Below are 55,947 nucleotides of genomic sequence, written 5' to 3'. Positions count from 1 at the left end.
GAGAACCGGCGCGCCGAGGCGCGTGAGCTTGTCGAGATTCAGAAGGTCCGCGCCGATCAGCACGCCGAGGCTGCCGCCCGCATAAGCGAGGGGCGCCGCGTGGCGCCAGGAGACGAGCAGGGCGACGAGGGTCGCCGCCAGCGGCCCGACGAAGATCGGCAGAGCGATGCCGATCCCGCGCACCGGCTGCGCATAGGCGTAGCAAACGGCCGTGACGCAGGCGGCGGCGATCAGGCCGCGGCCCCAGAGGTGGTTTTTCGACAGCAGATAGATGGATAGAACCGTCGGTATGACCGCGCCGCCGACGTTGACGGCGAGGAGCACTTCCGGCGCGGGCGAGAAACTCGGCGCGACATAAGGAACGCCGAAATAATAGATGATCTGGTCATGCTCGACGAAGGTCTCGCTGCCGAGCACGGCGAGCGGAATGTTCACATAGCTGCCGAGAAGCGACGCCAGCAGCAGATAAACCGCCGCGCCGGGACTGACGCCGAGCTGCACATAGACATATTGCAGAATGCGCAACTGGATCAGAACCGCGAGAACGACGACGATGCCGACGAGCAGCATGAAGAAGGGAGGCGCGACGGGCAGATATTGGGTTTCCCCGAAATGCATTTCGCTGTTCCTCCGGCTTGGAGTGAACATGGGGCGGGGGCGCGGATCGTCCAGAATTGGGAACGGCATGGATCACGCGCCCCGCCGCGCGCCGATTTCAAAAAAATGTCATGCGGGCAGGAACGCCGGGCTTCCACGCAAGTTCTGTTTGTGCGGTCCGAGGAAAGCGTTCATTCGCGATCCGGCGACGACCGCAAACGGCCCGCTCCCTCCAAAAGAGGGGCGGGCCGTTAACATGTTTGCATTCGACTGTGCGCTTGGTTTCTCGACAGAAGCCACCCGGCTCCGGCGCCCTATATCAAGCGCGCAGCCAGGCCGGCTCGCCTCAATTTATGGATGAGTCCATGATCTCTTTGAAAACGGCCATTGCCGCGGGCGTCCTGTCGTTTCTCGCGATTTTTCCTTCAGGCGCCGCCGAAGAGGCGCCCCCGAACAAGAAAGGCGCCGAAGAGCAAGCCCATGCGCGCGCGCTTCCGGCGGAGACGACCACCAACCACGTCGTGATGATACAGGGCGAAAAGATCGCCTTCACCGCGCGGGCCGGCGCCGTGCGATTGCGCGACGCGCAAAGTGACGCGCCGCAGGCCGACATTGCTTATGTTTCCTATGAACGCTCGGGCTCCGATCCGCAGACGCGGCCCATCATGTTCGTCTTCAACGGCGGCCCCGGCGCAGCGTCGGCATGGCTCGCGCTCGGCGCCTTGTCGCCCTGGCGGCTGCGGTTCTCGCCCGACGCTGTGTCTCCCTCTGCGCCGCCGACGCTCCTGGATAATGCGGACAGCTGGATACCCTTCGCCGATCTCGTCTTCGTCGATCCGCCGGGCACGGGCTTCAGCAGGATACTTTCAGACAGCGAGGAGGTGAAGAAGCGCTTCTATTCGGCGCAGGGCGACGCCGACGCGCTCGCCGTCGTCGTCCGGAAGTGGCTCACCGCCCACGACCGCCTCGCCTCGCCGAAGTTCCTGGTCGGCGAAAGCTATGGCGGCTTTCGCTGCGTGAAACTCGCGGGCGCCTTGCGGGAGCACGAAAACATCGGCGTCGAGGGCCTCTTTCTCATTTCGCCGGCGCTCGATTTCAGCTGGCTGCTTTCGGGAGGCAATCCGCTGTTGCGGGCGGCGCTGCTGCCGTCTTTGGCGGCGGTCGCGCGCAATGCGAAAGGCCGCGCCGACGTCGCCGACGCCGAGGCCTATGCGGCCGGCGAATATGCGATCGATCTGCTGAAAGGCGCCAAGGACGCTCAGGCGCTCGCGCGCATGAGCGCCGCCGTGGCGCAGTTTACCGGTCTCGACCGGGCGCTTGTCTCGCGTCTTGGCGCCCGCATCGATGCGCGAACCTTCGCGCGCGAACGCGCACGCGACGCCGGGCGCGTGCTCAGCGTTTATGACGGGGAAATCTCAGGCTGGGACCCCGATCCCTTCTCGCCGGACGGCGATTGGGCCGATCCTTTACTGCAATCCTGGCGCGCGCCTCTCGGCGCGGCCATGACGCGTCTGATCATCGAAAAGCTCGGCTGGCCGATCGGCGAGGCGCGCTATTCCGTTCTGAGCGGCGAAATTTCCCATCAGTGGCGTTACGGAGAGGAGGGGCGCGCCAATGCAGAGGTCATGTCCGGCCTGCGCGAGGCGCTGGCCCTCGATCCCCGGCTGAAGACCTTTGTCGTGCACGGGCTTTACGATCTGACGACGCCTTACTTCGCCACCAAGCTCATGCTCGATCAGTTGCCGGATTACGGCGACGCCTCGCGCGTTCGGCTCCTCGTGCTGAGAGGCGGCCATATGCCTTATCTCTACGACGACTCGCGCAAGGCCCTGCGCGACGCGGCTAGAGGCTGGCTGGAGAGCCATTGAGGCGCAGCCGCGCGAAGTCCGTTGTTGCAGTGCATCGAGATCATTGGGTAAGTTCAGGGACGCCGCTCACGCGGTGGCCTCGGAACCGGAGCTGGAAGTATGGCTGGGAAGCAGAATTCTCTCTTGCAACACGCGAAAGTGCGCTTTGAAGACGCGCGGCGCCAGCTCGGATTTGCGGCCATGGATTTCAGCATTCCCGACGACCGCTTCCTCGAGATGCGGGCCGAGACGCGGCAGATGCAGGACGAAATCCGGAAGCTGGAGCGTAAATCGAAAAGCCTTTTCAGCCTGTTCGGTTTCTGATCCAGCCGGGCTTTTCGTCAGCGAGGCGAGCTTTATGTGGCGACTGATCGTGCGCGTCGCCCGTCTCGTCTCTTACGAAACTCTGGCGCTCAGTTAATTTTTCTTGCGCATGTCGCTCATGCGCCGACAACGAGAGGCCGGCATGCGGCCGGAAGGAACGTCGCGTTTCGTCGTTTTTCTGGCTGCGCTGTTGCTGGCGGCGCATCTGGCGCCGACCAGCGTCGGCGCTGTCACCGCCCATCAGGGCCTGATGGTCTTTACGCTCCGTTCAGGGATCGCCGACGGGCGCATGGTGTTTCTCGGCGTCGGCGGCGATATCGATGGCAAGGTCAACCCCGATCTCGTCTTGCGCGAAGGCGAGATGGCTCAGATCAATCTGATCAACGGGGAGGGCGCCGAGCACGACATCGTCATCGACTTCTATGGCGTGCGGTCCAACCGGGTGGTCGGAAAGGGCGCGAGCGCGACGGTTTCGTTCCTTGCCGACAAGACGGGGTCTTTCGCCTATTTTTGCGCAATTCCCGGACATCGCGAGTCGGGAATGCTCGGAAAGGTCAGGGTGGAGCCGGGCAAGAGGATCTCGCCGCCTCCAATCGGCGCCGACATAACCCGCGATCCTTCCGATGTGCCGCCGCCGGTCCATCGCGGGCCGAAGACCGTCCGTTTCGATCTCAAGACGATCGAACTGAAAGGACGCCTCGACGACAATACGAGCTATCAGTTCTGGACTTTCGGGGGGAAAATCCCCGGTCCTTTCCTGAGGGCGCGCCTTGGCGACATGGTGGAAGTCCACTTGCACAACGATCAGTCGAGCGTGCTGGCGCATTCCATCGACATGCACGGCGCCATTGGACCGGGCGGCGGCGCGCAATTCACGCAGACCAATCCCGGAGAGGAAACCGTCGTCAGCTTCAAGGCGACGACGCCGGGCCTCTTCGTCTATCATTGCGCGACGCCGAGCATAGCGAACCACATTGCAAATGGCATGTATGGCCTCTTGCTCGTCGAGCCGGAGGGAGGCCTCCCCGAGGTCGACCGCGAGTTCTACGTGATGCAGGGCGAGCTTTACACGACGAAACCATTCGGCGCGGCCGGCGAACAGGAAATGAGTTACGAGAAGCTCGTTTCCGAGCGGCCGGAATATTTCGTCTTCAACGGCGCTGTCGGCGCACTGGCGAAGGAATATGCGCTGCGCGCGCGGCTGGGAGAAACCGTCCGCATCTTTTTTGGCGTGGGCGGTCCGAATTTCCCGTCGTCCTTTCACATTGTCGGGGAAATCTTCGAGCGTGTGAGAACGTCATTTTCCGACCTGCCCCGAAAGGACGCGCAAACGGTTTCCGTGCCGCCGGGAGGCGCCGCCATATTGGAGTTCAAGGCGAGACACGGGGGGCGATACGCTCTCGTCGATCATGCGATGTCGCGCGCGGAGCGCGGTCTCGAAGGCGCCTTGATCGTGGAGGGGCCCGTCAACGACAGTCTCATGCATCAAGGTCCCGCGTCGCGTTCGAGCGCCAAACGGGAGGATGCGTCCCGCTAGGCGCTCGTTATTTCGCAGGCGCATTTCCCGCCGCGAGCGGGTCCATCGGCTCCGCAGGGGGCGGCTCGGCGTACAACTTCAATTTGCTGAACTGGCCCCCGCTCTGCAAGACGACTTCTTTCGGGTTGATCGAGGTCACGGTCCAGGAATCGACGAGGTCTCCGACCTGGCGCCAGGCGCCCGCGGGCGTATCCGTCGAGATCAGGAACGCCTGGGCGGTCGTCTTGTGCCGGATGATGGCGGTGACGCTCAGCCCGCTCGGCGCGTCGGAGACGGCCGTCATGTCTGTGGGGGCCGTGGCGCTCTTCGCCGTGGGTTTGCGGTTCTTGGAGAAGATCGGCCGCGACAGCGACTCCACATCCGCCGACGCGGGCTTGGGTGGGTCGAGTTCGACCGCGGCGAGCGTCGGCGGCATCCAGTCGGGCGCGCTCGCCTCGCTGTCGGAGCCCATGGGACCAAGCATCGCGTAAAGGGCGAAGAGCGCGGTGGCTGAGGTCATCGTTGCAAGCGCGGCGAGCACGATCCCGGAGAGCGGAGAAAGCTGCATGTGCTTGAGGCCCGAAAGCCGGGACCGCGCATTGTGCAGCAACTCCGAAACGCGGATTTTCGCCTCTTCCGTAATCATGGGCGGCCCTTTTTCGGGGCGCCGCCGAAGACGTCGAATTGCGCCTCGAGTTCGTCCGCCTGCTGTGGCGCGCCCCACAGCATCGCCTGGCCGCGCACAGACGCCGCTGTGATGATGAGGAGGGGCGGCTCACCTTCCAGGGCGCGCGCGAGCGCATGAATATTTTCGTATGATCCCTGAATATCGAGGCGCGCGCCGACGAGCGTCACGCCCTGAAAGGGTTTCGGAGGGAGCGTCTGAATTGATCGTACCGTGACCTGTGAGGCCTCGGCGAGCGTCTTCAGACGCGCCTGCAGATTGGCGTCGATGACGCCGTCGCTGTCGCCGTCGAACAGCTCGCCGCGCGCGTTGATGTCCGATATCTGCTGCGCGTAAGCGTTGATCTGCTGCTCATGCGCGACGACGGAGGCGTAGCGCGCGAGCGTCTGCCGCCGCTCCGCGATGGCCTCGGCGCCCGTCGCGACCATGCGCCGCGCGGGTTCGATGATTACGAGATAAAACAACAGCAGCGCCAGCAGATTGACGCCGGCGAAGGCGGCGCGGCGGCCGGCGGGCGAATGGCGGAACGATTTAAGGGCCGGCGGCCAGTTCTCGCGCCGGCTCATTTGCCGCCCTCCGGCTTCCTGTGTTCGAGTTTCGCTTGCAGCGAAAAGCCTTCGCGCTTTTCCTTCGGGTCAGGCGTGATGGGCGCGGTCAGCCCCGCGTCGCTGAAGAGCGGCGATTTGTTGAAGAGCGCGGGCAAGCCGACTGCCGAACTCGCAAAACCCGCGATATCGACCGCGTGTTCGTTGGGTTTGGGCTCGCTCAGCCGGAAATCGGTGACATAGGCGCTGTCCGGCAGGATACGGGCCGTCTCCTCCCACAGATCGGCGAATTGCGGCCCGTTGCGGCGGGCGATCCGCAGGACCGAGAGAAGGCGGCTCTCGGAGGAGGCGCGATCGACGACCTGGCGCACGCGCGCGGCGCGCGCCGACATTTCCTGTATCTTCCCGTCGAGCTCCTCGGCGAGCGCATTCTGACGCCAGAGCGTGGCGACGACGCCGATGATGAAGAAGCCCGCCGCCGCCGCACAGAGGCCGAGTGCGAGATTGCGGAAGAGATGCGACGTTTCGCTTTTGGCCGCGAGGGTGATGAGCGGCGTCTGCGCCCCGCCGCGCGGGTCGGCGGGGCGGACGAAGGCGATATCCGAGAAGGCGAGCCCGGCGCGCTCGACGGCGCTTTCGGCAATATTGCGCCGCAGGATCCACAAGGCGACGCGCAGCTTGTCGGGATTGCCGGGATGTTTCGCGGCCGTGTGGCCGTAAAGCACGTCGGCCAGCCGAAACGGCGTCTTGCGCTCGATGTCTGCGACGAGCAGCTTCGGCAGGCTGGCGGCGGCGGCGCTCGGGATGTCGAAGCGCCGTACGAAAAAGGCTTCCGGTTCTATCTCCAGACCGATCCGCACGGCGTTGCGCGCGAGGCCGCGGGTCCTCAGCGCCTCTTCGAGCGTCGAAGAAGCAAGCTCCTCTCCCGAAAGGCGCCAAAGCCGCCCGCCGCGCGCGTCGATACACCAGAGATCGGGATCCCCCGCTCTCAGAATCAGCTGCCGGTCGCCTCGGTCCGTAAGCCAGGCGGCCGTCTCGGGTGGAAACAGGCTGAAGAATTCGCGCCGGTACCAGGCGAGGAAACGAAGCGCCGATGTCCTGACCGAACCTTCGAGGATCTCTCTCGTCCAGAACTCGCTTGCCACCAGAAAGACCTCGGCGAAAAGACGCGGCGCCAAAAAGCGCCAAAGGCGACGCGAACTTAGCTTTCCCCGCGTGGCCCGGCAATCGCGCCGGCGCGCCTGGGCTAGCGGATGAAGGGCGCGCTTTTCAGCTGCAGTCGGCGCTGCTCGCGCGTTTCGGCGTCACTGGCGGTCGCGCCCTCGATCGCGCCGAGGGCCGCGGCTGCGAATGTCACTTCCCCCGTAAAGGGCTTGCGCTTGGAGAAGGGAACGAACCGGTCGGGCGCAAGAATGGCGGCGTGTTCCTGCGCAGCTTTGGCCTGGAGAGAGACGCCCTCTTTCTCCTCGTAGGATTGGGACACCGGATAATAAGGGAAGATGCGGCTCGCGGTCTCGACGGCGAGCGTCGGCGCCGCCTCGACCCCTTTCGTGGAGGCGATCATTTCGACGCCGAGGGCCATGGGCGCATAGGCCGTCGCCTCTGCGGGGGCGTAGGAGAGGACGTCCTCGACCGGCGCGTCGCCCTGAACCGGCTCGCAAAGATGGAAATGCAGCCGGCACTCCGTCGCGGCGGCAAAGCGCGGGGCCTTCTCGCGCATTTGCGCGCGCGCGTTCGCGAAGGCCGCCGCGCACTCGCGGGCGGCGAAGGCGCCCGAGGTGACGCAGGCGTCGCGCGTGGCGAAGAAATAGGTCTTGCCCGGCGTCGCCGCGAAGGCGGCGGGGGATAGGGCGAGCAGGAAGGCGCACAGGGAAAGGCCGCGCAGCGTCGTGGCGCGCGCGTCTCGAGTCGCTGCGGCGGATGCTTCTGTCCTCGACATCTTACTAAAGCTCGGCGGAAACTCGGCTGGTTGAGACTTGTGCCTTGCGAGTGCATTCTACTCTCAAATATGGCATTCCGTGGTCAAGCGCGGCCGACGGTCGAGCTTGTGTCTCTTTCACAAGAAAGGTTCCCGATGGAGGCGCGAAGCCAGATGGCGGGAGCGGAAGTGATGCTGGACGCCGACAGCCCGGTTTTCGCGGAGGCTTTCGGCGCCTTTCTGCTCGCCCAAAAGGCCATCGACGAATTGGCGCTGCAACGCTCGCGGCGCGCGGCGTCGCAGAGCGGAGAACGCTTCGATCACGTGCTGACGAAGCTCGGCCTCGTCTCCGAGGCGGACCTTTGCGTCCACCTCGGCAGATTCCTCGAAATTCCGCAGCTGGAGGCGCGCGATCTGCCGCTAGAGCCGCCGCTGCGCGATGAAATCCCTGAGAAATTCATTCACGCCAACAGGCTCCTGCCGCTCTCGGTCGATGACGGACGCCTCTTGCTCGCCGTGGTCGATCCGCTGGATCCCGAGCCCGTCCGGGCGCTCGCCTATTCGACCGGCCGTCAAATCGAACTGCGCCTCGCGTCGCCGGCGCAGTTCGAAAAGGCGTGGTCATCGCTCTATGGCGCGCGTCAGGACGGCGTGTCCTTCGTCGATAACGACCTGCGCGCCAATGACGCGAGCGAATTCGACCTTCAGCGTCTGCGCGACATCGCGAATGAGGCGCCCGTCGTACGTCGCGTCAATCAGATCATCGCCGACGCCATCGAGGCGCGGGCTTCAGACATTCACATCGAGCCTTCGCTCGACGCCGTGCAGGTCAGATACAGGATCGATGGCGCATTGCGCTCGGCCGAGATTTTGCCGCCGGGCCTCAAGGCGGCAATTGCCTCGCGCATCAAGATCATGGCGAGGCTCGACATCGCCGAGCGCCGCCTGCCGCAGGACGGGCGCATCAAGCTCGCGATCCGCGGCGTGGACATTGATTTCCGCGTTTCGACGCTGCCGACAGCCCATGGCGAGAGCATCGTGCTGCGCATTCTCGACCGCAGCCAGATCGCGCTCGATTTCGACAGGCTCGGATTCGAGCCCGAGACGACGGCGCAACTGCGCAAGGTGATGCGCAATCCGAATGGAATCGTGCTTGTCACGGGTCCGACCGGCTCCGGCAAGACGACGACGCTCTATACGGCGCTCAAGGAGCTGACCAAGCCCGACGTGAAGGTCTTCACCGTGGAGGACCCGATCGAATATCAGCTTGCGGGCGTCAATCAGGTTCAGGTGCAGCCATCGATCGGCCTCGACTTTCCCAGCACCTTGCGCGCGATCCTGCGTCAGGATCCCGATGTCGTCATGATCGGCGAAATCCGCGACGCAGAGACGGCGCGCATCGCCATTCAGGCCTCGCTCACGGGCCATCTCGTCTTTTCGACGCTTCACACGAACAGCGCCGCCGCGTCGATCACCCGCCTCATCGACATGGGCGTCGAGAATTATCTGATCGCCTCGACGGTGAAGGGAATTCTGGCGCAGCGTCTGGTGCGGCGGTTGTGTCAGTCCTGCGCGACGCCGCTCGAGACGCGCATGCAGATTCGCGCGCAATTCGCTGGAGAATCCTTCGCAGCCGCGCGAGATCGCCTCTCGTCCCCAAAAGGCTGTCCGCAATGCCGCAACCTCGGTTATTCCGGGCGCTCGACGATCGCGGAGCTTCTTGTCATGAACGAGCGGATGCAGCGCCTCGTCTGTGAAGGCGCGCCCGACGCCGAGCTCGAGGCCGCGGCGCGCGCGAGCGGCATGGTCACCATGTATCAGTGCGGCATGGGCAAGGCGTGGCGCGGCGAGACGACCATCGAGGAAGTCGCGCGCGTCACGCGGATGGACTGACGCTCATGCCGATGTTCAGATATCGCGCCTATAGCGGCTCCGGCGATCTCGTCGAGGGCGAAATCGAGGCGAAGAGCGGAGACGAGGCCGAGGATGCGCTGTTTCGGCGCGGGCTCACGCCCTTCGAGACGCGGGAGGCGAAGCCGGCGTCGTCCATCGTCAGGCTTTCCTTTGGCAAGAGCGCGCCCAATGCCGCGCAGATCGCCTCCTTTACCCGTGAATTCGCCACGCTCGAACAGGCTGACGTGCCGCTCGATCAAAGCCTGCGGATCCTCGCCGCGCAGAGCCCGACCGAGGCGCTGCGAAAGCTCGCGCAGGAGATCTTGACGCATATCGTCGACGGCGCCTCGCTCTCAGACGCGATGTCCCGCCGCCCGGACGTCTTCTCGCCCGAATACATCAATGTGGTGCGCGAGGGCGAGGCGGTCGGCAGGGTCGGTCCCGCGCTGCTCGACCTTGCCGAAATGCTCGAGCGGCGCCTGGAGCTCAAGGCGCGCATACAGAGCGCGCTCATCTATCCCGCGCTGCTCATCACTCTCGCCATCATCTCGACCGGCGTGGTGCTCGGGACGCTCGTGCCGAGCATCGCGCCCATCTTCGCCGACAATGGCAAGGACATGCCGTCGGGTCTCCAGTTCATCCTCGATATCGAGGCCAACTCTGGCGGCATTGCCCTCGCGCTCGGCGCCATCGCCGCGGCGATCGCGTTCTTCTACAAGATGGCGCAGACGCGCCCCCATTTGCAGATCGCCATCGCTCGATTCTACCTCCGAATTCCGGTCATCGGCGGCCTGCTGTCGCAATTCGCGGCAGCGCGCTTCGCCCGCACGCTCGGCTCCATGCTGAAGGCGGGCGTGCCGCTTCTGCAAGGTTTGGAGAGTGCGCGCGTGGCTGTCTCCAACAAATTCTTCAACAATGAACTCGCCGACGTCATCGAGGCGGTGCGCGGGGGCTCCAGCCTCAGCGGCGCGCTCGCGGGCGTGCCGCATTTGCCGCCGGTCGCGGTCCAGATGATCACGATCGGCGAGGAGACGGCGCAATTAGGGGACATGCTCCTGCGCGTCGCCGCCATGTTCGAGCGACAGACGCAACGCTCGATCGAACGGGCGATGGGCCTGCTTACGCCCATCCTGACGATTACCATTGCGGCCGTCGTGGGCGGGCTGATCATGACGGTGATGGACGCCGTGCTCAGCATCAACGATCTTGCGGCGAAATGATGCGGCGCGGCGGCAAAGGGCAGGGGCGGCGGGCGGGTTTCACCTTGCTCGAGTCGCTCGTGGTCATGGCGGTGATCGCGCTCGTCGCGGGAATGGCGTCGCAGTTGCTGCGCCCGCCTTCCGGACGCCTGCGGCTCGAGACCGCGGCGCGGAAATTCTGCTCGACGCTGCGCGCGGCCCGCGCGCGCGCCATCGCCCTCAACAGCGAAGCCTCCGTCTTCGTGGATCTCTCCAGTAAAACCTACACGTCGCCCGTCGGCGCGCCCGGCAACTTTCCCGCCGACGCTCTGATTACGCTCGAAGTCGCAAACACACAGCAGGCGTCGCCGCGAAGCGGCATGATCGCCTTCTTTCCCGACGGCGGTTCGACAGGCGCCGTAATGACCCTGCAAACGTCGGACGCGCGCGCGCGCATCGCCGTGAACTGGCTGACGGGCGACGCCAAATGCGCCATCCTCTGAGATCGAGGCGGGGCTTCTCGCTGATCGAGGCGCTCGCCGCTTTCGCGATACTGGCGATGGCGCTCGGCCAATTGCTCAACGGCGTGAGCGGCGGCGTGCGCAACGAGGCGCGCGCGGATTTCCTCCTGCGTGCGGCGCGCCAGGGCGCTTCGCAGCTCGACGCGCTCGGCGTCGGCGCGCCGGTCCCATTCGGCGAGTCGAGCGGCCGCTATCCAGATGGGCTTTACTGGTCCCTCTCCGTCAGGCCGGGGACGAGCGCCGCCGATCCCTCCGGGCAGGCGATCGCGACGAGCTTCCATGCGCGCCTCGTGATCCGAAAGCCTTCGGGCTATGGTGAGACCCTGACCCTGTCGTCCCTCAAGATCAGACCCGTCGAGCAGCGGCAGCCGCGATGACGCGACGACGCGACGGTTTCACGCTTCTCGAGCTGCTGCTGGCGATCAGCATTCTCTCACTGATCACGGCCTCGATCATGGGCGGCCTTCACCTCGGCCGCCGGAGCTGGGAGACGACCCGCTCAAGCGAGGCGCTGGACGAGATCGAGGCCGCGACGCGGGCCGTGTCCGCGCTCGTCGGGAAGAGCTTTGTCTTTCTCCCCGATCAGACCGGGTCCATGCAGCCGGAGCCGCCGCCGATCTTCCGCGGCGCCGCCAATGGCTGCCGCTTCGTGATGCTCAGCGAGGGCGGCGCGCAATGGGGTGGCCTGATCCTGACCGAAATCGGCGTCGACCGCGGGCCGGCCGGCGATGAGCTCGCCGTCTGGACGAAGGTCTATCGGCCACGAGAGGGGCTGGCAGCGAAGCGCGAGACGATGCGCAAGACAATCGTTCTCGAGGGGCTCGCCGGATTGCAGATTTCCTATTTCGGCGCGCAGCGGCAGGATCAGGCGCCAGCCTGGAGCGCCGCATGGAACAGCCCCTATGCGCTCCCGGCCCTGATTTCCATCAAGATCGGCGCACGCCGGTTTGGTCGAGTCATCGAGGCGGCTTCCACGGTGGCGATCCGCCAGCAATAGCGAGAGCGCAACGCTCAGCCGAATTCGAGAGGGCCGAAGACCCAGGCGAGCCACAGGCCGAGCGCCAGATGCGGACCGAAGGGCAACGGCGCGCGCGCATTTTCGAGCGTTCCCTCGCGCAGGGCGATGGCGGCGGCGAGAAGCGCGGAGAGCGTCGCGTAGATCAGGCAGCCCGGCAGACCCTCGAAGCCGAGCCAAAGCCCCGCGACGGCGAAGAGGCTCGCGTCGCCTTCGCCGACGCCCGGCGCGCCGCGGAGCGCCTCATAGGCAAGGGCGACACCCCGAATGGCGACGTAGCCCGCGGCGGCGGCGGCCAACCGCGCGGCGGTCTCCTGTGGCGACAGGAGGAGCGATGTCGCGAGTCCGCAAAGCCCGAGGCAAAGGAGCGGTCCGTCCGGAATGACGAAGTAACGAGCGTCGAACAGCGCGACCGCGCAAAGTGCGACGAACAGGCACAGGCTTGGCAGTATGAGCCAGCCCAGGGCGGCGCTCTGGGCGAACAAGGCGCCGAGCGCCACGAGCGAGAGCCATGCGGCGGCTGTCAGCGCCCGCCCGCCCGCCTGCCCGAGCAGGATGCCGCGCGCCAGGGGCGCGAGTGCGCGGCGGCGGCGGCGGCAAACGGGCGCCCCCCGCCAGCGGCCCGCCTCGCCTGCGAGATTTCGGAGCAAGAACCTCTCCTCCCATCGCTCTGTTGATCGTCCGTGCGGGTTTGTGCGAGTTTATGTCTCGGCGTCAACGGCAGGAGCCCTGTTGAACGCCGTCACCATCTTGCTGAATTTCAACTGAATCGTTGCAATTGTAAGACCAGGATGTTACGAAATCGGGTCGATCGTCTCGTTTTTAGAAGCTTGGCAGCTGATGTCGCGTCATTCCCAAAAGCGGGTGCAGGCCTTCGATCAATCAATGGGTTCTTGTCTTGCGTTTGATCCCTCAAACAACTGCGCTCGTTTTGGTGATCGCCGCTCTCGCCGCCTGCAACTCCTCGACCGTATCCGGCGGGCCGCCCGTGGCGGAATGGAACGTTGCGCCAATCTCGCGTGAGCCGGTCGGGGGGGCGGGGGCGTCGGCCGTGCCGCTCTCCTCGAGAAATCAGGCGAGGGCGATCGTTGCGACCGGCACGGGCCGGCTGATCGGCGCGGGGAAGACCCGCCAGCCGGCGCAAGAGCCGGTCGGCGAGGACGGGGTGACCCTCAACCTTGTCGATCTGCCGATCTCCCAGGCCGCGAAAATCGTCATCGGCGACATCGTCGGCGCCGACTTCGTCGTTGATCCCAAGCTCGACGGCAAGGTGACGGTCCATACGGCCAACCCGGTGCGCAAGAGCACGGCGCTCGACCTTTTCCAGTCCGCGCTGCGCGTGTCGGGGGCCGCCGTCGTGAAGGCCGGCGACATCTACAAGATCGTCCCCAGCGACCAGGCGGCCGTTTCGGGCGAGGTGATCTCCGGCGACGCCCTGCCGCCCGAGGCTACGCCGCTCGGCCAGACCGCGCGCGTCGTGCAACTGCGCTATGTCTCGGCCTCCGAGATGAAGCGCGTGCTCGAACCGATCGCCGAGCGCGGGTCGATCGTGCGGGCGGACGACGCGCGCAACACGCTGACGATCAACGGGTCGGCGCAGGACATCGCCACGCTGCTCGACGCCGTCAGCATGTTCGACATCGACACGATGAAGGGCATGTCCTTCGCGCTCGTGCCCGTGCGCAGCGGCGACGCCGATCTTCTGGCGGACGACCTCAAGAACGTCTTCGGTTCGGAGAAGGAAGGGCCGATGGGCGGCATGATCCGCTTCATCGGCAACAAGCGTCTGTCGTCGATTTTGGTCATCTCGTCGCAGCCGCAATATATCGCCCGCGCCCGCGCCTGGATCGATAAGCTCGACGCGCGCGCCGAGCACAGTGAAAAACAGTTCTTCACCTTTCGGGTTCAGAACCGACCCGCCAAGGAACTGATGGCGGTTCTCACCTCCGTCTTCGGCTCAAAGGGGCAGGGGGCCGATCCGAACGTTTCCCCGCGCTTCGGCCAGTCGTCCTTGTCATCTGGCGGCATGAACGGCGGCGGCATGATGGGGGGCGGAAGCGGCGGGGGAGCGTCGTCGAGCCCGCTCGGAGCATTGTCCGCATCGGGGCCGACAGGCGGCGGCTCGATGGCGTCTGGCGGCGGCGCGCCCACCGGCGGCGGGCCGTCTGGCGGCGGCGGGTTCGGCGCGGGTTTTGGCGGCGCAGGCGGTTCGCCGAGCAGCATCAGCGGCCTGAGCGTGCCCGGCGACTCGTCGGGAGGCGGTCAGGCCGGACCGACGCCGGCGGTCAGCCTGGACAATGATCGTTACAAGATCGGCGTCGACGACGCCAAGAATGCGCTCATCGTCATGGCGACGCCCGAGGATTATCGCCGCGTTCGGGCCGTCATCGAGACGCTCGACGTGCTGCCGAACCAGATTTTTCTCGAGGCGACGATCGCGGAGGTCCGGCTGAACGACACGATCCGTTTCGGCGTGCGCTGGTTCATGCAGACTCATCCCAATATTTTCGGATTCAGCGGCCTGCGCGGCGGCAATCCGGCAGCCAACGACGCGCTCGGCAACAACCTCCTCGGCACGAATGTCGGCGCGGTCTTCCCCGGTTTCGCCTATGCGTTCCGGACAACGAGCCAGCAGCTCACCATCGACGCTTTGAACGCCATCACGGACACCAACATCATCTCGACGCCGTCGCTCATGGTGCTCGACAACCGCGAAGCCATTCTACAGGTCGGCGACCAGATTCCGGTGCAAACGCTCACCAGCGTTTCTGCGATCGGCAACACCTTCAATTCGGTGAATTACACCAATACGGGCGTCATTCTCAAAATCACGCCGCACATCAGCGAAAGCGGTCGCGTGATGCTCGAGATCGAGCAGGAGGTCTCCAACGTCGATCCCCTGTCGGACCCCACCAGCACGACGCCGCGCATTCAGCAGCGCAGGGTCAGAACCCAGGTCGTCGTCAATGACAATGAATCGCTGATGCTCGGCGGCCTCGTGAAGGCCGAGACGGGGAAGAATTCATCCCAGATTCCAGTCGCGGGCGACGTGCCCATTGTCGGCAATCTCTTCAAAAACCATGGCGATTCGATCGACAAGCAGGAGCTGATCATCATGCTCACGCCGCATGTCGTGCGTTCGCTGAGCGAAGGCCGCGAGATCACCGAGGAATACAAGCGCAAGCTGCTCGACATCTCGTCCCGCGCCGTCGGGCGGCCTCACGACATCGAACAATCCTTGCGGCGCACCGTGCTCGACCCCTGGTCAAAGAGCCCCTGGCGCGTCGACAAGGAGACGCGGTGATCAGCTCTCAGCAGTCTGGAACGCCCGCGCCATTGGTGGCGATGATGGCGCGCAGCCGTTCGGCGTATCGGGACGGGCCGCGTCTGATTTCCCTTATGGCGAACTGCTTCCCGCTCTGCGGACGCAGATCGAGGATTGCGTCTCTTGCGATCGTCTGCCCGCTCGCCAGTCTCGCCTCGGCGTGGATCAGAAAGGAGCTCTGGTCGCCGGGCTGATTGAAATTCGCGGGGAAACGCGGATCGGTCCGTTTCAGATTGTTCGGGTAGGGCGCTGCGATGAGGGCGCGCGCCTCCTCGGCTGGCAGGCCAGCCAGGGCGGCGAAGAGCGCGGGCGGGCTCGAGCGCGCATCTACGCCTGCGCTTCTCGAATGGACGGTCGCAAGGGGCGCGAGCGTGCGAAACAGCGCGGAATCGACGCCGCTCACCTGATCAAGCTCCATCACGGTCTCAAACAGCCCCTGCTTCGGCCCGACGGGCTTGTCGCCGGTCGGAGTCGGGCTGTTCTGGCTCAGGCCGTCGACGGACGCCGTCCGAAAAGCGACGATCGCGGCCGCGATCTCCCGCGCTTTCGAGTCGTCGAGGCCGAGGCCGACGAGGGCGGCCTGCAGGAGTTCGGGCTGCGACGCATTGAGGTCGATCTTGCCGGCTTCGTCTTCGATGGCCAGGGCCACGGCCGCGCGGTCGAGAACGCAGAATTTTGGCGCGCCGTCGTAAACCGCTTCGCCGGGGATGAGAGCGTCCTTCCGCGAGAGAAGCGCGAGAGTGGCAAGGTTGATCGCGCTTTCGGCGACATAGCTTGCCTCAGTCGCGCTGGCGATGTTGAACGCGGTTTGCAGGCGCAGCCGGCCCGAAGTCATGAAGGCCACGACGAGCATCGAGATCAGCCCCGTGCCCCAGATGACCGCCAGCAAAGCGAACCCCGCGCGCCTGGTTTTGGCGCGGGGCGCTTTGACCCTTGACCTCACGCCGCGATCTCGCTCTTGAGACTTACTTGGCTGTCGCGCTGCGCGAGATTGCGCCCGCGGAGCCCTCGCGTCCCTCGGGGCCCATGGACCCGACGTCATAGGGGCCGTTCTGGCCGGGCGCGCGATAGAGATAGGGGTGACCCCACGGATCCTTGGGAACGCCAGCCGATTTGAGATAGGGGCCGCTCCAGGAGGAGATGCCCGCAGGGCGCTGCACGAGCGCGCCGAGCCCTTCCTCGGTCGTGGGATAACGTCCGGCGTCCAGATAGAAGAGGTCCAGAGCGCTCGACAGGTTTTCCATCTGGATTTGGGCGGTCTTCACTTTCGATTCCGAAAGGTAGTTCAGCACGCGCGGGCCGACGAGACCGACGATCGACCCGATGATCGCCAGCACGACCAGCATTTCGACCAGCGTGAAACCGGCGCGCCGCCTCTGCGCGCGCGCCCGGCGGGCGCGGCTCTTCATGAATTTCACGGATTGATCCAAACCCTTCTGCATGTTTCTGTTCCCGTCTTGATCTACGAGGGATTTACCCGGAGACCGGCGCCGCCCGCAACAAACGCCGACCACCCGCCCGGGTGCGGATCAAAGTTCCACGTAAACGTCGCAGCCATAGATCGAGACCGGATTGCCCTCCGCGTCCTCTATCTTGTTCCAGCATTTGCCGACGCCCGATATCATTCGGTAGATGAAGACGCCTTCGGCTTCGACGACGCGCTTTTCAGGGACCCGCTGCCGGCCCAGATAGTTGTAATAAGACACGGCGATCTCGTCGCCGCAGCGGTAGAGGGTGCCGCGGTCGAGGAGAAAGACGGTGGCGCGGTCCTTCGCATGGCTGATGCAGTAGGAATAATGTTTGAGCGCATCGGGCCTGACATTGATGTCGGCGAGGGCGGATGATCCTGAGCAGGGCAGTGCCCCGGCAAAAAGTAACAAAAATAGTGATCGCCAGGCGTTCTTCAGTCTGTTGGGCTGAAAGCTCCCGTCCATTTCACCTCCGGCGACGCGGCGCGCATGTCACAAGCATGTGTATGGCTGTTTTTCGCGCGGCGCAATGCGGGGCTATGAGGATGCGTCCGACCTAAAGATCGTGACAATTGGCTCCCGGGCTCCCGCCAAAAAAAGAGGCCCCGAACCGCGAGGCGCTCCTTCTCGAAGGTGTCTGTACTGCGACTTATATTGAAAGACGTTCAAAAAACTGTGGCATAAATAGCACTGAAATCTGGCTTTTTGTCCAGATGGCTTGACCGGGCGACACGCCCATGGTCCATATCCATGCCCGTTACGAAGCGCGAATGATTTGGAGGCTACATTCAAAGGTTGAGAGTTTCCTTATTATTTGCGCCTCTATCGTCGTTCTGACGACGTCGCTATATCCGCGCACCTAAGCCAATCCTTACGACGGCAGATTCTTGAAGTCTGCTTCACGCACCGTGGTTTGTGGCGCGTGTTGGCGAATACGGGCGCTTGTTTACTTAGCGGGTATTTTATTAATGCCTGCCTAATTGGGAGGGGAGCATGAAAAAACTTGGATTTATTGCATTCGCAACGCTGGTTGGCGCTCTGATTTCGGCGACGCCGGGCTCGGCGCAGAGCGTGGCTTTCCGCGGGACCGGCGGTAACGCTGGCGGGGGTAATTCAGGCGAAGGCGCGTGCCCCGTAACGTATCAGCAGCTAAAATCGGCCATGGGCGTTGTCGTTCCCGGCGGACTTGGGAACCCCATGTGGGGCGTCGTGGTGAATCGTAACGGCACCGTCTGCGCAGTCGCCTACTCCGGGGCGACGATCACGTCCCAGTGGCTGCTGAGCCGTCAGATCGCCGCAGCCAAGGCCTTCACGACCAACGGTCTGAGCCTGAAAAACCATCCGATCCCGACGATCGCTCTTGATCCGCTTGTCCAGCCCGGCGCCGGCCTTTTCAACGTGGCCTTCGGCAACATCCAGGATGCCGCGGCTGCGTACAAGGGTCCCTTCAGCTCGTGGGGCACGCAGAATGACCCGATGGTTGGAAACCGCATCGGCGGCACGATCACCTTCGGTGGCGGCGTTCCGCTCGTGGCGGCGACGGGCGCCGAGCCGGTTGGCGGTCTGGGCGTCTCCGGCGACACGGCTTGCCGGGATGACAGGTTTTCTCGGGCTGTCCGCGGAAAACTGGGCTTGGACAAGGTTTCCGATGGAACGCCTTGCGTCGACCCCGCGAATTGACGGCGTGGACTTAGTGTAATTTTCGAAGCGCCCGCCATATTCTGGCGGGCGCTTTTTTTTCCCGGATCGGCTCGGTCAAACTCGGAAATGATGCGCCGTGAGCGGCTTTGTTCACCGGGCTTTTGATGGTTGAAGACCCGCGCGACGAGTGAAAGCGCCGTCGCGCCAATCGTCAAAATGTGCCTTTAAGGTAAGGCGAATGGACGTCCGCCGGTTCGATGAACATCCATGATTTCGCATCGACTAGGGATTGGTCGGGACGAGCGCAAACTCAATGAGTTTTCTGGGTGGCCGCACGCAATTGGCTGACAGGAGGGTTGCGCACGGCGCCGGATAGGCGTCCGGCGCATAGGCGTCGACGCCCCAATAGGAGACCGTCATTTTAGCATTGGCGTCCCAGGCGATGGAGACGTAGTTGAAACTCGTGCCGTGTAGGAAGTCCACTCCCTGCGGGGCCCTCGCTGCGTTGGGGTCCCCCTCCCGGTAGAGGACCGACAAGCCCGGATAACCCATAAGGCCGATGGGCGGCGCGCCATTCTTGGTAATTTCCTTGTCATAGGCATTGAGGATTTTCCGCGAGGCGTCGATCCCAAAGCCGTTATAATTGGGATCCATAGCGTTCTGATAAGGACCGACGGCGCCTGCGGGACCGGCAAGAATCTGAATCGTGTAGGGAACCTCGACCCAGGGATTTCCCGCTTTGGCTCCAGCCGGCTGATAGGTGAGCTTCGTCGCGCGAGACAGATGATCGTCCGTCGTCAGGAAAACGACATTCTTGACGCCGTTGTCCGCGATGAACTTCATTATGTCGTTTCTTTCATAATTGTAGCCGCCCACCCAGCTCTTGTTGTCCAGCGCCTTGGTGGAAAAATCGACCCATATGTCGATGGGCGTGGAAAGTGCGACGATTTTCCATTTGACCCCCGCGTCCCGGGCGTCGAGGAGCTGCTGCTTGAACCATGCCAGCTGCGTCTTTCCCAGCATCGTCCGCCTGGGATCGTTTGCGACGATCGGGCTTACGTTGACCATTCGCGCGTCGCGATATGATCTGTCGTCGAGCTGGATATATCGGATATTGGCGCCCCACGGACGCGCGAAGTAGTTTTGGACCGTGCCGTTCGTTCGTGGATCGTCCGGCGCCTGGATAGTCGGCGTCGCGCCCAGTAAATTTACCGGAGTCAGGGCGCCCGGTAGTCCGTTCAAGTTTATCGACGTGGCCTGAGTATTGTAAAAGGCCTTGATCATCGCCTGGAAGGAGTTGCTCCTGTTGACGAAGCTCGCCCCGGCATTGGCGCCGGCGTCTTTCAGGCATCGGATCCATCTCGTCTTGGGCGCCGGCGGCGGAACGAGGGGCAGCGGCGACTCCATGGCGAAGCATTGGGAATCCGGCGGAGGCTGGTAGGCCGGATCGGTTTCGCCGTCGAGGTAGTTTTCCTTGATGGAATATTTCGACGCGCCGCCGGAGATCATGGCGTTATAAAGCTCGTGGTTGTCGAGCAGCGTATAGACGCCCTGCGAGGCGAGCATGTTTTTTACGCCTTGCTGCAGGGCCGGCAAGACGGAAAGCTGTCCGGTGGCGCTGTTTACGCCCGTGGCTTCTTCGAGATATTTTCTGTAAAACCTGTTCAGATCGGGTTTTGTCAGGGCAGGACTGAGAGGCGTCAGTTCGTTTCCGGCTTTTTCTTCCGGCGATCCCTTGGCCCCTGGCAGGGCCTCCGAGCCTTTGGCGTTGGTCTCGTAGATGATGTCGCCGAGGTTGACGAACTGGCGCAGGCCGATGGACCCGCCCTGAGCGCCAAAATTATTCAGCAGGGCGTAAGGGCGGTATTTTGCATCATAGTCGCCTGAGAAACCGATTGCGAAAGGCGCTGCTGTGGTCCTGTCGGGATTGGTCGTGAACTTCCCCGTCTGGCTCCGGTAGATGACGCCATTGCGCGTGACGCTGAAACGATAATAATAACGCGTGTTCGCTGCGAGTTTGCCGACGAGGAATTTGGCCGAATTGCCGTTGTTGGGGTCGGTGCTGGCGCTCGACGTGAAAATGATCCTGAAAAACGCGGGGTCCGTAGCAACTTCGGCCTTCAGCAATTCAGCCGGGGCGGAGGTCTGAATCGTGCCGTCGGCATATCCGATCTGCGTCCAGATGATCGAAGCGGTATCGGTGACGTCGCCCGCGGATACTGCGACAAAGGCCGGACGCAAGGGCTGCGCGCGGGCTTCGAGGCCGCCTATTCCAAGAGAGAGAGAGATCATCGAAAGATGGAACGCGGACCTGAAATTCATACCTGGTATCCTCTCTATATGTGAACAGGGGCAATAGTTCGGGCGGGTGACGATCCGTTAGAATTGCGAAAAAGTGTTTCATATTCAAGAGTTAACATTACAGTAAGTTACAAAATGGAGGTATGTTTCAAATTTGCAACACCCGATCCAAGCGAGGGGGGGCCTTCTCGCGAGCGCGATGTGGCGCCGCGGATGGGCGCGGAGAAACGGCAAATCAGAGAAATCGGTGCGATTTGGTCTGGGGGCTGCGCGGGGGCGGCGATTTCGGCGTCGATTTCCGGAGCAGGGATCCCGGCGTCCGTGCGCAGCGCCATTGCGGCGCCGATAATGATCTCGCACGGAGCATTCCGGCCGGCCTCGCGACCTGATACGGCCTGCCCGTCGCGCTGTTTGTGAGCAGGGCGAGTTTACATCGCGCGCAAAACGCGTCTAGCTGGCGCCTCCGGAGGTTGTCATGTCCCTACGTCCCTTGCGCGCCGCTTGCCTTCTCATGCTTGTGGCCGTGCTGCTATCCCCGGAGTCGTCGGCGGCGCGGGGCCGGCGCTGGTGGTCGGCCCCTGCGGCCCAGCGCCTCGGGCCATGGGTCGAGGAGGGGTGGCGCCGCGAGGACTGGTCTCGCGCGCCCGCGATACGCGACTGGGGTTTTTCCGCCCCCTGGAGCTACGATCCGGAAACTGGGTATCCCTCCAGCACGGCTGAATATCCGTGGGGCTATACGACTCCCTTCGTCCGCGTCGGGCGCAAATGCATTGCAAACCAAATCAATTATAGCCCCGGCGGCGACTGGGTGCGTTACCAGAGGGTCCAGCCATCCTATTATTGCCGTTGATCCGCCTCGGACCTCGCCGTTCTTTCTGGCGCGAGGTGTAACAAAAGGTAATGTTTGGCCATTGGCCTGCTCTTCGCTGTGTCTTATAGGTTCCGGGCTCCTGTCCGGCGCTTCGAGGCGAAGAAAATGAAGATTATGCAGGCATATAAAAAATTGGGGGGTTTCCCGCTCGTCCTCTGTTCCTTGGCCTTGTTGGCCGGCGCCGCGAATGGCGCGCAACTATCCGACGTATTGCTCGGGGAATTGGCGCGGCTCAGGAGTACGGCGGGCCAGCCTTATGTCATCTGTAAAAACCAGACCTATGCGCTCTGCGCGACCGCGACCTCTTTCGTCTATCAGGAAGTCGCTTACGCGAAATGCCAGGTCAAGCGGGGCGACAGCATCAGCGCGCCGCCCCTGTATTATCCGCCGGGTACGAAGGTTCAGAAAAACATCTGCGATTATAACGCAGAAGGGGCCGGCAACGGTTACATGGTGAGCACCTACAGCCTGCCGTCATCGATTCTGAAGGATAATCCGGCGGCCAATCAGGCGCTTTATACATGCCCCGGCGGCTCCACGGCTGGCTACGCTCAATGCGATGGTGGGACATGCTTCACGAGCACCATTGGGAAGAGTTTTCCGGGAGTGGGGCAGCTCAAGAACGACGAGATCATGTGCTCCTGCCCCATCACGCAGGCGTCAGCTTCCAGCGCTCCCTTCGGTTTTCAGTTCGTGGGGCCTTATCCCTGCCAGCAGGAGGCTTTCAAGTTCTGCTCGCAAAACGTGCAGAATGGCAGCATCATCCCGGTTGGCGCGCCCCCCGGCGCGGGGCGCTATCTGACCATCCAGCTGACAGGCAAGAACGCCACGCTGAACGAATGTTTCATGAACTAAGACAGACGGGCAGGAAAATCCGGGCGCCACACCGACTGGCGCCCGGAAGCAGCGGACGCATTTGATCAGGCGTTGTTGCGCGCCTCGCGCAAGCGGGACCTCCGCACGCGGTTCTCACAACAAGTCTCTGGATTGGTCTGGCGCTCCCTAGGGGACTCGAACCCCTGTTTTCGCCGTGAGAGGGTCATGTCAGCGTCCATTACCGTTCATGCGCGTGTAATTTAACATGTTGATATAATAACGTATAGCTGGAAGCGGTTCCGGTGCCGCCCGTCCTTGTATTGGGCTATATAGGTGCGCATATTACACAAAATTACACACAAAGGGGTCCTGCTACAGTGGCGAAGAAGACCAAAGCCGTGCGCCTCGATAGCAAAAGTGAGCGCGCCAAGCTCGCGCCGCGCGGTGTGCCCTATTACGCCTCGATAGGGCGCGATCTGCACCTTGGCTACCGAAAGGGCAGCAAAGTCGGGGTTTGGGTTGCCCGGCGTCGCGTGGCGGGAAAGTATATGGGCGAGACCCTCGCCGACGCCGACGACATTCACCCCGCCAACGGGAAAACAATTCTAAGCTGGGCAGAGGCGCAAGATGCCGCCCGGCGCTGGGCGAGCGGCGGCGACGCCGCTGCTGCGGTTGAACCGGGCGCGCCGCTATCCATGGCGCAGGCGCTTGAGGATTACCTGAAGTTCCTCGAAGCCCACCGCAAAAGCGCCGCTACCGCCCGCAATCGCGTAAAAAACGACATTGGTCCGGCGCTCGGTCATCGCCGGGTAGATAGCTTGACCACAAGAGAGTTGCGAGATTGGCTCGCGGCGCTCGCCGCCCGTCCCCGCCTGACGAGGGGCAAGAAAGGCCGGCCCGCCCGCGCCTTGGCGCATCCCGAAACCGAGGAGGAAATACGAAGGCGACGGTCCACCGCGAACCGAACACTTACGATTCTGAAAGCGGCGCTCAACTATGCATTTACCGAAGGGCGTGTCACCAACGACACGGCGTGGCGCGCAGTAAAGCCGTTCCGCGAGGCCGACACTGCCAAAGTCCATTACCTCACGCCCGATGAAGCGGCGCGCCTTGTAGCCGCTTGCGACCCGGGATTCGCTGACCTTGTTCAAGGCGCTCTTTTAACCGGCCTTCGATACGGCGAATTGATTAGGTTGCGTTGCGGGGATTTCACCGCCGCTGCTAACAAGCTGACGGTTGGGAAGACTAAGTCGGGAAAGCCGCGCCACGTCGCGCTGACCGAAGAGGGCAGGGGGCTCTTCAGGCGGCTCACGGAAGGGCGACAGCCGAATGATATTGTTTTCCTGCGTCCGGATGGCGCGCCTTGGGGCGCTTCACATCAAGCCCGTCCCCTTGCCCGTGCCTGTGAACGCGCGAAAATCGATCCTCCCGCGACCTTTCACATTTTGAGGCACAGTTATGCTTCGGCATTGGCGCAGAAGGGCGCACCATTGGATGTTATCGCCGCTCAATTGGGTCACGCGGACGCGCGTATGACAACAAAGCATTATGCGCATTTAAGCGACGATTACATCGCCGAGACAGTCCGCAACAAGCTTCCGGAATTCGGGTTTGGCCGAGAAGAGTAAGTTGGGCAGCGTCATGACTAAGCGCCGAACGCAGAAGATCGAGTCGCAGATCGAATATGATCCAAATGAATTTATGTCGGATGAGGAAGCCTTGGAGGACGAGGTAAATCTTCTTTTCCACCTCGATGACGATATGAATCGCTTTTATAATTACAAAGCATGGCTAAAAGTATGCATCGAAGTTGATCAGACCCGTGATTTCGCGCCATTGCTCGATCTGATGCAATCAGAGCCGCTCCCGAAAGAAATGCGGCCCTTCATCCGTGATCTTTTCGAACGCCATGGATTGATCAAGGGCGTTCGTAAGGATATGCGACGCACCCCACTCTATAGAATGACCCGCTCGGAACGCGAGTTAATCTTTGCCTGCCAGGAAGTGGAGGAAAGGGTCAAAGGCTATGGAATGAGCGTCGCAGACGCTATTCAGCAAGTTGCCGAGAATGAAGAAATGGATGCAAATACTATAGAGAACGCTTACACAGGTAGGCATAATCCCATGCGGAAATTGAGACAGCGCCTCAAAAAGCGCCATCTGCGTTCCTGACCCGATAGCCCTCAACGCCAAGGTTTACACTAAGAGGCCGCCGCTCTGGCGGCCTTTCCGTTTTGGAGCGCAGACAAATCCTAAGACTTTCATCCTATTTGTCTCCGCCCCGATTTTACGATGATCGGGGCTTTAGACAGGCGCTCGGCGCGTGTGTAATTAGGGAGTCCTCTCGCATCCAAAGAGGACGAAATGGAACACCGCCTAGACGCCTACACCTTCGTGGAATTCTGTCACGCGCACAGGATTTCACGCTCCACCCTTTACAATTTGTTCGGTCAGGGTCTCGGACCTCGCGTCATGCATGTCCGTGGCCGCCGTCTCATCAGCAATGAAGCCGCTGCCGAATGGCGCAGCGCTATGGAACGGCGCAATGCCGAAACCGAAGCCGAACAAGCAATCAAATCGCGCTCTGAGACAAAGGACGTGGGGGAGGCAAGACAATGACCTCCTTAACTCATCCAGCAGCCGATACCTCATCCGCCATCAGCAATATGACGCTCCGCGAAACGTGGGCCGAGAGGATCACCGCCGCTTGGCAGAAGTCAGTCGCTTCGATCCTCGAAACGGGCCACAACCTCATCCAAGCAAAACAGGAATTGGAGCACGGTGAATGGCTCAAAATGATCAAGGATGAGCTTCCGTTTGGGGAAGATACGGCAGAGCGACTGATGAAAGTGGCACGCAACCCCGTGCTTTCAAATTCCGATCATGGTCGGAATCTACCCGCTTCATACCAGACCCTCTACGAACTGGCCAAACTGCCAGACGACCTTCTGGAAAAGAAAATCGAGAGCGGAGAAATTACACCGCGCACAGAGCGAAAGGATGTAGTGAGCATGCGTGGCGAAGCCCCAAAGGCATCCGCCTCAGGACGCTCGGGGGTCGTCAAACATCCGGAACTCGAGACTCAGCTTGCCGCAGACACGAAGGTTGCACTTGAGGAAGCCACCGACTGGATCAAAACCAAGGCGGAGGGTGATGACATGCCTGTCGAGACGATCATTTCATGGTTCGAACAATTCGAATCGGAGCAGCTTATCGCAATGCTGCGCAAGGGCTCTGCCGATGAAGCTGTCAAACGGCCTATCATTGGTGTGTTGCGCCATTACAAAACTGAGTATGGCGCTACCAAAGTGGATGCAGCATGGGCAAAAATTGTTCGAAAAGACGCAGCCTTGGGGGGATCATCCGTGAAGCGGAAGCCTTCCACCAAAACGCCTACCGCCAAGAAGCCCACCACCAAGAAATCTACAACCAAGAAGTCCACCACAACCACTGAGAAAGTAGCAGAGGACACCGAGATACAGGACCCAGCCGAGACTGCGTCTCCCACCAACTCCTGAGAGAACCATTCAACCATGTGGCGAGCGCCTTGGAGAAAATAGCGGTCGCAATGAAGAATACCCTTCGCCCGGCGCTCGCAGAACCGGGACTTCTAGAAAGAAGCGGGCCGACATACCGATTGCCCAAGCCAATATCGCCCCAAGGGCGATGGCGTCGCGAAACTCTCAAATCTGACAAGCGCCTGAAAACGGCGCGGAGGTTTCGCGTCATGACGGAACATATCATTGAAAAAGACCCGGCTCGCGGGCAAGGCGAGACCGGGCCGCATAGCAATCCCAACGCCACAGAGAATAGCAGCACGGGCATAAATGGCAAGCCGCACCCGTTCGCGAAGTCTGTGCCAGTCTCGATTGAAATGGTCCGCTTCGTCAAGGAAGGCGGCCCCCTCACGAAAAAGATATCACTCGACGCTGACGGAGAACTCGTAAGTGATGGAAGTCAGTGTCGTATGTGCGAAGGCGTTCAAGAGCGCCTGCCGCTGAAAGATTGGCGAGAATTCGCTGAAATTCTCGATAAGACCCCTCGTGATACAGCATATGGCGTCGGCAGGTTGAAGGAGCAATTCGGCGACAGCGTTGTGGTCGAAGTGATTGGCAAAGTCACCACAGGCGCAGCGCGCAGCAAAGAATCGATTTCCTATCGCGAAGGCGAGCCAGCCTTTGCGTTGTTGGATCATGACACAAAGGAAATGCCCGACGCGGTAAGAGAGAGGCTCGACGCGCTTGGCGGCTTGCATGGGGCGCTCGATCATATCTGCCCCGAACTGCGCCAAGCCGGATACATCTGCCGCAAATCGACTAGCAGCGGCGTCTACATCAAAAAGACCGACGAAAAGCCCGGCAAGAAATTCCAGAAAGATGGCGAGCACATCTATCTGCTTGTCCGCGACGGTTCCGACACCAAGAGGTTGCTCGATACGCTTCATACTCGCGCATGGGCGAACGGTTTGGGCTGGCATATGCTCAGCAAGAACGGCTCATATCTGTCTCGATCCATTGTTGATCGAAGCGTGAGCGACGCTTCACGCTTGGTCTTCGAGGCCCCGCCGGATTTGGACCACCCTTCACTGACGCAGGATCGGCCAGAACCGCAAATCCATGATGGCCTCCCGTTCGACAGTCGGAAATATTGTCTCGATCTGACTGCGGCCGAGAGCAAGGCGTGCGCTGACGCGATAGCCGCTTCAAAAGCGCGTCTCAAGCCGGAAGCCGATAAGCGCCGGAAGAAATTCGAAGAACAAAGAGTCGCCGAGGCGCTTGATCGCGGCGTCGATCCCGAAACGGCGAAGCGGATGGCGCAGCAATGGACAAAAGGCGTGCTGCTGCCCGACGCCGTGCTCGATTTCCGCCGCCATAAGCTCGGCTTCGTCACCGTGGCCGACATTCTCGCCTGCCCTGAAAACTACCTCGAAAAATACATTCCCGATCCGCTCGACGGAGACGACCTGCATTATTCAAGCGCCGCCAAGGTCAGACAACGAGAGGACGGAAGCGTATATGTCGTGTCTTTCGCACATGGACTCGTCACCGAGTATAACTTTCGCAGCGACGACTGTCTCGACGATCCGGCGATTCGCGCTCGGATCAATGAACTACATCGTCAGACCGAAAGCCTCGATACGCTAAGCGCCGACTTCGCGGAGATAAAGGACGAAGCGATCAAGCTGTTCGCGAATTCGTCAGACAACTACCGGGGCGATCCGAAGGAACGGCGATATTTCTATACGCAGTGGAAAATGGACGCCAAGACGCTCATCAAGCGCCTACGCCAAGAAGACGATACCCGGCGGCGCGAGCAAGAGGCGGGACGCGGCGGCAATCCCGACGATCAAAAGGTCGCCGAAATCAACAAGGACCACTTCATCGCCTACGAGGGAAGCAGGATATTCGTCTTCCATGAGAAGTATGACAACGTGCTCGAACGGCGATTCTATGACCGGATTAGACCGAAGGATTTCGAGATAGCGCACGAAAACCATCGCGTCCCGGTCGTCACCGCCAACGGCATCCACGACATGGGCTTCGGCCAGTATTGGCTGCGCCATCCCGAGCGGCGTCAATATCTCGGCGGCGTCGTGTTCGATCCGGCCAACCGGCATCGGCCTGATCAATTCAACTTGTGGAGCGGCTTCCGCGTTGAAGCGAAGAGGGGATCGTGGAAGAAGTTCAGGAAGCATCTCTACAAGGTTGTCTGCCGCCGCGATAAGCGTCTGTTCAAATATCTGATCCGCTGGCTCGCCAACGCCGTGCAGCATCCTGAGAAGCAGGGCGAAGTCGTAATCGTCATGCGCGGCGGCAAGGGCGTCGGCAAGGGCTTCCTCGGTCGCGTCATGGTTAGCCTATTCGGTCTCCATGGAATGCACATCAGCAACGCCGAGCATCTTGTTGGAAAATTCAATCAGCATCTGCAAGGATGCTGCCTGCTTTTTGCCGACGAGGCTTTCTATGCAGGAGATAAGAAACATATCGGTATCCTCAACAGGATTATCACCGAACATTCACTTTCGATCGAGGGAAAGGGCAAGGATATTGTCGAAAGCAAAAACTACATACACATGATCATGGCGTCGAATGACGACTGGGTTATTCCAGCGTCGCGTGACGAGCGACGTTATTGCGTGTTCGACGTGAGCGACGAGCACAAGCAGGACACGGTTTACTTCGGTGCGGTCCAGAAGGAACTCGACAACGGCGGCTATGAGGCCATGCTGTACGATTTACAGCAAGTGGATCTCAAAAACTTCAGCGTTCGTGATTACCCAGAAACAGAAGCTCTCCAAGATCAGAAGCTACGATCGCTAAAGCCGGAGGAAAGATGGCTGCATCGCATCTTGTCGCAGGGATATATTCGCAGGTCTGACTCTGGATTGAACAGTATGGAAACGTGGCACGAGGCCGTGACGACCGACTTTCTATACGAGAGCTATGAGAAGTTCGCCAAGGAGAACGGCGCGCGCGGCTGGTTGAATCCAGTCCACTTCGGCCGATTCATGCACGACATGGGATTTATGACGAAGACGCAATCGCGAGAAGCGTTCCATGGCGAGGCCGGACGCGGGTTGGACGTTCGCGTCCGATACAATGACGACCGCAAGCCTGCCTATCGGTTAGGAACGCTGGCGCAGGCGCGGGAGGCGTTCGCCAAGGCGACAGGTCTGGCGCTAACTTGGCCAGAGGACGAAGAGTTGGACGGCGTGGACGAAGAGCCTTCGATGTGAAGGTTTCGTTGCTCATAATTCGACTCCTGACGTGGCTTGGGCGGTTTCTGTGGTGTGCAAGAGTAATACCCTTGCGGAACAAGGGTCACTTGGCGCTACTATTGTCGGCTAAGTGACGGTAATCATTCTGGTTAACGCCTATCGCAAGAGTAACGGGGGTAAAATCGAGAAAATTCTTTAAGGGCGCGAAAAGACATCTATGCCCCTGAAACGCGTTCTTTGGCTTTCGACCTTTGATTCCCTCGCGGCCTTATACACGCAAGATTATTAGTCTTGTTACCCTTGTTACCCTTGTTTCCCGAGCATTCTCTAGGCGAAAATCGGCAAGGGTAACTTTTAACTACTCTTGCTACCCTTGTCGCATCATTCGCGTGGGACCGGCACCAATTGCGCCGATGTGTGCACTGTAACCGAACCTTAAGCAGACCGATGTCCGAAGTGCTTGGCAAATCGATACTTTACCTCGGATCACATTGGCAGGGACGCCCCACCCGACCCATTTTGAATTAAGGCGCAATTTCACACTGGATTCAGTAAAATCCAGAAAGGCACGTTGCGATGGGCGGCTATGGAAGCGGGCGATGGGGAGGACGGCCCATAGTAGAGCGTAGCCTCACGCTCAATCTTTCGCGCCTCTTTAAGTCAGGGTGGCTTAAGGCTCGCGCGTGCACCATGGGCACGTTGAGATGGTCAGCCGCTTGGATTGATGACGAGGTAGTCTCCGTGGATTTCGAAAGCTGCTTGGGCGAGGAAGCGGGGTATATGAATCTTCGCTGGGCATCCACGGATCGGCGGACCAATGAGAAGCGCGAATGCGAAAACCACATCACGCTGACGACCAGGCCGCAGCCCTTCGGCGGCCGACGATGGTGGTTCATCTGCCCTCGCACCGGGCGGCTCGCTTCTCGGCTGCATTTGCCGGATGGAGCCTATAACTTCGCTTGTCGCGTAGCGTACCAGTTGGGCTACCAATCGGAGCGCCGAACGCCCCGCGATCGTGCTTTATCCCGCGCCTTCTCACTACGCCAAAGGCTCGACAATAATGGTTTGATAGGCAGCTATATTGCCAAGCCAAAAGGCATGCATTGGCGCACTTTCGAACGCCTCGTTGCGAGAATTCACGAAGCGGAGGGCATTGTCCAAGGGCACGCCGCGCGTTCTCTGGCCCGCTTTTGACCCAAAGCGGCCATCGTCTGTAAGGCTACGGCCTCGGCTGAATGGCGCTCGACTTTCGTGCCTATCTTTTTGCACGTGGCAATCCTTTGAAAATGCGAGGGCGCGCGGCTTTCGCGAAAGCCTTGAGATTCGCAATAAAGACGCGAAATTGGTGTGCCGCTTTATAAATCCGCCCGCGCCCGAACACGCCAACGCCGCCCCGCGCATTATTGGGCAGCCTGCTGCTGCTCCCATTTTTGATTTTGTCCGCCCAGGCAATCCCAGAGCTGCACTTTCGTTCCGTTCTCCCCGATGGTTCCCAAATCGCCGTCAAGACACCTATTGCTTTGCACGTTGTGGAGGGCTGGTGAAATGGGTGCACCGTTGGATTGAAACTTCCATTTTTGATTTTGTCCGCCCAGGCAATCCCAAAGCTGCACTACTGTCCTGTTCTCCCCAATAGTGTTCAGGTCGGCATCAAGGCATCTATGGCTCTGAGCATTTACGATTGTCCCATCGGAATTTACCTGCCATTGTTGGTTTTGTCCGCCCAAGCAATCCCAAAGCTGCACTACTGTTCCGTTCTCTCCAATAGTGCCCAAGTCGGCGTCGAGGCAGCGTTTTCCTTGAAGAATTTTGATATAGAAATTGGAATCGGTCCATTGTTGGTTAGGTCCGTAAAAGTTTTCCCAGAGCTGAATTTTCGTTCCGTTACTCGCGATAGTGCCCAGATCAGCGTCGAGGACATTCGAGGTGAAGCCTTGCTCGTTCTGGAGGCCCGCTGGAGGGAAGCCCTCGCCTCGCTGAGATATGGTGAAAGTCCAATTCTGATTTTTTCCGCCCCAGCAATCCCATAGCTGTATAATCGTTCCGTTCTGACCAATTGTGTTCAGATCTGCGTCAAGGCATCGATTGCTCTGAGCGTTGACAATGGTCCCGTTCCGATTGGTGAGCCATTTTTGATTTTGTCCGCCCAAGCACTCCCAAAGCTGCACTTTTGTTCCGTTCCCACCAATAGTGCCGAGATCAGCGTCGAGGCAGCGATTGGCAGCAGCGGTTGAGCGGATCTCCCTCGGTGTTGGCGGGGGATATTTGCAGCACAGGACCTTAGTTCCGCTCCACCAACAAGGACTTTCCCCGGGAGGATGGGCCGATCGCCCTGATTCCTCCTCGCCAGAATTACACTCGCCGTCACACATAGGCCCGGTGCCTCGCCAGACGCAGTAGGAAGGCGAATTCGCCTCAACCGGGGTGATTGGTTGCATTGCAAGGACAAACATCATCCCGGCGAAAGGACGTCGCAATGGGTTTTCCAGCCACTGGTGTAACATCATCTCTCGAATATGAGAAAGCGATCCCTTGGCCAGCGTGGTTGGGCCCATTGTTCGCATCCTTCGAGTTGAAAAGTGTTACTGAAAGGAATCGGTTTCCCTCCCAGCCTCTGGGAGGACTGGCATACACAGGGGTGAACGCTGAGCGAGACACCGCGTTCCATTGCGGACGGGGGTTAAACGTGTGCTTGACCATGGCACCGCCAACACCTGCCGGAGTCTCATCCAGAGATTTTGCCGACAAAACCGGCATTTTCCAGGGAATCTGCATGCCCCGACCGTAGGCGCTATGATCACGCCGAGGCTTATGGAACAAGCGAGGCAGCCAATTTGTTCGTATTCGTTGGGACTTCTGACAACCCAGAGCGGGGGCGTTGGCTTCGGGTAGGCGGCTGTCATGCAAAGTGCGTTGCTTGAAGGCTCACTCACCCATGCGATTGTTGAAACTATCGCTGAACCACTATTGGTCCTCGATGGTGGACTCCGAGTTGTCGGAGCGAATGCTGCGTTCTACCGTCATTTCAACGTAGAGCCTGCCGAAACTCTCGATCATACGGTCTTCTCGCTTGGCAATGGACAGTGGAATATTGCTTCGCTACGACGCCTGTTAGAGGACGTTTTGAGCGATAACAATAAGATTTGCCAGTTCCGGGTGGAACACGTATTTGGCAAGCGGGTCATGCTACTCAATGCGAACCGAATGCGCCCCGAGGCGGAGGAGAACACGATCCTCCTCGCTTTCAACGATATCACTGAGAGCGAGCGTCTACGCTTTGAGCTGGAAGGCCAGAGAGACTTCGCCAATAAGCTTATCGACAGTATTTGAGAAGCTATCTTGGTTTTGGGTTGGGACTTGCGTGTCCATTATGCGAATCAAAGTTTTTACGATCAGTTCGCTGTTACTCCCAAGGAAACCGAGGGCGTCTTTGTCTGGGAGCTGGGGAATGGTCAATGGAGCATCCCTGAACTCCGTAGGCTCTTAGAGCAGATCCTGCCCCAAAAAAACTCTTTCGATGACTACGAAATTGAACATAGTTTGAATTGGCCGCCGATCTATGTTGCTTAATGCTCGCCGACTAGATCATATGAATCTCATTCTCCTTGCCATTCGCGATGTTACCGAGCAGCGTCAACAAGAGTTCCGTCAGATAGCCTTGATGGGGGAGCTACAACATCGAGTGAAGAACATCCTTGGTAAAGTGCGTTCGATGGCGAGGCAGACGCGAAAGCGCCACCCTAGTGTGGATGAGTTCTTTGAGGCGTTTGATGCTCGACTCGAGGCTCTCGCGAGAGCTCAAGACTTGTTGCTGAGTGCGCCGTCCGGTGACGTCGAGCTTCGCGATATTGTGGTCGGAGAGCTGGAAGCGGGCGGCGCGGAGCTAGGAGTAAGCTTCACGGTGCACGGGCCCGAGGTCCATCTTTCCTCCCGCGAGGCGCAGACGATGGGTATGACCATTCATGAATTGACAACGAATGCCGCCAAATACGGCGCTCTCAAAGTCGAAAAGGGAATGATCGAAATCAGTTGGAGCGTGGATCGAAAGGAAAGCAAGCGCCTGAGATTCGGTTGGCGGGAACGTGGTGTAAATATTGAAAACCTCGCTCCTGCCAGAGGTTTTGGAACGGAGGTCATCGAGAGGAGCTTGGCTTACATGCTGGGCGGGACTGCGCGGCTTACGTTTGCGCCGGACGGTCTAGATTATCAACTTGAGTTTCCCTTACCTCTCGCAAACACGGGGAAGCACGATGGGTCAGCTACTTAGAGGCCACCGCGTATTGGTCGTCGAGGACAACTTTGTCATGGCGCTCGATCTCAGCCAGATGGTTGAGGAGCTCGGCGGGGCGGTAGTGGGCCCGGCTGGGCGTCTCGATGAAGGCACGGCTCTCGCACAATCTAACAAGCTTAACGCTGCAATTCTGGACGTAAATCTGGACGGTGCGAACACGTTCATTTTGGCTGATGGGTTATTGGCGGGCGATGTCCCCGTGATTTTTGCGACCGGATATGATATGAAGACGCTACCTGATCGCTTTACGGAAACTCCGAAGCTTTCGAAGCCGTTTAGCATTCGTTCCGTCGAAAAAGCCATTCGCGAAGCCTTTTCGGGCCGTTTGTAACCCCAGTTCGTAACTCGAAGAAAGGCAAGCGTGATTTCGACTAAGGACAATGCGTGGGCGTGGCGGTTTTGAAGAGAATGGTCTGCCTCCGTCTTGCGCGCCACGCAATCGTTCCGCCCATCGCGGCGCAAGTCTTAGGCCTGTGCTGGACGTTTTGCAGCCGCAGGGATAAGCGCCTATCTGTTGAATCCGGCACGATGCGGGATCATTTAAAAACATCCGTCAGCAAAAAAGACTTGGGGCCCCAACCCCTCCTGATCGAATGGCTCAGCCCCGATTTTGAACAATGTCTTTTGCCCCATGGCGTGCGAAGCGCGACCCCTGTGAGTCAGCTTGGTTTTGTTTTGCGACTCTCCTATGAGAAAGTCGCGCGAGAGGCGCTGCCTCGCAATTTCGCTCTTGTCTTGCTGCGGCTGGCGCTCGCAGAACTGATTAAAGACACGTCTTGTGACAAAGATGTTTTCAGAATCCGGATTGTGTGAAGTTGGTAACAGAGCGTTTCTTTATGCGCGGCCGGACCGAGAATACACTCGCCGGGCCGCTATATCGCTATATTGGTGTAGGCAGCATGAGCCTTATGCCATTTCTACCGTGATTGGTTCGCTTGGCTTCCCGCAATTTCCTCTGGCGGCTGCCAAACTGTGTTCGCGTTCACTCGCGCGCTTGCGTTACTGCTGTTCCGCGCGTTTGAATTGGCCCGGCTATCGGCGACGGCCTTCTCAGCAATTTGCCACTCTTCGTCGCTCCAACTCTCAGACTCTGTTTGCGCCGATTTCAAACCCTTCGAAGGCACCACCGCCTTGATGCCGCTCGTTATCTTTTCGCCCAGTGACTCTTCCGACCCTCGCGCTGATCCATACGCGTTCTGCGGAATCTGTTTTAGCTGCGCCAAGAAATTCTCATTCGAGAGCGTCGCCTCAATTGGCGCTTGTTGCGCAATTGCAAAGCCCTCTTCGGGGAGGCTTGCCACACGACGAGAAGTTGCTGTGTTTGCTGTGTAGCCTAAGACCGCCAGAGCCGCCAGTATCGCGGAAACGCTCACGATATGCCGGTTAATTTGCGCCGATAGCTTCATCATAGCTCGCTCCTTGAGAGGGTAGGTTACGAGAGGGCTTTAAGGCCCCAACCGTGATACGCCCTAACGTGTATGAACTTACGTTGTTTCCGACGTTGCCAGTGACCATGTTAGGATGCGGCTTTCGCTCGTTTCTTTTGCTCAACGCGCGCGGAACTTATTCGTGGCGCGAAGGGTTCGCTGCCTTCCGACTTCGCCCTTTTGTTAATGTGACTCGCCCTCGCGGAGGTTGTTAAAAAACACGCCAAATGACAAAGGCGATTCGTAGAACGGATGTTTGATAGCGTCGCAGCCTTTAGGCTCGGTGTCTTGATCAGCGTGAAGAAATCGAGTATGCGTGTCCCTGTTCCGTTATGCGTCGGGCGCTCGTGCTTCTCACAGGCACGCAGTCAAAAATTGAAAAGCCCCGCTGGATCACTCTCCAAATAACTTGTGTTGAAAGGGACCATGACGACAATCGCTTCCGAAGACGCGGCCCTCATTGAACGTGAAATTGGCAACGAGCTTAAATCTTACTACGGAAAAGTTGTGCGTGAGCCGTTGCCCGATCGAATTCAAGTGCTGCTAAAAGAATTGGCGGCGAGAGAAGGGCGTCGCGGCGTAGATGATCGAGATGGGTCTTCGGCGGTTCGCACAGGCTGAACCAACCGAAATAGACGGCCCGCCCGGAGGCGGCCTACAGGCGAGCGGTCGCTTTGCCCCTAAAAATTCTCTCTTAAAAACACAACCACGGTAGCCCGCGCCTGCCACAGCACAATGCGTATTTTTCACCATTGCGTGAGCGTTATTGACCGTTAGGCTCAGCCTCTTCTGCACAAGCAGACGAGTCGAACTGGCGGCGCGAACCTTTGGCTACGGGCTGCCAGTTCGATGAGCGCCGACTCGGCGGATGGAGTGAAAAACTGAGCGTGGGCCAGCGCCGCATTTGGTGCAACTCCAAGCGGTTCACGAGTGGTGCTGACACTGGCAGATGAATATGCCCGACGTTGCAGGGATCATCCGACGCTCAATTCCTTACCAAAGCGTTAACTGCGGCAACATGGACGGCGGGGACGTAGAGCGACAGAAGCGGAGCTACCCTCTTCGATCAAGTGTTTTCGCGGTGCGACGCTCTCGCATGCCTTTCTTGTAACGAAACACTGCGGCCGATTTTTTCTCGGCCGCAGCATCGTCGTCGTTAGGCGCTGTTGCTACGCTCTATTCAACTATCCCCCTTGCACGGCCACCGGGAACCTTGCAGGAACAACCGGTCCCAAGCCATCCGGGCTCGTTAAGCAAGCAAGTCTTCTCGGAGGTCGCACAATAATAGCCCTCGCTCGCGACTGGCGCGGAATAGCTTGCGCCTGAATAGCCGTAGGTCCCGGAGCCATAATTGCCGCACGCCGATGGATAGGCGGAGCCATAATAGCCGTAGCTATATGGGTAGCTTGCCGCCGCGCCGAGAGCCACGCCGCCGTAGCCCCAGCGACCATAGCCCCATCCTCTACGCATACCGGCATAGCCCCAACGGCCATAGCCCCATGTCGGACGCCACCCAGCATGACGGTAACCCCAGCCGGAGCCCCAGTGGCGGTGCCCCCACCCGCCGCCATAGCGGCCCCATGCGGAAGCAGGAGTCGCAATTGACAGCGTGGCGATTGTCATCGTGGTGGCGAGCGCCGCAGTAATTATCTTGCGTGAGTTCGTCATCGGCGGAACTCCCTCGGCCCGGTTTAGGCCCTTGTTGGACAAAGCCCCAACGCCGCCCCTGCAACGTATCGCTCCGGCGAGGGCCGCCTGGCGTTGAATGCCGGTTCCTGGATAGCTGTCTGACGATGGCGCGGTGATCGTGTCCATTTCAAATACAAGCGGACACTATCAGCGATGTCGACAGACCATCATGACGAGGATTCCGTATCACCAGAGCGCCGCCGCCGCCGATCTTGGACCCTGGAGGAGAAGCGCGGCATTGTCGGCGAATGCCTCGAGGGCGGCGCCTCGATCGCCGAGGTCGCGCGACGCCACGACCTCAACGCCAACCAGCTCTTCTCTTGGCGTCGGCAGTTTGGCGTTGAGGCGGCGGCGCCGAAGGAGCTCGCGCCGATCCTGCCCGTAACAATCTCGCGGGATGCGACGGCGGACTATTCCGATCGAGGGTCGAACGGCCAGATGGAGATTGTTCTCGCCGGGGGCGATCGGATCCTCGTGTGGGCGGACGTGGAGCCGGCGGCGCTGTCACGGGTGCTGGAGGCATTGTCGCGGCGATGATTCCGGTTCCGAGCGGCGTGAGGGTCTGGATTGCGACCGGCCATACCGACATGCGCCGCGGCATGCAGGGGCTGGCGCTGCAGGTGCAGGAGCAATTGAAGCGCGACCCGCACGCGGGCGATCTCTACATCTTCCGTGGCCGCCGTGGCGATCTCGCCAAAATTCTCTGGCATGACGGCGTCGGTCTGTCGCTTTACGCCAAGCGTCTGGATCGCGGGAAGTTCATCTGGCCGTCGGCGACGGCAGGGGCGGTTTCGATCTCGGCGGGGCAGATGGCCTATATGCTGGAAGGGATCGATTGGAGAAACCCGCAACTGACCTGGCGGCCGGAACGCGCCGGATAGAGCGCTCCCGACCGAGTAAAAAAAGCGTGGTCGCGTGCATTTTAGGGCGCTTCAAATCACGCGATTTATGATTCACTCCCTCTCATGGATGCCGCTGACGCCGAGCTTGCCCGCGAGAACGCCGCCCTGAAAGCGGCGCTGGCCGTCGCTCAGACAAAGGCCCTGGAAGTTGCGGCGGAATTGGCGGTCGCCCGCGCGAAAGCGTCGGAAGACATGGCGCTGATCGCGCAACAGAAGCTTAGGATCGCGAAACTGGAGCGCCAGATCTTCGGGCAGCGGTCTGAGCGGTCCGTGAGATTGATCGATCAACTGGCGCTCACCTTCGAGGAGTTGGAAGCTGCGGCGACGGAAGACGAGCTTGCGGCCGAAAAGGCTGTCGTCAGGACGACTGTCGCAGGATTTACGCGCAAGCGTCCGGAGCGCACTACATTCCCCGACCACCTTCCTCGCGAGCGCGTCGTGATTGAGGCGCCGACGGCATGCGAATGCTGCGGGAGCGCGCGTCTGCGCAAGCTCGGCGAGGATGTGACGCGCACATTGGAAACGACGCCCCGTCAGTGGAAGGTGATCGAGACGGTGCGGGAGAAGTTCACCTGCCGGGATTGCGAGAAGATCAGTCAGGCGCCGGCCCCATTCCACGTGATTGCGCGAGGATGGGCGGGGGCGAGCCTGCTGGCGATGATCGTGTTCGAGAAGTTTGGCCAACACCAGCCTTTGAACCGCCAGGCCGAGCGCTATGCCCTGGAAGGCGTGCCGATCGCGCTGTCGACGATGGCCGACGCGGTGGGCTCGGTCTGCACGGCCCTCGATCCTCTGCTCCGCCGTGTGGAAGCTCATGTCATGGCGGCCGAACGCCTGCATGGCGACGACACGACCGTGCCGGTTTTGGCCAAAGGCAAGACTGATACCGGGCGGTGCTGGATTTATGCTCGAGACGACAAACCGTTCGGCGGCGCCGGGCCGCCGGCGGCGATGTTCTACTATTCGCGCGATCGCCGGGGCGAACATCCACAGGCGCATCTGGCGGGATATTCCGGCATCCTGCAAGCCGACGCCTATGACGGCTACAACAGGCTCTATCTGGCGGATCGCAAGCCGGGTCCGGTCAAGGAGGCGGCGTGCTGGGTTCACGCACGGCGCCCGTTCTTCGCCATGGCGGATCTGGATGAGAACGCGCGCCGCAAAGCGGCGGGTAAAAAGGAAATCCCTTTGTCGCCGATCGCGATCGAGGTGGTGCGCCGCATCGACGTCCTTTTCGAGATCGAGCGGTCCATTAACGGTAAGAGCGCCGAAGAACGCCTGGCGGTTCGCCACACGCTGAGCCGACCGCTGGTCGATGATCTGCAGGACTATTTGCGCACGCAGGCAGCGAGGCTCTCGCGCGGGCATGATCTGGTCAAGGCGATCAATTACATGCTCAAACGTTGGGCGGCGTTCACGCTGTTCCTTGAAGATGGACGCGTGTGCATGTCCAACAATGCCGCGGAACGAGGGCTAAGGGGCATCGCGCTCGGAAGAAAATCATGGCTGTTCTGCGGGTCGGACCGCGGAGGGCAGCGGGCCGCGGCCATGTATAGTCTCGTTGTCACCGCACGGATGAATGGCGTCGATCCGCAGGCTTGGCTCGCCGACGTCCTCTCGCGCATCGCCCTCCATCCCGCACACCGCCTCGATGAACTGCTGCCCTGGAATTGGGTGGCAAAAGGTCCGGCAGCCTTCGCTCGTGTCGCCTGATAATGCACGTCAACAAGGTCTCTCACATCACGACGATCAGCCAGGTCGCCAAAGAACTTGGTGAGAACGAGGATTGGCTGTTCGACGTCGCTGCCGAGATGGAGCCCGAAGATGGTCTCATATGGGTCCACGGGATCACGTACGACGGCGTGATGGCGTTCACCGACTTCGGAATCGATAACCTGATCGAGCTGATCAAAATGTATAAGGCCGATCCGACACTCCTCAAGCGTTAAAACGCCCCGACGCCGACACCTGCGGCCTATGCCGGATGGCTACCCTGCAACGCGAGCCCCGCTTGGCTTGTTCCAGCCCATCGAGGGCGCGCAAGCAGGCAGCCGCCTGCCCTCGATGGGCGTCTTTGGCTTTCTGGCAATAGCTTACATGGTGGAAACTTTTATAGTGGCGGAGCCACTGTTGAACGGCAAACCGCGCCCCTTCCTCAACGTTACGTCGTGGGTAAGCAAGCGCCAGATCGTGGCCGCTAGGGACGCGCCAACGCCGGGGCGCGTTGGGCTTTGGATAGGTGGCGGGGCGACCGCATCCCGCGCCGCTGAGCCCCCCAGACCATCGCCCCGGCGACATCATACCTCTTGAGGAGACAGGCGCATGGGAACGTTGTTCTGGGGCTGTGGGGGCGATCACGTGGCACGGGGGGGGTGGTTGGACGGGGTGGGCACCCGCAAGGTTTTCCCTTCTTTTTGTGGGGAATGTTCGAAGCGAGGCACGCTATTCTAAAACTTCAGTCATAGCCTGTTTGATCTATCCCACCGCACAGCAGACACGTGACGCACCGACAGTGCCGGAGCGTCCGCCTCAAAGCTTCTTTACTCTCCGCTCTCTAACTATTGGCCCATATGAACTGAAGCGTTGTGAAAACTTTCGAACCGACAACGTGTAAAGCCATAACTCCACCTGCGAGATACAATAAGCCGGTCATTAGTCTAGCAAACCAGTTTGTCCAAGACAGCGGCAAATATTCCAGTGGAGATTTTTCAAGTTCTTGGTGCCAGTGCTCAAGGCTGAATTGCTTAACCCTCTTCGGACAGAAAATTGCATAATCAATGAGGCTAAAAATAACGCGATAACCGAGATAAAGGCCTCAGCGGACATTGGTGGAACTTCGACTGGGCTGTCTTTATACCGGCATTCGCCGGATTGGCCGATGTTTCGAGGTAAGACCTGTGTATTGATGATGAAGGGCCACCCAGCAAAGGACTGGCCAATTCCGACCGGCGCATCTGCGCGGCTGAGAGGGCCGCGCAGGTCTCGTCACAAACTAATCGTTTCGAATCGTGCTTCAACAATCAGCGCCCGAATACGACGTTTTTGATAGTTACGCTGGCACCGCGTTGAGGACAATCGCCGACATTATTATCGTTGCGAACAAACGTGGTGGCGAGCCACGTGCCATCCCGCCTCTGCCAAGAACGGATCGTATGGAAGTCACCCCAGGCTCCTGTGAAATCAGGCCCTGGCCCATCGTTGCATCCAATTCCTTTGCCTGATAGGAAGAAGTTTACCGCCGGAGGAGCCACGCGGTTACGCTCGAGGATGGCTATCATGGCACTTGGAAAGTAATGTTTATTGTGTTTGCCGCCACCGAAAAAATCCACCAAGCCGATATTACCGTAACGATCAGCAGCAATCGCAGCCTGTACGTGGGCAACCGTGAGGCCATAAAAGTCACGGCTACCAACCACCGCCAAGTCGGACTCCCGAATTTGCGTTATCCTCGTATAGGGGAAGGGCCGTTTGTTGCCATACTGCTGCGCATCCCAGCTAAACCACAGGGAGCCGCCGCCCTTGGTGGCGAACAATCTCGGGCTATCACTGCACCAGTTTGCGACCACGCCGTCCTCACTGGCGCATTGCGGTCCCCCGCTCTCGTAGTAGATGAATGGCGGCACTGCGCGGTCGATAGTTTTAACGACCTTCGACGACTCGGGCCAAACTAGAAGCCGAAAGATACTGCCCTGACCTCCATGGGGGTCGTTTGCCCCCGCGTAGGCAATATCGCTGATGCCCTGGGGGACTCTTAGCTCGCCATTTTGCCCCTCACCGACATCTGTCCGAAGCACGAAGTCAAAATGGGCCGGCTTACAAGCGGCTAATTCCAGCAATGGGAATCGCAGTAAGGCAAGCGCCTTAAGACCATAGTCCTCACCTTGGAATTGGATAATGCGGGTGGTTAGATAGAGGTAGTGTGTCCCGACGACCAAGTCGTTAAAATCTAAGCTTTCGTCGCTCGGCCGCCCCAAATCCGAGGGCCTGAGTATGTATGGACACCAGTTAATAAAATCCCCTGGCGAGGAATTAGCCAGGACAAGATGATCCTCGATGCTCGGATCTTTAGCATCAAGAGATTTTGATGCATTGAGCGGCAAAATGCTGGGTAGATACTGCAACACCCAGTGCTGGCGGTTGCTGCTAGGGTCGTAAATCGTTGCTTGATCACAGCAGAAGCCTTGTTCGCCAAAGATCGTAAAAGGATCCAGGCCTTGCCATGTCGCGCCGTTATCTTTGGAGAACTCTGCATGGTAGTTAGCGGTGGAAAAAATATTTTTTCCCGATTGATCCGTACTGGGCTCGGATGTCGCTCCTGTCTGCCCCGTCGTCACCGGGATAGTCGTATTGCGGAAGATGGTCAGTTGCCTCGAGTCGCCCTTATGGGGACCAGGGTCATCTCCTGGATTGGGAAGCGGGGGCCCTAAAATCGCAGATACATCCGGATTGGTTACCTTGTTCCCGCTTGCAGGGCCCAGCTTATTCTTCCAGCGCTTCCAGACGCCATTTTGATCATGCCCGCGACTTGACGCTTTATCCCCCTCCGGGGCCGGCGTCGACGCTGTGGGTTGTGCGATCACGATAGATTGCTGCTGCAGCACGCCGCTTTGTGCAACCTGCGGTCCCGGCGTCGCAGATATTTCGGTTGCAAAGGCGTTCGTGACTGGTGACAAGCAACCGAACAAAAACGCAAATACTAGGCCGATTTCGTTGGCAAGGGCGCTCCCTGAGGATTCAGCCTTACTCATTTTACCGCTCCATTGGTTCGAATAAAACTGACTTCCAGACCGTACTGCGCTGTGATGCAATCATGCCTTAACAATTGCTCGCTCGCTACGGAGCCCATTGAGCCTTTTTGTCCCGGCGTTCTGACAAAAACAAGTACATTTGGAAGAGACCGCAAACTCGGCCGTGGTAGCTGTGAAGCCACCTTGTCTGCGCCTCGATCGCCCGCCGCTGGGGGGTGCAGCTTTTGGCTTTTAGTCTAGTGCGAGCTTTGCGAAGTTCCGTCAGGCAAAAGTCCACTTCAGACCGGCGACAAAAAAACACCTGGGTGTGGGCTGATGGCAACACTGTCCCGAAAAAGAGAATTAGCCTTCCTAATTGAGTAGCGACTCAAAGCTCGCGATGAAATACTTCAGATTGCTCGGATCGAAAGAATCTTCGAGGCACAAAATGAACCTTCCCGGTTTTCGCCGTAGTGGTCTTCATCGCGTTTTGGCTGCGATAATCACTGGGTCGATAGCAGGTTCGGCGAGCGCCCAGACATTGCCCTTTTGGCCCTTGCCTCGTGGTCAGATTGTTACTGGGCCGATCGTCCGAGGTCAGACCTTTACTTCGGGCAACCCCCCACCAAACTGTCCGAAAAATTCAACGACGCCTTGCCGAGGCACGACCTATCCGTCAATCTCCAACGGTCACGATGCGAATCAGTACATTCTACCCGCCATCGATTATAATGAAACGACGTTACCGTTCATCGATTCGACATCGGCACCGGCGGCCGTTGTGTGGACGTACGTACCAACCCAATGGGTGCGTTTTTACACTACCAGCGCGCTAGGGCCGTGGGTTGCCCCATCGAATCAGGTTCGCGGTCTAACCCCATGGGAAGTTAGAGAGGTTCTGGCTCTCCCTCAGGTGCCTACTATGGAGGAAATTGTCGTAGCTCCCGCTCAAACGTGCATTTTGGCCGGGCAAGCCGGGCCAATAACTAACGCTCAAAACGTCAGTCCTCCGTCTGCCCCTGGCTATTGGGGTCGCGGCGGCGCGGTTCAGGATTACTTGATAGGGGTGAGCCCGACTGGATGCGGGCCGGGCTCCTCGCCGAGTTACCTTCCGCCGACGGCGTATATGAATCAGCAATTTATCGGGGACTATGCTCTAGCTTATGTGCCGCGTGCCGGATACGGCAATCCGCTCGCCGTCGCTTTCGCACTAGACCATGCAAGTTTTCCTGCCCAGTTCACGGATGGGGACAGCGTTTACAACTTGCTTGATTTATTAAATTATGGCGATCCCAGAAAGCTGCGCTACGCTCTCACTCAACTGGACGGAGAAATATACGCCAATGCCCCATCGATTGTGATCGGGGCTGGACGAATGTTTCTCGAGGTCCTTAGAGACCAAACTCAATTGACGCGTCTTCCTTCGACGCCACGCTCACAAAACGGTGTGCGGCCTTGGATAAGCGGATTTGGGGGAGCTGCGTATCTTAATGGAAATCAAAACGTCAGCGGTATAAGATTCTCCGGCGGGGGTGCCGCAGTCGGAATCGATTATGCTTACAACCCAAACTTCCAAATTGGTGTAAGCGCGGCTTATTCGCGAAACTCTTTCTCGATGAATGGGATTTCCGCCTCGGGCAACCTCGATAGTTATTCGTTTGGGTCTTATGCAGGATATGCCTTAGGAAGTTTCTATCTCGATGCGGCGCTTGGATATTCATACAACCCAGCTGGCGTGGGCCGCAGCATCGCCCTACCTTATTTTGCGCGCGCGGCAACCGCGAGCTTCCATAATGACGCGCTGCTTTCGAGAGCAGAATTTGGCTATGATTTTTTCTGGACTGCCCAATTAAAAACCACGCCTTTTGCCGCGTTCCAGAGCGTGGTGGTTTTTCCGATCAATTTTTCAGAGCAGGGAGCCGGAGCCATAAGTATGGATGTTAAGGAGCGCACTGTTACGACAGCGATGAGTACTTTAGGAACAGAGCTGTCCTACGACATGCCGATAGGTCTGAATGCACCTGTGACGTTGTCTGGACGAGCAGGTTGGTCCCATGATTTCGCTGATGTTAACCGGTTCGCCCTCGTAAACTTTCAGGGCATTTCAAGGTCGAATTTTTGGGTTGAGGGAGCCCGTTGGCCACGCAATGCCGCCTCAATCGGCGCGAAGATATCCCTCCCGCTTGCTCAGGCGAAGTTGTTCATTCGATATGACGGGATGTTTGCGAATAATGCGAATATCTCTAGCGCCACAGGAGGAATTTCCATCAACTTTTAGTTATAGGACCGTGCCTAAGGAGGCGATTCGCTCTCCCATGGGTCGAAAACCGGATTTGCTTTCCAACCCGATTTTGCTCCCACACGAACCGGCGCGCGTTCCCGGCCGCGCGGTGTCGATATCAGGCCGCGCGGAAGAAGAAGGCCGGTAAGGCCCCCTGATCCTGAGACGCCCCGCGTCATGCGTTGCGGGGGAGCGACTTGCGCATCGCCACTGCGGTCTCATCGATAATGGTCGCGACCGTCTTCCTCGCTCTTGGCTTCTTTGTCTTGACCTTCACAGGATCGATAAACTCTACTTCGACACTCCTGCCTTCGACCATTTGCTGTTCCGTTTTGGGGGAGCCTTCTTGAGCGCCTGAAACTCGGCGTGAAGCTTATGGCTCGCCAGATTGTTCAGCTTGGCGTAAAGCTTTAGCAGTGGACCGCCATACTTCCGGCACCCAATGACCTCGCCCAAGCGCCTGAGTCGCCCGCGATAGCGGGGGAATTCACAGTCGTTGCTCATTGCCGACTCCATTTCCGGCAGTAGGCTTTGCAGCAACGCTTCGGCTCGCTCTTCGGGAGTTATGTCGAGGTCCAGTATCTGGCGTAAGCCGATTAGGGAGAAGACATGGAAGGCAATGGAGAGGACGGAGGCAATTGGGTCTGCGTCCCGACCCCAACGAGACGCCCAGTAGATGGATAGACGTGATTATGTTGGTTTTTGAGAGGATTATTTAGTGAATTGCTCTTTGGGTGAGTAGTGGCGTAGGAGGTTGCGAATCCCAAGGCGACGCTCGCTTGCGCAAAGGCACCAGTGCAAGTTGCGGCTAAAATAGCCAGCACACAGGTTACTGTCTTCATATTAGCCTATTAGGCTCCCCATGTTAGTGATTAGCTCAGGCTTGTTTTCGCAATGATGCTCTTTTTTAGCTTTGTTTTCAATGATTTTTGAGGGCTGTCGTAGCAGTGGGGAGCCTTGGCGGCAGAGACAGTGAAACCCCGATAAGGAGCGAACCTTGGCAGCCCACGCGCAAAGCCGCCACCACGCCCCCATATGGCGGCACGGCTGATCGAGGGGCCAAGCGCCTCCCCATGACCGACATGCGTTGAGGGACGCGGGCAGGGCGGTGCGAAGCCTTTTAAACGGATCAGTTCAGAGCAGGGGGCGGGCGCACTAACGCCCATCGCATTACACAGTCGTCCACGGCTGTATATTACACAAAATTACACACGCGGCGGAGCGCGCTTCACTAAGGCATTGATTTTTTTGGCGCTCCCTAGGGGACTCGAACCCCTGTTTTCGCCGTGAGAGGGCGACGTCCTAGACCGCTAGACGAAGGGAGCGGGCGCGGGGGTTCTATAGACTGGCCGGGGCCGGTCTGCAAGGGCCTGACGGCGCTTTCGCGTTCGGCGCTCGCGTGATAGCGGAAGGACCGGCTTTTTTCGGATCGAAAACCATGACGCTTATCGCAGATACGCCGCAAAAAGCGGCCCTCGAGGCTTCGCTTGTCGCTCTCGGGCGCGCCGCGCGCAAGGCGGCGCGGGCCGTCGCGCTGGCGCCCGCCGAGGCGCGCAACGAGGCGCTGCGCGTCGCGGCGGCCGAGATTCGTCGGCAGGGTGAGACGATTCTCGCGGCCAATGCGCTCGATGTCGCGGACGCCAAGGCGCGCGGGACGGTGGGCTCGTTCATCGATCGGCTCACGCTCGACCCTGGCCGGGTCGAGGCCATTGCGCGTGGCGTCGAGGAGATTGCGGCGCTGCCCGATCCGGTCGGACGGGTGCTCGCGCGATTCGAGCGGCCCAACGGGCTCATCATCGAACGCGTCGCGACGCCGCTCGGCGTGATCGGCGTCATCTACGAAAGCCGTCCCAATGTCACGGCCGACGCCGGGGCGCTCTGTCTGAAGGCGGGCAACGCGGCCATCCTGCGCGGCGGCTCGGAAAGCCTGCGCTCGTCGCGCGCGATTCATGCCTGCCTTGTGGCCGGGCTGAAGGCCGCGGGCCTGCCGGAGGCGGCGATTTCCCTGATCGACACGAGCGACCGCGCCGCGGTCGGCGCCATGCTCGCGGGGCTCGACGGCGCCATCGACGTCATCGTGCCGCGCGGCGGCAAGAGCCTGGTGGCGCGCGTGCAGCACGAGGCGCGCGTGCCGGTCTTCGCGCATCTCGAGGGGATCGTCCATGTCTTCGTGCACAAGGACGCCGACCTCGACATGGCCAAGCGCGTGCTGCTCAACGCCAAGATGCGGCGCACGGGCATCTGCGGCGCTGCCGAGACGCTGTTGGTCGACAAGGCCTGCGCAGCGACCCATCTGGCGCCGCTCGTCGCCATGCTGATCGATTCGGGCTGCGAGGTGCGCGGCGACGCTGCGACCCAGGCCATCGACTCCCGCGTTACGCCGGCCGTCGAAGACGACTGGCGCGCGGAATATCTCGACGCCGTCATCGCGGCGAAGGTCGTCGACGGGCTGGAGGCCGCGATCGAGCATATCGAGACCTATGGCTCGCACCATACCGATTGCATCATCACGACGGACGAGGCGGTTGCGCGGCGCTTCATGCACGAGGTCGACTCGGCCATCGTGCTGCATAACGCCTCGACGCAGTTCGCCGATGGCGGCGAGTTCGGCTTCGGCGCCGAGATCGGCATTGCGACAGGGCGCATGCATGCGCGCGGACCTGTGGGCGTGGAGCAGCTCACTTCGTTCAAATATCGGGTGTACGGCGCCGGGCAGGTGAGGGCGTGAATCAGCGGCCGGGCGCGCCGCGTCGATGACGGCGCCTGTCCGCCTGCCGCCTCATGCGCCGGGAATGCGGATCGGGCTTTTCGGGGGCTCCTTCGATCCGCCGCACGAGGGTCATGCGCTGGTCGCGCGCCTTGCGCTCACGAGGCTCGGGCTCGATCGGCTGTGGTGGCTGGTCACGCCCGGCAATCCGCTGAAAGATACGCGCGCGCTTCCGGCGCTCGAGGCGCGCATCGCAGCGGCGCGCAAATTGGCGCGAGACCCGCGCATCGCGGTGACGGGTCTCGAAGCGCATATCGGCGCCCGCTACACAGCCCAGACCCTACGATTCCTGCGCCGTCGCTGCCCCGGCGTCCATTTCGTCTGGATCATGGGCGCGGACAATCTCCTGCAGTTTCATCGCTGGCGCGATTGGGAAGAGATCATGCGCACCACGCCCGTCGCCATCGTCGATCGCCCAGGCGCGACTGCGAAGGCGGCAAGCGCAAAGGCTGTGCAGCGATTTCCGCACGCGAGGATCGACGAGCGCGTGGCGGGCTCATTGCCGACAGCGACGCCGCCGGCCTATGTCTATCTGCACGGCCCGCGCAGCGCGACGTCCTCGACGGCGCTGCGGCGGAGCGCGCCCTGATCACTTCTTGTCGAAGAGCGGGATGATCCACCGCTTGTAGGCCCAGAAGCTTGCGGGGATGCCGACGAAGATTGCGACCCACATCAAGGCGGAGTTGTCGACGCCGTTCTCATAGAAAGTGCCGCCCTCGTGAACCGACTGCGTGTAGGGGTTCCGCACGAAAAGGGTCAGCAGAAACGAGCCGACGACAATCGCGCCGATGATGTAGATGAAGCTTTTCGGGATCAGCATGACCGGCTGGCCCGGCTTCTCATTTCGCGGGGTCTGTTGACGATCTTTGCGATCTTCGTTCATGGGGCGCGCTCCTCTGTAAGGCTTCCGGCCCCTAATATGGAACAGACCGGAAGCCCGCGCCATAGAGCGCCGCCGGGGATGTGCCGAGACCTTTTAGCGCCGGGTCTTGGCTCGGCGTTCGAGCATCGGCAGGAACCAGTGCTTGTAGGCGAGGAAGCTTGCCGGGACGCCAATGAAGATCACGACCCAGAGGACCATGTTGGTCTCCATGCCGCGCTCGTAATAGAGACTGCCCTCGGTCGACGCCTGCGTATAGGGGTTGCGCGCGAAGAAGGTCACCAACAGCGACGCTATGACGACCGCAACGGTCCCGTAGACCATGTTCTTGGGCACGGGGAACACGAATTCAGGCTGTTCGCCGCGCCGGCGCGGCGGTGTGGATTGGTTCTGGCGGGTTTCTCTTTCCGACATGGCGCTTCCTCGCTTTCTCGATCAATTTTACGAGTGCGAGGCTTGTGGGGAAGCGGCGCTCTCCGCCAAATCTGGGCGGATCTCCGCCACACGCGCGGGCGTCAGCCAGAGGCTGCGCCGTAAACGTCATAGGCGTCGGCGCGCTCGACTTTGATGGTCACGATGTCGCCTGCGCGCAGCGGGCGGCGGGACGAGACGAAAGCAGAGCCGTCGATTTCGGGCGCGTCAGCCTTGGTGCGGCCCTTGGCGAGTACGCCGGACGCGCCGCCGCCCGGCTCGTCGATGATGACCTGGAGCCTCTTTCCGACCTTTCGCTTCATCAGCCTTGCGCTCACCGCCTGCTGCTTCTCCATGAAGCGTTTCCAGCGCGCCTCCTTCACGTCGTCGGGAACGGGCGCGAGGCCGAGGTCGTTCGCCGGCGCGCCGGCGACGGGCTCATATTTGAAGGCCCCGGCGCGGTCGATCTCCGCCTCGTCGAGCCAGTCGAGCAGGATCTCGAAATCTTCCTCGGTCTCGCCGGGGAAGCCGACGATGAAGGTCGAGCGCAGTGTGAGGTCGGGGCAGGCGGCGCGCCAGCTTTTGATGCGCGCCAGCGTCTTTTCCTCGTTCGCCGGGCGCTTCATCGCCTTCAGCACATTCGGGGCCGCGTGCTGGAAGGGGATGTCGAGATAGGGAAGAATCTTGCCCTCGGCCATGAGGCCGATGACCTCGTCCACATGCGGATAGGGATAGACGTAATGCAGGCGGACCCAGACGTCGAGCTCGGAGAGTTCTCGCGAAAGGTCGAGAAAGCGCGCGCGCACTGCGCGGTCGCCGAACATGCTTTCGGCGTAGCGCAGGTCGCGGCCATAGGCGCTCGTGTCCTGCGAGATGACCAGCAGCTCCTTCACGCCGGCGCGCGCAAGCTTTTCGGCTTCACGCAGCACGTCGGCGGCGGGGCGCGAGACGAGCGGCCCGCGTAGATGCGGGATGATGCAGAAGGAGCAGCTGTTGTCGCAGCCCTCGGAGATTTTCAGATAGGCGTAATGGCGCGGGGTGAGCTTCACCCCCTGTTCGGGCACGAGATCGACGAAGGGATCATGCGCCGGGGCGGCGGCGCGGTGCACGGCCTCGACCACGCTCTCATATTGCTGCGGGCCGGTGATGGCGAGCACGTCGGGGAAGCGGGCGCTGATCTGATCGGGCTCGGCGCCCATGCAGCCCGTGACGATCACCTTGCCGTTTTCGGCGAGCGCCGAGCCGATGGCGTCGAGCGACTCGGCCTTGGCGCTGTCGAGAAACCCGCAGGTGTTGACGACGACGACATCGGCGCCGGCGTGGTGGCGCGCGAGTTCATAACCCTCCGCGCGCAATCTTGTGACGATGCGCTCGCTGTCGACGAGGGCCTTGGGACAACCGAGCGAAACGAAGGAAACGCGCGGGGCGGTGCGCTTCTGGTCTTCCTGCATCGCGCCCGATTGCCATGGCGCGACGCGGAAGGCAATCGAAAGGAGAGAAAAATCAGGCCGTCAGGGCGCCGACGAGGGCATAGAGCGCGACAGCGGCAAAGATCAAGGCATGAATCATGAACAGAAACTCCTTCTGCCGCGGGGAGCTCGCGGCGACGCGAAGACGAGGGTTGTCGAGAACGGGGCGCGGCCTGCCCGCCTGCCGCCCGGCCCTTTGTTAATATTTGCACGCTCTTAAAGAAAGGTTGCGACGGGCCGGATCGGGTGCGCAAAAAGCAGGCGCGGATTCTCCGGGAGCCACCAGCGCGGCAGCATGAAATACAAGGATATCAGCGGGTTGTGCTGCGCTGCAAAAAGCCTTTGCGCTTCGAGCCCGCGCCGATATGAATAGCCGCGCCGGAGCCCGCCGGGCGCCTGCACGCGCCGACGCTCGTTAACGCCGCGCCGGCGGCCGCTTTTTTCAGAAAGACCAAGCCTTGCCGAATTCCATCGTTCTCGGAACCGGATCCTATGCGCCGGAGCGTGTTCTCACCAACGCCGATCTCGAGAAAATCGTCGCCACCAACAGCGAGTGGATCGTCAGCCGGACCGGCATAAGGGAGCGGCATGTCGCCGGCGACCACGAGGCCACCTCGGACCTCGCCGCCGCCGCGGCGCGGCAGGCGCTCGAAAACGCGGGCGTCTCGGCTGCCGAAGTCGATATGATCGTGGTCGGCACCGTGACGGGCGACACGCCGACGCCCTCCTGCGCCGCCTTCGTGCAAGACCTCATCGGCGCCCGGAACGCCTTCTGTTTCGACGTGGCCGCCGCCTGCGCCGGCTCGATCTATGGGCTCACCATCGCGGACCAGTTCATCCGCTCGGGCATGGTCCGGCGCGCGCTGGTCATCGGCGCCGAGACGCTGAGCCGTTTCGTCGACTGGGGCAACCGGGAGACCTGCGTGCTGTTCGGCGACGCGGCCGGGGCGATGCTGCTCGGCGCGACCGAGGAAGAGGGGCACGGGCTGCTGGCCGCCACCCTGCGCACCGACGGCTCGATGACGGGCATCCTCGGCATTTTCGGGGGCGGCAGCCGCCAGCCGGTTTCGCAGGAGATGCTGGCGGACAATGGCAACAAGATCAGGATGCGGGGCAGGGAGGTTTACAGGGTCGCGACGCGGCTTCTGCCCGAGGTGGTCGCCGAGACGCTGGCCAAGGCGGGGCTGTCTGCGGCCGACGTCGATCACGTCATCTGCCATCAGGCGAACCAGCGCATCATCGAGTCGGCGCTGGATACGCTCGGCGTGCCGCGCGAAAAGTGCTGGATCAACATCGACCGCTTCGGCAACACGTCCAGCGCCTCCATGCCCATCTCGCTGGACGAGGCCCATCGCGGCGGAAAGCTGAAGAGAGGCGACGTGATCGCCATGATGGCGATCGGCGCGGGCATGAGCTGGGGAGGCGCGGTCCTGCGCTGGTGAGGCGAGAGATGGAAAGGGCGAGCTTCGGCCGCCGGCCCGCCCTTGTGGAACCGATACGGCAATAACGCCGCCGCAACGCGATCCCGCATCAGGTAACTAGGCCCTCGCGCCCTCGGGGAAAGCGTCCCGCGGCGTTTTAGCGCGGTCAGGAGTGCGAAAGGCCGCTCTCCCCGCCCGATGCGCTAGCCCTTTATGCGCGACTGGTGTAGGCAGTTCGCCGCATGAGGGACGCATGAGCACGGACGCAAACGGACCTAAGAAGCGCGGCATGTTTTCGCGCCTGTTCGGCAGAGGCGCGGAGCCACAGGCGGAGGAGCCGGCGACGCCGGAGGCCGCCGCCGAGGCGGAAGCTCCAAAAAAATCCTGGTGGCAGCGCCTCACGGGCGGCCTCGCCCGCACCTCGCAGGCGATCACTCAGGGCGTCGCCGATATTTTCACCAAGCGCAAGCTCGACGCGCTGACGCTCGAGGAGCTCGAGGACGTGCTGCTGCGCGCCGATCTCGGGGTCGGCGCCTCGTCTCGCATCACCAAGGCCGTCGGCAAGGCCCGCTACGAGAGGGACATCGCCCCCGAGGAGGTCCGCGCCATCCTCGCCCGCGAGGTCGAGTCGGTGCTGACGCCCGTGGCCACGCCCTTTGAGATCGACGAGACCAAAAAGCCGTTCATCATCCTGGTCGTTGGCGTCAATGGCTCGGGCAAGACGACGACCATCGCCAAGCTTGCTTCCAAATGGACGGGCGAGCGCAAGAAGGTGGTGCTGGCGGCGGGCGACACATTTCGCGCCGCGGCGGTCGATCAGCTCAAGATCTGGGGCGCGCGGCTCGACGCCGAAGTGGTGGCGGGCAAGGAGGGCGCGGACGCCGCGGGCCTCGCCTTCGACGCGATCAATCGCGCGCGCGAGACTGAAGCCGATATTCTGCTCATGGACACGGCCGGCCGTCTGCAAAATCGCGCCGAGCTGATGGCGGAGCTCGAAAAAATCGTCCGGGTGATGAAAAAGGCGGAGCCCGAGGCCCCCCACGCGGTCCTGCTTGTGCTGGACGCCACGGTCGGTCAGAATGCCTTGCAGCAGGTCGAGATTTTTGGCCGCACCGCCGGCGTGACCGGCCTCGTCATGACGAAGCTCGACGGCACCGCGCGCGGCGGCATTCTGGTCGCGATTGCCGACGCTTACGGCCTGCCAATCCACTTCATCGGCGTCGGAGAGGGCGCCGACGATCTGGAGCCCTTCACCGCCCGTGACTTCGCCCGCGCGATCGCCGGCCTCGACGAAGATGAAGAAGCGCCGGAGCCGGCGCCGGAAAGCTAAGGTTATGACACAGGAAACGACAACGCCGGTCAAGGCGGCGCCGCCGGCGGGACAGAAGAAGAAACTCAATCCGGGACTGAAAATCGCGCTCGAACTCGGGCCGCTGATCGTCTTCTTCGTCGTCAACAGCAAATTCGGCATTTTCTACGCCACCGGCGTGCTGATGGCCGGCGTTCTGCTGACGCTCGCCGTTTCCTGGGCGGTCACCAAACATCTGCCGGCGATGCCGGTCGTCACCGCGATCCTCGTGCTCGTCTTCGGCGGCCTCACGGTCTTTCTGCAAAACGAGGACTTCATCAAGCTGAAGGTGACGATCCTCTACTCCATGTTCGGCGCGGCGCTCATCGGCGCGCTCTACTTCGGCAAGCTTCTGCTGCCCATCGTCTTCGACATGGCGATCCATATCGACGACGAAGGATGGCGCAAGCTCACCTGGCGGTGGGGCCTGTTCTTCTTTTTCCTCGCCGGCCTGAACGAAGTCGTCCGCCACGTCGTCTCGACCGACGCCTGGGTGAACTTCAAGGTCTTCGGCATTCTGCCGCTGACCGTCCTTTTCGCCGTCGCGCAGGCGCCGCTGATCATGCGCCACGAAATCCCGGCGGAACAAGAGGACTCTGAATCGCACTTCTGAACCGGCGAAGGTCGCAAGGGGCCGTTCACCATCAGGCTATACTTGCGCCTAACCATGTAATTCGTTGCGCATTTACGGCATAGCTCGAGCATAGCAGACTGGCCGCCATCGTTATTCGCGTCTGCGCCCTGCAAGCGCGGCGCGCTTGCAGTGGTTTTTCTCATGTCTGTGCGCCGTGCAATCTTTCGCTCCGCCGTTCCGGCGACGGTTTTCGTGCTCTTGCTCGGCGCCGCCCAGGGCGGGGCAGCCCGCGCCAATCCCGCCCTTTCCGCCGCGCCGCCCTATCCGGAACAGCAAAGCGCGCTGGGCGGCGGTCTGATCGAGGCGCTTGTCGTGGGCGCCGACCCGCGACCGGTGCGCTACGCCGCGCCGCCCCCCGGCGCGCGTCTCGCGGCTTACGCGCCGGAACCGCCCATGCAGCAGCCGCAACGGGCGCTCGATCCGAGCTACGCCCGCGCGGAAGTCTCCTACGACGGCGCCGAGGCGCCGGGCACGATCGTCGTCGATACGCCGCGCAAGTTCCTTTACTTCGTGCATGGCCACGGGCGCGCGATCCGCTACGGCATCGGCGTCGGCCGGCCGGGCTTCGAGTGGTCCGGCGTGAAGGCGGTGAGCCGCAAGGCGGAATGGCCGGACTGGACGCCGCCTGCCGAAATGCTCGCGCGCCGCCCCGATCTGCCGCGTCACATGGAAGGCGGCCCCGCCAATCCGCTCGGCGCTCGCGCGCTGTATCTCGGCTCCTCGCTCTATCGCATCCACGGCACCAACGAGCCCGGCACGATCGGGCAGAATGTCTCCTCTGGCTGCATTCGCATGATGAACGAAGACGTGATCGATCTTTACGCGCGCGTTCCGGTCGGAACGAGGGTGATCGTGCGCTAGACCCGCTCCCGGTTGCATTCGGGCGCGCTTCGCGCGATAGACTTGGGCAGGGTTCTTGCTGACGAGTTCTTTCCTTGCCCAGTCTTCTCCGCTTTCTGGTTATTGTCGCGGCCATTGTTGCGCTCGCTTATGGCGCCATGATCGCGGTCGTCTCTTTCGTGACGCCGCAGCCGCGGGAAATGACCTATACGATTCCGGCCCAACGCCTCAATAAATGAGGCGCTGGCCATGATGCCGCCCGCCGCCCGCCAACTCGACGCATTTCTCGACATGCTGGCGGCGGAGCGCGGCGCCGCGCGCAACACGCTGGACGCCTACCGTCGCGACCTCTCGGATTACACCGGCTTTCTTTCACGGCGCGGGCGCGCTCCGGGCGACGCCGCGACAGATGATTTGCGCGCCTATCTCGCGGCGCTCGACGCCCACGGCATGTCGACCGCCACGGTCGCGCGGCGCCTCTCCGCGCTGCGGCAGTTCCACAAGTTCCTCTATGTGGACGGGCATCGGGCCGACGATCCTGCCGCCGCGCTGGAGGGGCCGAGGCTGACGCGAGACGCGCCCGGCGTCATGTCGATCGACGAGGTGGAGCGTCTGCTCGCCGCAGCCCGCGAGGGGCTCGACGACGAGAAGCGTCCCTTGCGCGAGCGGCTGCGCGCCGCGCGCCTCCATGCGCTGCTCGAAACGCTCTACGCGACCGGCCTGCGCGTCTCCGAGCTCGTGTCGCTGCCGAAAAGCGCGGCGCGGGCGCGCGACGCCTTCATCACCATCAAGGGCAAGGGCGGCCGCGAGCGGCTCGCGCCGCTCACCGGGCGGGCGAAGCGCGCCATCGCGGATTATCGCAAGCTTCTGGAGGCGGTCGCTCCGGTTCTGGCCGAAGGCCCGTTTCTTTTCCCGGCCGACAGCGACAGCGGCCATCTTACCCGCCAGGCATTCGCTCGCGAGCTGAAAACCCTTGGCGTCGCCGCAGGGCTTACCGCCGCCGAGGTCCATCCTCACGCCCTGCGCCACGCCTTCGCCAGCCATCTCCTGCAGAACGGCGCCGACCTGCGCGTCGTGCAAGAGCTTCTGGGTCATGCGGACATCGCCACCACCCAGATTTACACTCACGTCCTCGACGAGCGGGTTCGCGCCATGGTGCGCGACCTGCACCCGCTCTCCGACCCGCCCGCCAAAAGCCGATAGGCCCGCCGTTCTGGCGTTTTTTGCACAGGGGACTGCGCCCTTCCTGCCGTCGCCTTATGTAAGGACGATCCCGAGCAGCGCGTGCAGGAGCGAGTTATGGCCGAGTCGGCGCGCACCTTCTGGAAGGGCCATTTGCGTCTGGCCCTCGTCTCCATCCCCGTGCGTCTGGTCGCGGCGGAAAAGGCCGAGTCCGAAATCCGCTTCCATCAGCTGGACCGCAACTCCAAACAGCGCATCCGCTACCTCAAGATCGCGCCCGGCAAGGGCGAGGTGAAGAAGGAGGACATCGTGCTCGGCTACGAGGTCGAGCCCGGCAATTACGTCTTCATGGAGGATGAGGAGCTCGACTCGCTGAAGCTCTCCTCCCGCCACACGATCGAGCTGTCGCAATTCGTCGACGCCGACGAGATCGAGCCCGTCTATTACAATCGCCCCTATTACGTGTTGCCGGACGGCGAAGTCGCGGAGGAAGGCTAT

55 protein-coding genes and 2 tRNA genes (2 of these 57 running past the window's edge) are annotated in these 55,947 nt (G+C 61.0%); 38 read left to right on the top strand and 19 right to left on the bottom strand.

Going from position 1 to position 55,947, the window contains the following annotated elements:
• Positions 1–618, bottom strand: partial view of a DUF1614 domain-containing protein gene (locus tag WOC76_RS13915; RefSeq protein WP_341106077.1) — the 5' portion only. It extends 120 nt beyond the left edge of the window; only the first 618 of its 738 coding nucleotides appear in the window; its start codon is at positions 616–618; the stop codon falls past the left edge of the window.
• A 344-nt stretch (positions 619–962) separates the two neighbouring features.
• On the opposite strand from WOC76_RS13915, the gene WOC76_RS13910 reads away from it, so the two are divergent.
• From WOC76_RS13910 to nirK, 3 genes are all read left to right on the top strand, one after another.
• The gene (locus WOC76_RS13910; RefSeq protein ID WP_341106078.1) at positions 963–2,465 is read left to right on the top strand and encodes a S10 family peptidase; all 1,503 of its coding nucleotides are present in this window, start codon (positions 963–965) and stop codon (positions 2,463–2,465) included.
• A gap of 99 nt (positions 2,466–2,564) precedes the next feature.
• Entirely contained in the window at positions 2,565–2,768 is a 204-nt protein-coding gene (locus WOC76_RS13905) for a hypothetical protein (protein WP_341106079.1), read from the top strand.
• 142 nt (positions 2,769–2,910) lie between these two features.
• The gene (nirK, locus tag WOC76_RS13900) at positions 2,911–4,305 is read left to right on the top strand and encodes a copper-containing nitrite reductase (RefSeq protein ID WP_341106081.1); all 1,395 of its coding nucleotides are present in this window, start codon (positions 2,911–2,913) and stop codon (positions 4,303–4,305) included.
• A 7-nt stretch (positions 4,306–4,312) separates the two neighbouring features.
• Here the strand turns inward: nirK and WOC76_RS13895 are convergent, their stop codons facing one another.
• The 4 genes from WOC76_RS13895 to WOC76_RS13880 form a co-directional block, all read right to left on the bottom strand.
• On the bottom strand, positions 4,313–4,930 hold the full coding sequence (locus WOC76_RS13895; protein WP_341431458.1) for a hypothetical protein: 618 nt from the start codon (positions 4,928–4,930) through the stop codon (positions 4,313–4,315).
• Positions 4,927–5,535 (bottom strand): type II secretion system protein GspM, encoded by a 609-nt coding sequence (gene gspM / locus WOC76_RS13890; RefSeq protein WP_341106083.1) that lies wholly within the window; start codon positions 5,533–5,535, stop codon positions 4,927–4,929. Before gspM ends, WOC76_RS13895 begins: the two co-directional genes overlap by 4 nt.
• A complete protein-coding gene (locus WOC76_RS13885) occupies positions 5,532–6,692 on the bottom strand; it encodes a PilN domain-containing protein (protein ID WP_341106084.1) in 1,161 nt (386 codons plus the stop codon). The genes gspM and WOC76_RS13885 overlap by 4 nt, the downstream gene beginning before the upstream one ends.
• Positions 6,693–6,760: 68 nt before the next feature.
• A complete protein-coding gene (locus tag WOC76_RS13880) occupies positions 6,761–7,453 on the bottom strand; it encodes a DUF1190 domain-containing protein (RefSeq protein WP_341106085.1) in 693 nt (230 codons plus the stop codon).
• 153 nt (positions 7,454–7,606) lie between these two features.
• Here WOC76_RS13880 and WOC76_RS13875 point away from each other — a divergent pair, with 153 nt between their 5' ends.
• From WOC76_RS13875 to WOC76_RS13855, 5 genes are read left to right on the top strand one after another with little or no spacing between them, the layout of a single operon-like run.
• A complete protein-coding gene (locus WOC76_RS13875; RefSeq protein ID WP_341388717.1) occupies positions 7,607–9,325 on the top strand; it encodes a GspE/PulE family protein in 1,719 nt (572 codons plus the stop codon).
• 5 nt (positions 9,326–9,330) lie between these two features.
• Positions 9,331–10,545 carry a type II secretion system F family protein gene (locus WOC76_RS13870; protein WP_341106088.1) on the top strand — a complete coding sequence of 405 codons (1,215 nt, stop codon included), beginning with the start codon at positions 9,331–9,333 and terminating at the stop codon, positions 10,543–10,545.
• On the top strand, positions 10,542–11,006 hold the full coding sequence (locus WOC76_RS13865; RefSeq protein WP_341106089.1) for a GspH/FimT family pseudopilin: 465 nt from the start codon (positions 10,542–10,544) through the stop codon (positions 11,004–11,006). Before WOC76_RS13870 ends, WOC76_RS13865 begins: the two co-directional genes overlap by 4 nt.
• Entirely contained in the window at positions 10,991–11,401 is a 411-nt protein-coding gene (locus WOC76_RS13860; protein ID WP_341106090.1) for a type II secretion system protein, read from the top strand. The genes WOC76_RS13865 and WOC76_RS13860 overlap by 16 nt, the downstream gene beginning before the upstream one ends.
• A complete protein-coding gene (locus WOC76_RS13855) occupies positions 11,398–12,021 on the top strand; it encodes a prepilin-type N-terminal cleavage/methylation domain-containing protein (RefSeq protein WP_341106092.1) in 624 nt (207 codons plus the stop codon). Before WOC76_RS13860 ends, WOC76_RS13855 begins: the two co-directional genes overlap by 4 nt.
• Positions 12,022–12,035: 14 nt before the next feature.
• Here WOC76_RS13855 and WOC76_RS13850 read toward each other — a convergent pair whose 3' ends face one another.
• Positions 12,036–12,689: a prepilin peptidase gene (locus WOC76_RS13850; RefSeq protein WP_341106093.1), complete on the bottom strand. Its 654-nt coding sequence runs from the start codon at positions 12,687–12,689 to the stop codon at positions 12,036–12,038.
• Positions 12,690–12,973: 284 nt separating this feature from the next.
• Between WOC76_RS13850 and gspD the strand changes: the two genes are divergently transcribed.
• Positions 12,974–15,343, top strand: a complete 2,370-nt coding sequence (gene gspD, locus WOC76_RS13845; protein WP_341388713.1) for a type II secretion system secretin GspD — start codon at positions 12,974–12,976, stop codon at positions 15,341–15,343.
• A 7-nt stretch (positions 15,344–15,350) separates the two neighbouring features.
• On the opposite strand, the gene WOC76_RS13840 is transcribed toward gspD, so the two are convergent.
• The 3 genes from WOC76_RS13840 to WOC76_RS13830 form a co-directional block, all read right to left on the bottom strand.
• Positions 15,351–16,307 (bottom strand): general secretion pathway protein GspK, encoded by a 957-nt coding sequence (locus WOC76_RS13840; protein ID WP_341388711.1) that lies wholly within the window; start codon positions 16,305–16,307, stop codon positions 15,351–15,353.
• Positions 16,308–16,329: 22 nt separating this feature from the next.
• Positions 16,330–16,773, bottom strand: a complete 444-nt coding sequence (gspG, locus tag WOC76_RS13835; RefSeq protein ID WP_341108771.1) for a type II secretion system major pseudopilin GspG — start codon at positions 16,771–16,773, stop codon at positions 16,330–16,332.
• Between the two features lie 120 nt (positions 16,774–16,893).
• Positions 16,894–17,298 carry a hypothetical protein gene (locus WOC76_RS13830; RefSeq protein ID WP_341106098.1) on the bottom strand — a complete coding sequence of 135 codons (405 nt, stop codon included), beginning with the start codon at positions 17,296–17,298 and terminating at the stop codon, positions 16,894–16,896.
• 732 nt (positions 17,299–18,030) lie between these two features.
• Between WOC76_RS13830 and WOC76_RS13825 the strand changes: the two genes are divergently transcribed.
• Positions 18,031–18,513 (top strand): heme-binding protein, encoded by a 483-nt coding sequence (locus WOC76_RS13825; RefSeq protein ID WP_341106100.1) that lies wholly within the window; start codon positions 18,031–18,033, stop codon positions 18,511–18,513.
• A gap of 243 nt (positions 18,514–18,756) precedes the next feature.
• Here the strand turns inward: WOC76_RS13825 and WOC76_RS13820 are convergent, their stop codons facing one another.
• A complete protein-coding gene (locus tag WOC76_RS13820; protein ID WP_341388708.1) occupies positions 18,757–20,796 on the bottom strand; it encodes an alkaline phosphatase D family protein in 2,040 nt (679 codons plus the stop codon).
• 454 nt (positions 20,797–21,250) lie between these two features.
• On the opposite strand from WOC76_RS13820, the gene WOC76_RS13815 reads away from it, so the two are divergent.
• Together WOC76_RS13815 and WOC76_RS13810 are read left to right on the top strand one after the other, a co-directional pair.
• A complete protein-coding gene (locus WOC76_RS13815; RefSeq protein WP_341106103.1) occupies positions 21,251–21,625 on the top strand; it encodes a hypothetical protein in 375 nt (124 codons plus the stop codon).
• Positions 21,626–21,751: 126 nt separating this feature from the next.
• Entirely contained in the window at positions 21,752–22,501 is a 750-nt protein-coding gene (locus WOC76_RS13810; RefSeq protein ID WP_341431457.1) for a hypothetical protein, read from the top strand.
• A gap of 138 nt (positions 22,502–22,639) precedes the next feature.
• Here WOC76_RS13810 and WOC76_RS13805 read toward each other — a convergent pair.
• A tRNA-Glu gene (locus WOC76_RS13805) sits at positions 22,640–22,707 on the bottom strand.
• 132 nt (positions 22,708–22,839) lie between these two features.
• Between WOC76_RS13805 and WOC76_RS13800 the strand changes: the two genes are divergently transcribed.
• From WOC76_RS13800 to WOC76_RS13775, 6 genes are all read left to right on the top strand, one after another.
• Positions 22,840–24,090, top strand: a complete 1,251-nt coding sequence (locus tag WOC76_RS13800; protein WP_341106106.1) for a tyrosine-type recombinase/integrase — start codon at positions 22,840–22,842, stop codon at positions 24,088–24,090.
• 1 nt (position 24,091) lies between these two features.
• Positions 24,092–24,634 carry a hypothetical protein gene (locus WOC76_RS13795; RefSeq protein WP_341106108.1) on the top strand — a complete coding sequence of 181 codons (543 nt, stop codon included), beginning with the start codon at positions 24,092–24,094 and terminating at the stop codon, positions 24,632–24,634.
• A gap of 192 nt (positions 24,635–24,826) precedes the next feature.
• On the top strand, positions 24,827–25,081 hold the full coding sequence (locus WOC76_RS13790) for a hypothetical protein (protein ID WP_341106110.1): 255 nt from the start codon (positions 24,827–24,829) through the stop codon (positions 25,079–25,081).
• Positions 25,078–25,980 carry a DUF3102 domain-containing protein gene (locus tag WOC76_RS13785; protein ID WP_341106112.1) on the top strand — a complete coding sequence of 301 codons (903 nt, stop codon included), beginning with the start codon at positions 25,078–25,080 and terminating at the stop codon, positions 25,978–25,980. Before WOC76_RS13790 ends, WOC76_RS13785 begins: the two co-directional genes overlap by 4 nt.
• Before the next feature lie 209 nt (positions 25,981–26,189).
• A complete protein-coding gene (locus tag WOC76_RS13780) occupies positions 26,190–29,198 on the top strand; it encodes a primase-helicase family protein (protein ID WP_341106114.1) in 3,009 nt (1,002 codons plus the stop codon).
• A 723-nt stretch (positions 29,199–29,921) separates the two neighbouring features.
• Positions 29,922–30,374 (top strand): hypothetical protein, encoded by a 453-nt coding sequence (locus WOC76_RS13775; RefSeq protein ID WP_341106116.1) that lies wholly within the window; start codon positions 29,922–29,924, stop codon positions 30,372–30,374.
• Positions 30,375–30,580: 206 nt separating this feature from the next.
• Here the strand turns inward: WOC76_RS13775 and WOC76_RS13770 are convergent, their stop codons facing one another.
• Positions 30,581–31,735 (bottom strand): RICIN domain-containing protein, encoded by a 1,155-nt coding sequence (locus WOC76_RS13770; RefSeq protein ID WP_341106117.1) that lies wholly within the window; start codon positions 31,733–31,735, stop codon positions 30,581–30,583.
• Between the two features lie 346 nt (positions 31,736–32,081).
• On the opposite strand from WOC76_RS13770, the gene WOC76_RS13765 reads away from it, so the two are divergent.
• Genes WOC76_RS13765 through WOC76_RS13750 form a run of 5 tightly spaced genes read left to right on the top strand, consistent with a single transcriptional unit; the run spans position 32,082 to position 34,284 of the window.
• A complete protein-coding gene (locus WOC76_RS13765) occupies positions 32,082–32,510 on the top strand; it encodes a PAS domain-containing protein (RefSeq protein ID WP_341106118.1) in 429 nt (142 codons plus the stop codon).
• Between the two features lie 9 nt (positions 32,511–32,519).
• On the top strand, positions 32,520–32,750 hold the full coding sequence (locus tag WOC76_RS24345; protein ID WP_445928467.1) for a PAS domain-containing protein: 231 nt from the start codon (positions 32,520–32,522) through the stop codon (positions 32,748–32,750).
• Between the two features lie 19 nt (positions 32,751–32,769).
• Positions 32,770–33,447, top strand: a complete 678-nt coding sequence (locus WOC76_RS13760) for a sensor histidine kinase (protein ID WP_341106119.1) — start codon at positions 32,770–32,772, stop codon at positions 33,445–33,447.
• Between the two features lie 37 nt (positions 33,448–33,484).
• Positions 33,485–33,802 (top strand): response regulator, encoded by a 318-nt coding sequence (locus WOC76_RS13755; RefSeq protein ID WP_341106120.1) that lies wholly within the window; start codon positions 33,485–33,487, stop codon positions 33,800–33,802.
• Between the two features lie 53 nt (positions 33,803–33,855).
• A complete protein-coding gene (locus WOC76_RS13750; RefSeq protein ID WP_341106123.1) occupies positions 33,856–34,284 on the top strand; it encodes a hypothetical protein in 429 nt (142 codons plus the stop codon).
• Between the two features lie 104 nt (positions 34,285–34,388).
• On the opposite strand, the gene WOC76_RS13745 is transcribed toward WOC76_RS13750, so the two are convergent.
• A complete protein-coding gene (locus WOC76_RS13745; RefSeq protein WP_341106124.1) occupies positions 34,389–34,880 on the bottom strand; it encodes a hypothetical protein in 492 nt (163 codons plus the stop codon).
• Between the two features lie 444 nt (positions 34,881–35,324).
• Here WOC76_RS13745 and WOC76_RS13740 point away from each other — a divergent pair, with 444 nt between their 5' ends.
• Positions 35,325–35,519 (top strand): NepR family anti-sigma factor, encoded by a 195-nt coding sequence (locus tag WOC76_RS13740; RefSeq protein WP_341106126.1) that lies wholly within the window; start codon positions 35,325–35,327, stop codon positions 35,517–35,519.
• Positions 35,520–36,074: 555 nt separating this feature from the next.
• On the opposite strand, the gene WOC76_RS13735 is transcribed toward WOC76_RS13740, so the two are convergent.
• On the bottom strand, positions 36,075–36,566 hold the full coding sequence (locus tag WOC76_RS13735) for a hypothetical protein (RefSeq protein ID WP_341106128.1): 492 nt from the start codon (positions 36,564–36,566) through the stop codon (positions 36,075–36,077).
• 174 nt (positions 36,567–36,740) lie between these two features.
• Between WOC76_RS13735 and tnpA the strand changes: the two genes are divergently transcribed.
• The 4 genes from tnpA (at position 36,741) to WOC76_RS13715 (ending at position 39,438) form a co-directional block, all read left to right on the top strand.
• Positions 36,741–37,124: an IS66-like element accessory protein TnpA gene (tnpA, locus tag WOC76_RS13730; RefSeq protein WP_341101852.1), complete on the top strand. Its 384-nt coding sequence runs from the start codon at positions 36,741–36,743 to the stop codon at positions 37,122–37,124.
• Positions 37,121–37,468: an IS66 family insertion sequence element accessory protein TnpB gene (gene tnpB / locus WOC76_RS13725; protein ID WP_341101850.1), complete on the top strand. Its 348-nt coding sequence runs from the start codon at positions 37,121–37,123 to the stop codon at positions 37,466–37,468. The genes tnpA and tnpB overlap by 4 nt, the downstream gene beginning before the upstream one ends.
• A gap of 84 nt (positions 37,469–37,552) precedes the next feature.
• Positions 37,553–39,202: an IS66 family transposase gene (gene tnpC / locus WOC76_RS13720; RefSeq protein WP_341101848.1), complete on the top strand. Its 1,650-nt coding sequence runs from the start codon at positions 37,553–37,555 to the stop codon at positions 39,200–39,202.
• 2 nt (positions 39,203–39,204) lie between these two features.
• On the top strand, positions 39,205–39,438 hold the full coding sequence (locus WOC76_RS13715; protein ID WP_341101846.1) for a hypothetical protein: 234 nt from the start codon (positions 39,205–39,207) through the stop codon (positions 39,436–39,438).
• Positions 39,439–40,509: 1,071 nt separating this feature from the next.
• Here the strand turns inward: WOC76_RS13715 and WOC76_RS13710 are convergent.
• Positions 40,510–42,237 carry a hypothetical protein gene (locus WOC76_RS13710; protein ID WP_341388697.1) on the bottom strand — a complete coding sequence of 576 codons (1,728 nt, stop codon included), beginning with the start codon at positions 42,235–42,237 and terminating at the stop codon, positions 40,510–40,512.
• 1,105 nt (positions 42,238–43,342) lie between these two features.
• On the opposite strand from WOC76_RS13710, the gene WOC76_RS13705 reads away from it, so the two are divergent.
• Positions 43,343–44,494 (top strand): autotransporter outer membrane beta-barrel domain-containing protein, encoded by a 1,152-nt coding sequence (locus WOC76_RS13705; protein ID WP_341106131.1) that lies wholly within the window; start codon positions 43,343–43,345, stop codon positions 44,492–44,494.
• Positions 44,495–45,746: 1,252 nt separating this feature from the next.
• Here WOC76_RS13705 and WOC76_RS13700 read toward each other — a convergent pair.
• Positions 45,747–45,822 (bottom strand) — tRNA-Glu (locus tag WOC76_RS13700).
• Between the two features lie 113 nt (positions 45,823–45,935).
• Here WOC76_RS13700 and WOC76_RS13695 point away from each other — a divergent pair.
• Entirely contained in the window at positions 45,936–47,225 is a 1,290-nt protein-coding gene (locus WOC76_RS13695; protein WP_341106135.1) for a glutamate-5-semialdehyde dehydrogenase, read from the top strand.
• Positions 47,226–47,250: 25 nt separating this feature from the next.
• On the top strand, positions 47,251–47,853 hold the full coding sequence (locus tag WOC76_RS13690) for a nicotinate-nucleotide adenylyltransferase (RefSeq protein ID WP_341106137.1): 603 nt from the start codon (positions 47,251–47,253) through the stop codon (positions 47,851–47,853).
• Here the strand turns inward: WOC76_RS13690 and WOC76_RS13685 are convergent, their stop codons facing one another.
• The 3 genes from WOC76_RS13685 to rimO form a co-directional block, all read right to left on the bottom strand.
• Positions 47,854–48,147 carry a hypothetical protein gene (locus WOC76_RS13685; protein WP_341106139.1) on the bottom strand — a complete coding sequence of 98 codons (294 nt, stop codon included), beginning with the start codon at positions 48,145–48,147 and terminating at the stop codon, positions 47,854–47,856.
• A gap of 93 nt (positions 48,148–48,240) precedes the next feature.
• On the bottom strand, positions 48,241–48,558 hold the full coding sequence (locus WOC76_RS13680; protein ID WP_341106140.1) for a hypothetical protein: 318 nt from the start codon (positions 48,556–48,558) through the stop codon (positions 48,241–48,243).
• 101 nt (positions 48,559–48,659) lie between these two features.
• A complete protein-coding gene (gene rimO / locus WOC76_RS13675) occupies positions 48,660–50,006 on the bottom strand; it encodes a 30S ribosomal protein S12 methylthiotransferase RimO (protein ID WP_341106142.1) in 1,347 nt (448 codons plus the stop codon).
• 476 nt (positions 50,007–50,482) lie between these two features.
• Between rimO and WOC76_RS13670 the strand changes: the two genes are divergently transcribed.
• From WOC76_RS13670 to ku, 7 genes are all read left to right on the top strand, one after another.
• On the top strand, positions 50,483–51,466 hold the full coding sequence (locus WOC76_RS13670; protein WP_341106143.1) for a beta-ketoacyl-ACP synthase III: 984 nt from the start codon (positions 50,483–50,485) through the stop codon (positions 51,464–51,466).
• Positions 51,467–51,698: 232 nt separating this feature from the next.
• A complete protein-coding gene (ftsY, locus tag WOC76_RS13665; RefSeq protein ID WP_341431456.1) occupies positions 51,699–52,775 on the top strand; it encodes a signal recognition particle-docking protein FtsY in 1,077 nt (358 codons plus the stop codon).
• Between the two features lie 4 nt (positions 52,776–52,779).
• Positions 52,780–53,406 carry a septation protein A gene (locus WOC76_RS13660; protein WP_341106144.1) on the top strand — a complete coding sequence of 209 codons (627 nt, stop codon included), beginning with the start codon at positions 52,780–52,782 and terminating at the stop codon, positions 53,404–53,406.
• Positions 53,407–53,568: 162 nt separating this feature from the next.
• Positions 53,569–54,288, top strand: a complete 720-nt coding sequence (locus tag WOC76_RS13655) for a L,D-transpeptidase (RefSeq protein WP_445928474.1) — start codon at positions 53,569–53,571, stop codon at positions 54,286–54,288.
• 74 nt (positions 54,289–54,362) lie between these two features.
• Positions 54,363–54,506, top strand: a complete 144-nt coding sequence (locus tag WOC76_RS13650; RefSeq protein WP_341106148.1) for an oxidoreductase — start codon at positions 54,363–54,365, stop codon at positions 54,504–54,506.
• A gap of 10 nt (positions 54,507–54,516) precedes the next feature.
• Entirely contained in the window at positions 54,517–55,470 is a 954-nt protein-coding gene (locus tag WOC76_RS13645) for a tyrosine recombinase (RefSeq protein ID WP_341106150.1), read from the top strand.
• A gap of 96 nt (positions 55,471–55,566) precedes the next feature.
• Positions 55,567–55,947, top strand: partial view of a non-homologous end joining protein Ku gene (gene ku, locus WOC76_RS13640; protein ID WP_341106151.1) — the 5' portion only. The gene runs 534 nt beyond the window's last position; only the first 381 of its 915 coding nucleotides appear in the window; its start codon is at positions 55,567–55,569; the stop codon falls past the right edge of the window.

Source organism: Methylocystis sp. IM3, assembly GCF_038070105.1.
Taxonomy (GTDB): domain Bacteria; phylum Pseudomonadota; class Alphaproteobacteria; order Rhizobiales; family Beijerinckiaceae; genus Methylocystis.
Note: the sequence above shows the minus strand (reverse complement) of the source record. Positions and strands in the feature narration are given on the sequence as shown.

Coding starts and splice junctions, on each gene's coding strand:
- WOC76_RS13910 (WP_341106078.1), top strand. CDS start 963: ATGATCTCTTTGAAAACGGCCATTGCCGCGGGCGTCCTGTCGTTTCTC.
- WOC76_RS13905 (WP_341106079.1), top strand. CDS start 2,565: ATGGCTGGGAAGCAGAATTCTCTCTTGCAACACGCGAAAGTGCGCTTT.
- nirK (WP_341106081.1), top strand. CDS start 2,911: ATGCGGCCGGAAGGAACGTCGCGTTTCGTCGTTTTTCTGGCTGCGCTG.
- WOC76_RS13895 (WP_341431458.1), bottom strand. CDS start 4,930: ATGATTACGGAAGAGGCGAAAATCCGCGTTTCGGAGTTGCTGCACAAT.
- gspM (WP_341106083.1), bottom strand. CDS start 5,535: ATGAGCCGGCGCGAGAACTGGCCGCCGGCCCTTAAATCGTTCCGCCAT.
- WOC76_RS13880 (WP_341106085.1), bottom strand. CDS start 7,453: ATGTCGAGGACAGAAGCATCCGCCGCAGCGACTCGAGACGCGCGCGCC.
- WOC76_RS13875 (WP_341388717.1), top strand. CDS start 7,607: ATGGCGGGAGCGGAAGTGATGCTGGACGCCGACAGCCCGGTTTTCGCG.
- WOC76_RS13870 (WP_341106088.1), top strand. CDS start 9,331: ATGCCGATGTTCAGATATCGCGCCTATAGCGGCTCCGGCGATCTCGTC.
- WOC76_RS13865 (WP_341106089.1), top strand. CDS start 10,542: ATGATGCGGCGCGGCGGCAAAGGGCAGGGGCGGCGGGCGGGTTTCACC.
- WOC76_RS13860 (WP_341106090.1), top strand. CDS start 10,991: ATGCGCCATCCTCTGAGATCGAGGCGGGGCTTCTCGCTGATCGAGGCG.
- WOC76_RS13855 (WP_341106092.1), top strand. CDS start 11,398: ATGACGCGACGACGCGACGGTTTCACGCTTCTCGAGCTGCTGCTGGCG.
- gspG (WP_341108771.1), bottom strand. CDS start 16,773: ATGAAGAGCCGCGCCCGCCGGGCGCGCGCGCAGAGGCGGCGCGCCGGT.
- WOC76_RS13830 (WP_341106098.1), bottom strand. CDS start 17,298: ATGGACGGGAGCTTTCAGCCCAACAGACTGAAGAACGCCTGGCGATCA.
- WOC76_RS13825 (WP_341106100.1), top strand. CDS start 18,031: ATGTGGGGCGTCGTGGTGAATCGTAACGGCACCGTCTGCGCAGTCGCC.
- WOC76_RS13820 (WP_341388708.1), bottom strand. CDS start 20,796: ATGAATTTCAGGTCCGCGTTCCATCTTTCGATGATCTCTCTCTCTCTT.
- WOC76_RS13815 (WP_341106103.1), top strand. CDS start 21,251: ATGTCCCTACGTCCCTTGCGCGCCGCTTGCCTTCTCATGCTTGTGGCC.
- WOC76_RS13810 (WP_341431457.1), top strand. CDS start 21,752: ATGAAGATTATGCAGGCATATAAAAAATTGGGGGGTTTCCCGCTCGTC.
- WOC76_RS13790 (WP_341106110.1), top strand. CDS start 24,827: ATGGAACACCGCCTAGACGCCTACACCTTCGTGGAATTCTGTCACGCG.
- WOC76_RS13785 (WP_341106112.1), top strand. CDS start 25,078: ATGACCTCCTTAACTCATCCAGCAGCCGATACCTCATCCGCCATCAGC.
- WOC76_RS13780 (WP_341106114.1), top strand. CDS start 26,190: ATGACGGAACATATCATTGAAAAAGACCCGGCTCGCGGGCAAGGCGAG.
- WOC76_RS13770 (WP_341106117.1), bottom strand. CDS start 31,735: ATGGGCCCAACCACGCTGGCCAAGGGATCGCTTTCTCATATTCGAGAG.
- WOC76_RS13765 (WP_341106118.1), top strand. CDS start 32,082: ATGCAAAGTGCGTTGCTTGAAGGCTCACTCACCCATGCGATTGTTGAA.
- WOC76_RS13760 (WP_341106119.1), top strand. CDS start 32,770: ATGAATCTCATTCTCCTTGCCATTCGCGATGTTACCGAGCAGCGTCAA.
- WOC76_RS13755 (WP_341106120.1), top strand. CDS start 33,485: ATGGCGCTCGATCTCAGCCAGATGGTTGAGGAGCTCGGCGGGGCGGTA.
- WOC76_RS13745 (WP_341106124.1), bottom strand. CDS start 34,880: ATGATGAAGCTATCGGCGCAAATTAACCGGCATATCGTGAGCGTTTCC.
- WOC76_RS13740 (WP_341106126.1), top strand. CDS start 35,325: ATGACGACAATCGCTTCCGAAGACGCGGCCCTCATTGAACGTGAAATT.
- WOC76_RS13735 (WP_341106128.1), bottom strand. CDS start 36,566: ATGACGAACTCACGCAAGATAATTACTGCGGCGCTCGCCACCACGATG.
- tnpA (WP_341101852.1), top strand. CDS start 36,741: ATGTCGACAGACCATCATGACGAGGATTCCGTATCACCAGAGCGCCGC.
- tnpB (WP_341101850.1), top strand. CDS start 37,121: ATGATTCCGGTTCCGAGCGGCGTGAGGGTCTGGATTGCGACCGGCCAT.
- tnpC (WP_341101848.1), top strand. CDS start 37,553: ATGGATGCCGCTGACGCCGAGCTTGCCCGCGAGAACGCCGCCCTGAAA.
- WOC76_RS13715 (WP_341101846.1), top strand. CDS start 39,205: ATGCACGTCAACAAGGTCTCTCACATCACGACGATCAGCCAGGTCGCC.
- WOC76_RS13710 (WP_341388697.1), bottom strand. CDS start 42,237: ATGAGTAAGGCTGAATCCTCAGGGAGCGCCCTTGCCAACGAAATCGGC.
- WOC76_RS13705 (WP_341106131.1), top strand. CDS start 43,343: ATGAATCAGCAATTTATCGGGGACTATGCTCTAGCTTATGTGCCGCGT.
- WOC76_RS13695 (WP_341106135.1), top strand. CDS start 45,936: ATGACGCTTATCGCAGATACGCCGCAAAAAGCGGCCCTCGAGGCTTCG.
- WOC76_RS13690 (WP_341106137.1), top strand. CDS start 47,251: ATGACGGCGCCTGTCCGCCTGCCGCCTCATGCGCCGGGAATGCGGATC.
- WOC76_RS13685 (WP_341106139.1), bottom strand. CDS start 48,147: ATGAACGAAGATCGCAAAGATCGTCAACAGACCCCGCGAAATGAGAAG.
- WOC76_RS13680 (WP_341106140.1), bottom strand. CDS start 48,558: ATGTCGGAAAGAGAAACCCGCCAGAACCAATCCACACCGCCGCGCCGG.
- rimO (WP_341106142.1), bottom strand. CDS start 50,006: ATGCAGGAAGACCAGAAGCGCACCGCCCCGCGCGTTTCCTTCGTTTCG.
- ftsY (WP_341431456.1), top strand. CDS start 51,699: ATGAGCACGGACGCAAACGGACCTAAGAAGCGCGGCATGTTTTCGCGC.
- WOC76_RS13660 (WP_341106144.1), top strand. CDS start 52,780: ATGACACAGGAAACGACAACGCCGGTCAAGGCGGCGCCGCCGGCGGGA.
- WOC76_RS13655 (WP_445928474.1), top strand. CDS start 53,569: ATGTCTGTGCGCCGTGCAATCTTTCGCTCCGCCGTTCCGGCGACGGTT.
- WOC76_RS13645 (WP_341106150.1), top strand. CDS start 54,517: ATGATGCCGCCCGCCGCCCGCCAACTCGACGCATTTCTCGACATGCTG.